This is a genomic window from Streptomyces canus (genome assembly GCF_001514145.1).
Classification (GTDB): domain Bacteria; phylum Actinomycetota; class Actinomycetes; order Streptomycetales; family Streptomycetaceae; genus Streptomyces; species Streptomyces canus.
The window spans coordinates 56,103-113,773 of record NZ_KQ948663.1; the positions used below are offsets into that span (position 1 = coordinate 56,103).

At 71.4% G+C, this 57,671-nt stretch carries 49 protein-coding genes (2 of these 49 cut by a window edge); 32 read left to right on the plus strand and 17 right to left on the minus strand.

Annotation, left to right across the window (positions count from 1 at the left end; genetic code table 11):
* Positions 1 to 37, plus strand: the end of a protein-coding gene (locus tag AQJ46_RS25075; protein WP_020117785.1) for a YiaA/YiaB family inner membrane protein. 251 nt of this gene lie to the left of the window's left edge; only the last 37 of its 288 coding nucleotides appear in the window; its start codon lies beyond the left edge, outside the window; the stop codon is at positions 35 to 37.
* A 1,315-nt stretch (positions 38 to 1,352) separates the two neighbouring features.
* Positions 1,353 to 1,979, plus strand: coding sequence for a TetR/AcrR family transcriptional regulator (locus AQJ46_RS25080; RefSeq protein ID WP_057614412.1), 627 nt, complete (start codon positions 1,353 to 1,355; stop codon positions 1,977 to 1,979).
* A gap of 4 nt (positions 1,980 to 1,983) precedes the next feature.
* Here AQJ46_RS25080 and AQJ46_RS25085 read toward each other — a convergent pair whose 3' ends face one another.
* A complete protein-coding gene (locus AQJ46_RS25085; protein ID WP_059207775.1) occupies positions 1,984 to 2,445 on the minus strand; it encodes a MaoC family dehydratase in 462 nt (153 codons plus the stop codon).
* A gap of 107 nt (positions 2,446 to 2,552) precedes the next feature.
* Between AQJ46_RS25085 and soxR the strand changes: the two genes are divergently transcribed.
* Positions 2,553 to 3,074 (plus strand): redox-sensitive transcriptional activator SoxR, encoded by a 522-nt coding sequence (gene soxR, locus AQJ46_RS25090; protein ID WP_059207776.1) that lies wholly within the window; start codon positions 2,553 to 2,555, stop codon positions 3,072 to 3,074.
* A 35-nt stretch (positions 3,075 to 3,109) separates the two neighbouring features.
* On the opposite strand, the gene AQJ46_RS25095 is transcribed toward soxR, so the two are convergent.
* The gene (locus tag AQJ46_RS25095) at positions 3,110 to 3,832 is read right to left on the minus strand and encodes a 3-keto-5-aminohexanoate cleavage protein (protein WP_059207777.1); all 723 of its coding nucleotides are present in this window, start codon (positions 3,830 to 3,832) and stop codon (positions 3,110 to 3,112) included.
* Positions 3,833 to 3,922: 90 nt separating this feature from the next.
* Positions 3,923 to 4,525 carry a hypothetical protein gene (locus AQJ46_RS25100; protein ID WP_057614408.1) on the minus strand — a complete coding sequence of 201 codons (603 nt, stop codon included), beginning with the start codon at positions 4,523 to 4,525 and terminating at the stop codon, positions 3,923 to 3,925.
* 235 nt (positions 4,526 to 4,760) lie between these two features.
* Here AQJ46_RS25100 and AQJ46_RS25105 point away from each other — a divergent pair, with 235 nt between their 5' ends.
* Positions 4,761 to 7,547, plus strand: coding sequence for a penicillin acylase family protein (locus AQJ46_RS25105; RefSeq protein WP_059207778.1), 2,787 nt, complete (start codon positions 4,761 to 4,763; stop codon positions 7,545 to 7,547).
* Positions 7,548 to 7,566: 19 nt separating this feature from the next.
* On the opposite strand, the gene AQJ46_RS25110 is transcribed toward AQJ46_RS25105, so the two are convergent.
* Together AQJ46_RS25110 and AQJ46_RS25115 are read right to left on the minus strand one after the other, a co-directional pair.
* Entirely contained in the window at positions 7,567 to 8,880 is a 1,314-nt protein-coding gene (locus AQJ46_RS25110; protein WP_059207779.1) for a hypothetical protein, read from the minus strand.
* Between the two features lie 71 nt (positions 8,881 to 8,951).
* Positions 8,952 to 10,184, minus strand: coding sequence for an exo-beta-N-acetylmuramidase NamZ family protein (locus AQJ46_RS25115; RefSeq protein ID WP_059208037.1), 1,233 nt, complete (start codon positions 10,182 to 10,184; stop codon positions 8,952 to 8,954).
* Between the two features lie 113 nt (positions 10,185 to 10,297).
* Here AQJ46_RS25115 and AQJ46_RS25120 point away from each other — a divergent pair, with 113 nt between their 5' ends.
* From AQJ46_RS25120 to AQJ46_RS25130, 3 genes are read left to right on the plus strand one after another with little or no spacing between them, the layout of a single operon-like run.
* Complete coding sequence (locus tag AQJ46_RS25120; protein ID WP_059207780.1) at positions 10,298 to 11,071, plus strand: SDR family oxidoreductase; 774 nt, start codon at positions 10,298 to 10,300, stop codon at positions 11,069 to 11,071.
* Positions 11,068 to 12,735: a class I adenylate-forming enzyme family protein gene (locus AQJ46_RS25125; RefSeq protein ID WP_059207781.1), complete on the plus strand. Its 1,668-nt coding sequence runs from the start codon at positions 11,068 to 11,070 to the stop codon at positions 12,733 to 12,735. The genes AQJ46_RS25120 and AQJ46_RS25125 overlap by 4 nt, the downstream gene beginning before the upstream one ends.
* Positions 12,736 to 12,761: 26 nt before the next feature.
* Positions 12,762 to 13,355 carry a TetR/AcrR family transcriptional regulator gene (locus AQJ46_RS25130; RefSeq protein ID WP_059207782.1) on the plus strand — a complete coding sequence of 198 codons (594 nt, stop codon included), beginning with the start codon at positions 12,762 to 12,764 and terminating at the stop codon, positions 13,353 to 13,355.
* An 8-nt stretch (positions 13,356 to 13,363) separates the two neighbouring features.
* On the opposite strand, the gene AQJ46_RS25135 is transcribed toward AQJ46_RS25130, so the two are convergent.
* From AQJ46_RS25135 to AQJ46_RS25165, 7 genes are all read right to left on the minus strand, one after another.
* Positions 13,364 to 14,578 (minus strand): acyl-CoA dehydrogenase, encoded by a 1,215-nt coding sequence (locus tag AQJ46_RS25135; RefSeq protein WP_059207783.1) that lies wholly within the window; start codon positions 14,576 to 14,578, stop codon positions 13,364 to 13,366.
* Between the two features lie 5 nt (positions 14,579 to 14,583).
* Positions 14,584 to 15,618: a phosphotransferase family protein gene (locus AQJ46_RS25140; protein WP_059207784.1), complete on the minus strand. Its 1,035-nt coding sequence runs from the start codon at positions 15,616 to 15,618 to the stop codon at positions 14,584 to 14,586.
* Between the two features lie 154 nt (positions 15,619 to 15,772).
* Positions 15,773 to 16,069: a hypothetical protein gene (locus tag AQJ46_RS25145; RefSeq protein WP_059207785.1), complete on the minus strand. Its 297-nt coding sequence runs from the start codon at positions 16,067 to 16,069 to the stop codon at positions 15,773 to 15,775.
* 151 nt (positions 16,070 to 16,220) lie between these two features.
* On the minus strand, positions 16,221 to 16,544 hold the full coding sequence (locus tag AQJ46_RS25150; protein WP_059207786.1) for a DUF202 domain-containing protein: 324 nt from the start codon (positions 16,542 to 16,544) through the stop codon (positions 16,221 to 16,223).
* Complete coding sequence (locus AQJ46_RS25155) at positions 16,541 to 16,933, minus strand: YidH family protein (RefSeq protein WP_059208038.1); 393 nt, start codon at positions 16,931 to 16,933, stop codon at positions 16,541 to 16,543. Before AQJ46_RS25155 ends, AQJ46_RS25150 begins: the two co-directional genes overlap by 4 nt.
* A 49-nt stretch (positions 16,934 to 16,982) precedes the next feature.
* The gene (locus tag AQJ46_RS25160) at positions 16,983 to 17,498 is read right to left on the minus strand and encodes an NUDIX hydrolase (protein ID WP_059207787.1); all 516 of its coding nucleotides are present in this window, start codon (positions 17,496 to 17,498) and stop codon (positions 16,983 to 16,985) included.
* A 76-nt stretch (positions 17,499 to 17,574) separates the two neighbouring features.
* Positions 17,575 to 18,468 (minus strand): DMT family transporter, encoded by an 894-nt coding sequence (locus AQJ46_RS25165; RefSeq protein WP_057614393.1) that lies wholly within the window; start codon positions 18,466 to 18,468, stop codon positions 17,575 to 17,577.
* Between the two features lie 470 nt (positions 18,469 to 18,938).
* On the opposite strand from AQJ46_RS25165, the gene AQJ46_RS25170 reads away from it, so the two are divergent.
* The 4 genes from AQJ46_RS25170 (at position 18,939) to AQJ46_RS25185 (ending at position 22,895) form a co-directional block, all read left to right on the plus strand.
* Positions 18,939 to 19,889: a hypothetical protein gene (locus AQJ46_RS25170; protein WP_059207788.1), complete on the plus strand. Its 951-nt coding sequence runs from the start codon at positions 18,939 to 18,941 to the stop codon at positions 19,887 to 19,889.
* Positions 19,890 to 19,918: 29 nt separating this feature from the next.
* A complete protein-coding gene (locus AQJ46_RS25175; protein ID WP_059207789.1) occupies positions 19,919 to 21,451 on the plus strand; it encodes an APC family permease in 1,533 nt (510 codons plus the stop codon).
* 111 nt (positions 21,452 to 21,562) lie between these two features.
* On the plus strand, positions 21,563 to 22,291 hold the full coding sequence (locus AQJ46_RS25180; protein ID WP_059207790.1) for a molybdopterin-dependent oxidoreductase: 729 nt from the start codon (positions 21,563 to 21,565) through the stop codon (positions 22,289 to 22,291).
* Positions 22,275 to 22,895, plus strand: a complete 621-nt coding sequence (locus AQJ46_RS25185; RefSeq protein ID WP_059207791.1) for a cytochrome b/b6 domain-containing protein — start codon at positions 22,275 to 22,277, stop codon at positions 22,893 to 22,895. Before AQJ46_RS25180 ends, AQJ46_RS25185 begins: the two co-directional genes overlap by 17 nt.
* 31 nt (positions 22,896 to 22,926) lie before the next feature.
* On the opposite strand, the gene AQJ46_RS25190 is transcribed toward AQJ46_RS25185, so the two are convergent.
* Positions 22,927 to 24,324 (minus strand): GntP family permease, encoded by a 1,398-nt coding sequence (locus tag AQJ46_RS25190; protein ID WP_057614388.1) that lies wholly within the window; start codon positions 24,322 to 24,324, stop codon positions 22,927 to 22,929.
* 55 nt (positions 24,325 to 24,379) lie between these two features.
* A complete protein-coding gene (locus AQJ46_RS25195) occupies positions 24,380 to 24,886 on the minus strand; it encodes a gluconokinase (RefSeq protein ID WP_059207792.1) in 507 nt (168 codons plus the stop codon).
* 158 nt (positions 24,887 to 25,044) lie between these two features.
* On the opposite strand from AQJ46_RS25195, the gene AQJ46_RS25200 reads away from it, so the two are divergent.
* Positions 25,045 to 25,746, plus strand: coding sequence for a FadR/GntR family transcriptional regulator (locus tag AQJ46_RS25200; RefSeq protein WP_059207793.1), 702 nt, complete (start codon positions 25,045 to 25,047; stop codon positions 25,744 to 25,746).
* A gap of 1 nt (position 25,747) precedes the next feature.
* On the opposite strand, the gene AQJ46_RS25205 is transcribed toward AQJ46_RS25200, so the two are convergent.
* On the minus strand, positions 25,748 to 26,170 hold the full coding sequence (locus tag AQJ46_RS25205) for a YchJ family protein (RefSeq protein WP_059208039.1): 423 nt from the start codon (positions 26,168 to 26,170) through the stop codon (positions 25,748 to 25,750).
* Positions 26,171 to 26,536: 366 nt separating this feature from the next.
* On the opposite strand from AQJ46_RS25205, the gene AQJ46_RS25210 reads away from it, so the two are divergent.
* From AQJ46_RS25210 to AQJ46_RS25305, 20 genes are all read left to right on the plus strand, one after another.
* Complete coding sequence (locus AQJ46_RS25210; protein WP_059207794.1) at positions 26,537 to 28,402, plus strand: phage tail sheath subtilisin-like domain-containing protein; 1,866 nt, start codon at positions 26,537 to 26,539, stop codon at positions 28,400 to 28,402.
* A 34-nt stretch (positions 28,403 to 28,436) separates the two neighbouring features.
* A complete protein-coding gene (locus AQJ46_RS25215) occupies positions 28,437 to 28,961 on the plus strand; it encodes a phage tail protein (protein WP_057614384.1) in 525 nt (174 codons plus the stop codon).
* 32 nt (positions 28,962 to 28,993) lie between these two features.
* A complete protein-coding gene (locus AQJ46_RS25220; protein WP_059207795.1) occupies positions 28,994 to 29,899 on the plus strand; it encodes a hypothetical protein in 906 nt (301 codons plus the stop codon).
* A complete protein-coding gene (locus AQJ46_RS25225; RefSeq protein WP_059207796.1) occupies positions 29,892 to 30,608 on the plus strand; it encodes a hypothetical protein in 717 nt (238 codons plus the stop codon). Before AQJ46_RS25220 ends, AQJ46_RS25225 begins: the two co-directional genes overlap by 8 nt.
* Positions 30,609 to 30,641: 33 nt before the next feature.
* Complete coding sequence (locus tag AQJ46_RS25230; RefSeq protein WP_059207797.1) at positions 30,642 to 31,475, plus strand: DUF4255 domain-containing protein; 834 nt, start codon at positions 30,642 to 30,644, stop codon at positions 31,473 to 31,475.
* 33 nt (positions 31,476 to 31,508) lie between these two features.
* Complete coding sequence (locus AQJ46_RS25235; RefSeq protein WP_059208040.1) at positions 31,509 to 33,446, plus strand: ATP-binding protein; 1,938 nt, start codon at positions 31,509 to 31,511, stop codon at positions 33,444 to 33,446.
* On the plus strand, positions 33,437 to 33,727 hold the full coding sequence (locus AQJ46_RS25240) for a hypothetical protein (RefSeq protein ID WP_059207798.1): 291 nt from the start codon (positions 33,437 to 33,439) through the stop codon (positions 33,725 to 33,727). Before AQJ46_RS25235 ends, AQJ46_RS25240 begins: the two co-directional genes overlap by 10 nt.
* Positions 33,724 to 40,290 carry an eCIS core domain-containing protein gene (locus AQJ46_RS25245; protein ID WP_225887395.1) on the plus strand — a complete coding sequence of 2,189 codons (6,567 nt, stop codon included), beginning with the start codon at positions 33,724 to 33,726 and terminating at the stop codon, positions 40,288 to 40,290. The genes AQJ46_RS25240 and AQJ46_RS25245 overlap by 4 nt, the downstream gene beginning before the upstream one ends.
* Positions 40,291 to 40,334: 44 nt before the next feature.
* On the plus strand, positions 40,335 to 40,934 hold the full coding sequence (locus tag AQJ46_RS25250) for a HEAT repeat domain-containing protein (protein WP_059207799.1): 600 nt from the start codon (positions 40,335 to 40,337) through the stop codon (positions 40,932 to 40,934).
* On the plus strand, positions 40,931 to 41,614 hold the full coding sequence (locus AQJ46_RS25255) for a hypothetical protein (protein WP_059207800.1): 684 nt from the start codon (positions 40,931 to 40,933) through the stop codon (positions 41,612 to 41,614). The genes AQJ46_RS25250 and AQJ46_RS25255 overlap by 4 nt, the downstream gene beginning before the upstream one ends.
* 11 nt (positions 41,615 to 41,625) lie before the next feature.
* Positions 41,626 to 41,982, plus strand: coding sequence for a hypothetical protein (locus AQJ46_RS25260; protein WP_057614377.1), 357 nt, complete (start codon positions 41,626 to 41,628; stop codon positions 41,980 to 41,982).
* Complete coding sequence (locus AQJ46_RS25265) at positions 41,975 to 43,114, plus strand: hypothetical protein (RefSeq protein WP_059207801.1); 1,140 nt, start codon at positions 41,975 to 41,977, stop codon at positions 43,112 to 43,114. Before AQJ46_RS25260 ends, AQJ46_RS25265 begins: the two co-directional genes overlap by 8 nt.
* A 66-nt stretch (positions 43,115 to 43,180) precedes the next feature.
* Positions 43,181 to 43,717 (plus strand): phage baseplate assembly protein V, encoded by a 537-nt coding sequence (locus AQJ46_RS25270; protein WP_057614375.1) that lies wholly within the window; start codon positions 43,181 to 43,183, stop codon positions 43,715 to 43,717.
* Between the two features lie 16 nt (positions 43,718 to 43,733).
* Entirely contained in the window at positions 43,734 to 44,069 is a 336-nt protein-coding gene (locus tag AQJ46_RS25275; RefSeq protein ID WP_059207802.1) for a hypothetical protein, read from the plus strand.
* Positions 44,066 to 44,449, plus strand: coding sequence for a GPW/gp25 family protein (locus AQJ46_RS25280; protein WP_057614373.1), 384 nt, complete (start codon positions 44,066 to 44,068; stop codon positions 44,447 to 44,449). Before AQJ46_RS25275 ends, AQJ46_RS25280 begins: the two co-directional genes overlap by 4 nt.
* Positions 44,446 to 47,520 (plus strand): putative baseplate assembly protein, encoded by a 3,075-nt coding sequence (locus tag AQJ46_RS25285; protein WP_059207803.1) that lies wholly within the window; start codon positions 44,446 to 44,448, stop codon positions 47,518 to 47,520. The genes AQJ46_RS25280 and AQJ46_RS25285 overlap by 4 nt, the downstream gene beginning before the upstream one ends.
* A complete protein-coding gene (locus AQJ46_RS25290) occupies positions 47,520 to 51,263 on the plus strand; it encodes a putative baseplate assembly protein (protein WP_059207804.1) in 3,744 nt (1,247 codons plus the stop codon). Before AQJ46_RS25285 ends, AQJ46_RS25290 begins: the two co-directional genes overlap by 1 nt.
* Positions 51,260 to 53,395: a hypothetical protein gene (locus AQJ46_RS25295; RefSeq protein WP_059207805.1), complete on the plus strand. Its 2,136-nt coding sequence runs from the start codon at positions 51,260 to 51,262 to the stop codon at positions 53,393 to 53,395. The genes AQJ46_RS25290 and AQJ46_RS25295 overlap by 4 nt, the downstream gene beginning before the upstream one ends.
* Positions 53,396 to 53,444: 49 nt before the next feature.
* Entirely contained in the window at positions 53,445 to 54,995 is a 1,551-nt protein-coding gene (locus AQJ46_RS25300) for a DUF6519 domain-containing protein (protein ID WP_059207806.1), read from the plus strand.
* Positions 54,995 to 55,876 (plus strand): peptidoglycan-binding protein, encoded by an 882-nt coding sequence (locus AQJ46_RS25305; RefSeq protein ID WP_059207807.1) that lies wholly within the window; start codon positions 54,995 to 54,997, stop codon positions 55,874 to 55,876. The genes AQJ46_RS25300 and AQJ46_RS25305 overlap by 1 nt, the downstream gene beginning before the upstream one ends.
* Before the next feature lie 19 nt (positions 55,877 to 55,895).
* Here AQJ46_RS25305 and AQJ46_RS25310 read toward each other — a convergent pair whose 3' ends face one another.
* Both AQJ46_RS25310 and AQJ46_RS25315 read right to left on the minus strand, forming a co-directional pair.
* On the minus strand, positions 55,896 to 57,266 hold the full coding sequence (locus AQJ46_RS25310) for a M1 family metallopeptidase (protein WP_059207808.1): 1,371 nt from the start codon (positions 57,264 to 57,266) through the stop codon (positions 55,896 to 55,898).
* 77 nt (positions 57,267 to 57,343) lie between these two features.
* On the minus strand, positions 57,344 to 57,671 hold the end of the coding sequence (locus AQJ46_RS25315) for a Pls/PosA family non-ribosomal peptide synthetase (RefSeq protein ID WP_059207809.1). The gene runs 3,536 nt beyond the window's last position; only the last 328 of its 3,864 coding nucleotides appear in the window; its start codon lies beyond the right edge, outside the window; it ends in the stop codon at positions 57,344 to 57,346.

The following is a 57,671-nucleotide window of genomic DNA, read 5'->3' on the forward strand; positions in this document are numbered from 1 at the left end:
ACTGCTCGCCGAACACGACCCCTTCGAGAAGCTGTGACGGGGGCGGGCCGGGAGGGGGTTTGACCTGGGGGTTGGCTTCGAGTGGCCGGGTGATGGTTGGGCTGTGGGGGGGCTGGTCCGGGGTTGGCTTCGCGGGGGTCAGGCCTGGGGTCGGTTTTGAGTGGTCGGACAGCGGCCTGCTCTGAGGGCGCCTGGCCCGGGGTCGGCTTCGCGAAGCTCCGACCCCGGCCGGCTTGGCCGGACGCAGCGCGTGGACCGCGGCAGCGGGGGTGCGGGGCGGGGGCTTTACGAGGTCTCGGCGCAGGCGGCGTCGAACGCCCCGACCGCACCCGCCTCGAGCGGCCTCGACTGTGCCCGCACGTCGAGCGGCTCTCCCCGCTGCCCCCGTCCGGTGGAGCTGCGGCCCACACTTCGCTGTTCCGGCTTGCGGCTTGCGTCCCGCTGTTCCGGCCCGCCCCGCACGCCCTGTCCGGGTTCCGTGCACCAACCGCTGCTGTTCCGGCTTGCGGCCTGTGGCCTGCTGTTCCGGCCCGTCGGGCACCCCCATGTCCGGGTTCCGCGCACCAGCCCTTGCTGTTCCGGCTTGCGGCCTGTGGCCTGCTGTTCCGGCCCGCCCCGCACGCCCCCGTCCGGGTTCCGTGCACCAACCGCTGCTGTTCCGGCTCGCGGCCTGCGGCCTGCTGTTCCGGCCCGCCCCGCACGCCCTGTCCCGGTTCCGTGCACCAACCGCTGCTGTTCCGGCTCGCGGCCTGCGGCCTGCTGTTCCGGCCCGTCGGGCACCCCCATGTCCGGGTTCCGCGCACCAGCCCTTGCTGTTCCGGCTTGCGGCTTGCGTCCCGCTGTTCCGGCTCGCCCCGCACGCCCTGTCCGGGTTCCGTGCACCAACCGCTGCTGTTCCGGCTTGCGGCCTGTGGCCTGCTGTTCCGGCCCGCCCCGCACGCCCCCGTCCGGGTTCCGTGCACCAACCGCTGCTGTTCCGGCTCGCGGCCTGCGGCGTGCGTCCTGCTGTTCCGGCCCGCCCGGCACCCCCATGTCCCGGTTCCGCGCACCAGCCCTTGCTGTTCCGGCTCGCGCCTTGCGTTCCGCTGTTCCGGCCCGCCGGGCACCCCCCGTCCGGGTGCCGGGCACCCCCCCGTCCGGGTTCCGCGCACCAACCCTTGCTGCTCCGGCTCATGCCCTGTGCCCCGCCGTTCGCCCGCCCCGCACCCCCGCTGCTCCGGCCCACGCCCCGCGCCCCACTGCTCAAGCACGCCCCGCACCCCCGCGCTCAAGCCCGCGCAGCGCAGGGTGGCTAAGCGCTCGCTCAGGTTCGGCGGTATGGTGGGGGTTCTGACAGTGGAGAGGGGCGTGCGATGACTACGGCGGAGGAGACGGCCGGCGGCGAGACGTCGGCGTGGGGCGAGGTCACGCCCGACGCGGCGCGGCGGCTGCTCATTGCCGCGGTGGAGGCGTTCGCCGAGCGCGGCTATCACGCCACCACGACCCGCGACATCGCGGGCCGGGCCGGTATGAGCCCCGCCGCGCTCTACATCCACTACAAGACCAAGGAAGAGCTGCTCCACCGCATCAGCAGGATCGGCCACGCGAAGGCACTGGAGATCCTCCAGGTCGCGGCCCGCCGCGAAGGCACCGCCACCGAGCGGCTCACGGACGCCGTGAGCTCCTTCGTCCGCTGGCACGCCGGCGGCCGCACCACCGCCCGGGTCGTCCAGTACGAACTGGACTCGCTGGGCCCCGACGCCCGCGCCGAGATCCTCGCGCTGCGCCGACAGTGCGACGCCGAGATCCGCGGGATCATCGAGGACGGCGTGGCCTCCGGCGAGTTCGACGTGCTCGACGTGAGGGGCACCACCCTCGCCGTCATGTCGCTCTGCATCGACGTGGCCCGCTGGTTCAACGTCGACGGCCCCTGGACGCCCGACGAGGTCGGCGCGCTCGACGCCGACCTCGTACTGCGGATGGTGGGCGCGACCAAGTAGCCGCCTACAGGTAGTACCGGGACACCGACTCCGCGACGCACACCGGCTTGTCGCCGCCCTCGCGCTCCACGCTGAAGGCGACGGTGACCTGGACACCGCCCGCCACGTCGTCGACGCCGGTGATCTGCGCGGTGGCGCGCAGGCGGGAGCCCACGGGTACCGGTGCGGGGAAACGCACCTTGTTCGTCCCGTAGTTGACGCCCATCTTCACGCCCTCGACCTTGATCAGCTGCGGTCCGAACAGCGGCAGCAGGGAGAGGGTGAGATAGCCGTGCGCGATCGTGGTGCCGAAGGGTCCCGCGGCGGCCTTCTCCGGGTCGACATGGATCCACTGGTGGTCGCCGGTGGCCTCCGCGAACAGATCGATGCGCTTCTGGTCGACCTCCAGCCAGTCGGTGTACCCCAACTGCTCGCCCACCGCCTCCTTCAGGTCGTCCGCGCCCGTGAAGATCCTCGGCTCTGCCATGTCCCGGCCTCCTCGCCACATGATATCTAAGCGACTGCTTAGCATGGTCGGCCGAGAACCCCCTGTCAACGGACCGCGAGGGTGACGGCATGGGTAGGCTTCGAGGGGTGCCCCAGATTCCCGAGAAGATCCATGAACTCACGGTCGGCCAGCTCGCCGCCCGCAGCGGTGCCGCCGTCTCCGCCCTGCACTTCTACGAGTCCAAGGGCCTGATCCGCAGCCGCCGCACCACGGGCAACCAGCGCCGCTACTCCCGTGACGCGCTGCGCCGGGTCGCGTTCGTCCGGGCCGCCCAACGCGTCGGCATCCCGCTGGCCACGATCCGCGGGGCCCTCTCCGAACTCCCCGAGGAGCGCACCCCCACCCGCGAGGACTGGGCCCGCCTGTCCGAGGCCTGGCGCTCCGAACTCGACGAACGCATCAAGCAGTTGAACCGCCTCCGCGACCACCTCACCGACTGCATCGGCTGCGGCTGCCTCTCCCTCGACACATGTGTGCTCTCCAACCCGGACGACGTGTTCGGCGACCGGCTGACGGGGTCACGACTGCTGGTGGAGCAGAGCGGGGGCCGACGGAAGAACGGGCGCCGGGAGCCGGAACGGCGGGAGACGACGGACAAGCGCTGCTGAGCCGTCGTACGGGCAGCGGGCCTCCTCGGCCTGCCCTACGACAAGCGCTGCGCCCACCCGTACTGGACCAGCCCCTCGGTCACCAACTGCGCGTTGGACACGGCTCGTTGACCGTCCGGCAAAGCCAGTGTGTCCTCCAGGCCGACCCTCGTCGCCAGGCCCAGGCGGCCGGCCAGCCGCAGCACCGGCCAGGCGCCCGCGTCCTCGCCGTGCAGCAGCACGGGGCGGGCGTGCGCCGGACCCAGCTGGGCGAGGAGTGTGCGCGCGGAGGTCTCCGCCGCCTGTGTGTCCGTCACCTCCGCGAGGACCCGCAGCACCTTCGGGCCGAGCGGTGACACCGCGAACCTCGCCGCCCCGTCCGTTCCCGACCAGATACCGGCCTCCACGCCGACACCGAGGTCGATCAGCGCGGCGGCGATCTCCTCGGCACCCGGCTCGTGCCAGTTCACCGAGGCGTGGTCGGGCAGCACGGTCCAGCCCCGGACACGGGCGAGCCGGGCCGCGAGGTCCGGTTCCGCCCAGGCGCCGGTGGTCACTCCGACCGGGACCGACACCCGCGCACGGATCGCCTCAAGCGTCGCCGCGACCACCCGCGGCGACAGACTGTCCCGCCCACAAGGTGTCTTGGGGTGGACATGGATGTCCGTGGCGCCCGCCGCGACGGCCTCGGCCGCCGCCTGCGCCATGGACTCGGGCGTGAGCGGCACCGCCGTTCCGTCGGCGGCCCCGCGCGGGCCGTTGAGACACACCTGCACCATTCCTCGATGGTGCCAGGCGGCACCGACGGTTCAAGCCCGTCAAAACAGGGGGTGCGGCATCCCCGGCGCACCCCCGGTGCGCTCACACGCTCAGGCCGACATCAGCAACCGTCCGCGCCTGGCGTCCGCCAGGGCGTCGGGTGTGAGCACGGGCCGCGGCACCAGGATCCCGCAGTCCGTGCAGACCGGTCCGGTCGAGGGCTCGTGGTCGAGTTCGTACTTCCAGACGAGCCGCTCTCCGTCGCACACCGGGCACACCGCGCCCGGTTCGCGCTCCAGCGCCGAGATCAGCCTGCGCAGCACCTCGGCCAGTGAGTCATCGGGGTGCACCCGGGGATCGTCGCACCATGCGACTCCGAAACCGCCCCAGGTCAGCCGGTGCCAGTCGTCCACACTGCCCGGCCTGCGCAACCCGTCGTGCTTCTCCTTCTTGCGCCGCTCGGCGAACTCGACCTCGTAGGCCAGCCAGACCGAACGCGCCTCCTCCAACTCCTCCAGTGCGGCCACGAGCCGCGCTGGGTCGGGGGAGCGGTCCTCGGGACCGAATCCCGCCCGGGAGCACAAGTGGTCCCAGGTCGCCCTGTGCCCGTAAGGAGCGAACCGCTCAAGGCACTTGCGCAGCGAGTAGCGCCGAAGCGCCAGATCGCACCGCGGGTCTCGCACCTGTCTCGCCAGACTCCGGAAACCGGCCATCGCCCTGCACCTCCGTCACACCTGCACCTGTACTTCGGTCACTTCGGCGTTGTCGCCGTGCGGACTTCGCACGACGTTGCCGAATAGACGTATCGACAAGCGATTTGGCTCCATCCGATTTCCGATGCCCCCCATAAGCTCGAGAACCCCTGTCAAAACTTGACGCATGTTCATCTTCAATCTCGGGGATACCGGCGGTAACGTCCGGCCACACCCCCCGTCGGTTGGAGCTGCCATGCCACGGCGCACCTCACGCACCGCACTCGACAGACTGAGAACTCCCGGCAGACTCACCGGGTTCCTGAAGACCGCATCCATATGCGTCCTGATTGCCGGTCTTTTGTCCCCGCTCGCCCAGACGGCGTCGGCCGCCGACGCCACGGCGGCGAACGACTACTGCGGCGGCCAGTGTTCCGACATCCTGCCGCCCGGCGAGAACGGCAACGCGACCCTCGCCCAAGTCCTCCTCAACCAGGCTTTCGGAACCCAGCCCGACCACGCCGAGGACCAGCTCGGCCCCTACGCCAACCTGGCCAAGGGCTACTCGGCGCTCACCAACTCCACGATCAACACGTTCTTCAACGACGCGTCGTTCGGGGTCCCGTCCGATCAAGTCGCCTCCACCCTGAGTCCCGCGGGCCGCACCGACGTGACGATCGTCCGTGACAAGAAGACGGGCGTGCCGCACATCACCGGTACCACCAGATACGGCACCGAGTTCGGCGCCGGCTATGCGGCGGCCCAGGACCGGCTGTGGCTCATGGACGTCTTCCGGCACGTCGGTCGCGGCCAGCTCACCGCCTTCGCGGGCGGCGCCGCCTCCAACCAGGGCCTGGAACAGCAGTTCTGGCGCAACGCCCCCTACAGCGAGGCCGACCTCCAGGCGCAGATCGACAACGCGGTCGCGACCAACGGCGCCCGCGGCCAGCAGGCCCTCGCCGACGCCAACGCCTACCTCGCCGGCATCAACTCCTACATCGACGCCTCCGACAGCGGCCGCTACTTCCCCGGCGAGTACGTCCTGACCGGCCACAAGGACTCCGTCACCAACGCCGGCACCATCGACCACTTCAAGATCACCGACCTGGTGGCGCTGGCCTCCGTCATCGGCTCCCTGTTCGGCTCCGGGGGCGGCGGCGAGGTCAACAACGCGATCTCCCTGCTGGCCGCCCAGCAGCGGTACGGCGTGACGAAGGGCACCGAGGTCTGGGAGTCCTTCCGCGAGCGCAACGACCCCGAGGCCGTCCTCACCGTCCACAACGGCGAGAGCTTCCCGTACGCCGCCAAGCCCGCGAGCGCGCAGGGCGTGGCGCTGCCCGACGCCGGCTCGGTGAGCACCGAACCACTGGTCTACGACCCCACGGGCACCGGCGCCGACCAGAGCGCGAGCGCGGCCTCCGCCACGGCGACCGCGAACGCCCCCAGCTCGGCCAAGCGCGGCATGTCCAACGCCCTTGTCGTCAGCGGCAAGTACACGGCCAGCGGCCACCCGGTCGCCGTCTTCGGACCGCAGACCGGCTACTTCGCACCCCAGCTCCTCATGCTCCAGGAGATCCAGGGCCCCGGCATCAGCGCCCGCGGCGCCTCCTTCGCGGGACTGAGCATGTACGTGGAACTCGGCCGCGGCCAGGACTACTCGTGGTCCGCCACGACCTCCGGCCAGGACATCATCGACACCTACGCCGTCGAACTGTGCCAGGACGACTACCACTACCTCTACCACGGCACCTGCACGGCCATGGAGAAGATCGAGCAGAAGAACGCCTGGGCCCCGACCACGGCCGACGGCACCGCCGCGGGGTCGTACACCATGAGGGTCTGGCGCACGAAATACGGTCCTGTCGAATACCGGGCGACCGTCGGCGGCAAGAAGGTCGCCTACACCACCCTGCGCTCCTCCTATCTGCACGAGGCCGACTCGATCATCGGCTTCCAGATGCTGAACGACCCGGACTACGTCAAGAGCCCGCAGACCTTCCAGAGCGCGGTGCAGCACATCAACTACACCTTCAACTGGTTCTACGCCGACTCCACGCACACCGCGTACTACAACAGCGGGAACAACCCGGTGCGCGCGTCCGGCGTCGACGCCGAGTTCCCGGTGTGGGCGCAGGCGGCGTACGAGTGGAAGAACTGGAACCCGACGACGAACACCGCCGACTACACGCCGGCCTCCGCGCACCCCAACTCGATCGACCAGGACTACTACGTCTCCTGGAACAACAAACAGGCGCTCGACTACGCGACCGCGTCCTGGGGCGACGGGTCCGTGCACCGCGGCAACCTGCTGGAAGACCGCGTGAAGAAGCTGGTCGCCGCGGGCGGGGTCACTCGGGCCTCGCTGGTGAAGGCCATGGCGGACGCGTCTCTCGCCGACCTGCGCGCGGAGGACGTCCTCCCGGACCTGCTCAAGGTGATCAACAGCTCGACGGTCACCGACTCCACGGCCGCGGCCGCGGTGAGCAAGCTCCAGGCGTGGCTCACGGCCGGCGGCAAGCGCACCGAGACCTCGGCGGGTTCGAAGAAGTACGCCGACGCCGACGCGGTCCGCATCCTGGACGCGTGGTGGCCGCTGCTGACCCAGGGCATCTTCGAACCGGGCCTCGGCACCGGCCTGTACACCGCCTTCCAGGCCAACCTGCCCGTCGACGAGTCCCCTTCGGCCGCGCACGGACCCACCGGGGCGCACGCGGGCAGCTCCTTCCAGTACGGCTGGTGGAGCTACGTCGACAAGGACGTCCGCGCGGTGCTCGGTGAGAGCGTGCGGGGTCCGCTGGCGGACAAGTACTGCGGCGGCGGCAGCCTCAGCGCCTGCCGGGACATCCTGATCAGCACCCTGAAGACCGCGGCCGGAAGGACCGCGGCCCAGGTCTACCCCGGCGACGACCTGTGCTCGGCGGGCGACCAGTGGTGCGCCGACTCGATCGTGCAGCGCACCCTGGGAGGCATCAAGCACTACAACATCAGCTGGCAGAACCGTCCGACCTTCCAGCAGGTGGTGGAGTTCACTTCGCACCGTTAGGCCGACGGCAGGCGGCGGGTCAGTGGATACGGCCCGCCGCCAGCACCAGGTGGGCCAGTTCGCGGTGGCAGATGTCGCTGTGCGCGCCCGAGGGCGGTCCACCGCGCCTGACGACGACCGCCGCGTCGACGTTCACGCAGCCCTTCGCGGGCAGCTTCCCGAGGGCGTCGGCCAGCTTGACGGACGGCGTGTCCGGCACCGCCTGCACGCCGTCATGGCCCATCGCCCCCCACTTGGCGCCCAGGGTCCGGCCGAGGTCGAAGGCCGCCACGCCCTGGGCGTCACCCGCCATGCGCGAGGCCAGCGGATACAAGGTGCCGAGCGCCGAGTCATGGCTGGAGAAACAGCACACGAGCGGCCCGTCGACGCGGTTCTGCTGTCCCTGGAGCACACCTCCCGCGCGCGTGTCGTGCGGCAGCCGGGTCGCGAACGCGTAGTGCGAGAAGGCCCCTTGGAGCAGCGTGACGGACTTGACGGTCCGTACCCCCTCCGGCAGCCCGCGCAGTGCGAACGACACCAGCCGGCCCCCGAAGCTGTGCCCCACGAGGTGCACCCGCACCCCGGGCGCCGCCTTCGCGAGCTGCCCGATCACCCGGCCGAGCCCGCGCTCGCCCACCGTGCCCGCGCGCCGCTTCATCGCGTAGTACGTCCCCTGCCGCAGCAGTTCGTGCGCACCGTCCCACGGGTTGGGAATCGTGAACCCCTGTACCCCGTCGGGTGATTCGAGATGGGCGAGGGCCCGCGCGAACTCCTCGCACACCGTCGCCGCGGACCCGGCGAACATCTCCGGCTCGTCCTGCGGGACCCCCTCCGCCAGCGTGTCCGCCGCGAACAGCGCCTGCGGCCCGGGCGGCACGACGTCCACCAGCATCCGCACCAGCCGCCCGAACTCCTCCAGCTCGGCCTCTTCAGGAGGCTGCTGATCGAGCAGCCGGGATAACTGGTCGATCACGGTGGCCCGGCCCGGGAAGGTCTCGAGCAGCGCGTGACGGGTGTCCTTGTCGAGCACTGGACGCGGTGGCATCTCGGCGGCCACGGACCGCGGGAAGTCCGGGATCGGCTCGTCGGAGAACCGCATCGACGGCCACACGACCCCCACGTACCCGAGTCTCGCCGCCGGCGCGAGCTGCGGGAACGGGGCGAAGAAGCTGCTGTAGAGCCGGGTCGCCGCCGAGCGGTCGCTGTTCCAGCCGTGCGAGAAGACGACCAGGTCCTTGACGCCCCGGTCCACCACCTCCGCGAGCAGCCGGTCCCGCCGGCCGGTGTCCGGGTCTCCGTCCGCGTCGAACGTCAGCTCCCAGTACGGCGTCACACTCATCGCCGGATCCGCCATCACCGACCACCTCGTCCCCGTAGTGGTGCGCATCGTCCTACTACCGGGCGAAGTTGGCCATACTCCACGGCTCATCCGTAGAGGAGGTAATGCTTTCGAATCCGCCGGAAAGCCGTCAGCTCCTCCCGCCAGCCCGCCACGACCTCGTCGGCACCGGCGCCGGCGTCGATCATCGTGCGGACCCGGGTGGAGCCGGTGAGCTTGTCGATCCAGTTGTCCGCGCGCCAACCGAAGCCGGACCAGGCCTTCTTGGCGGTCACCAGCAGGGCGATGCCGGTGCGGACGGGGTCGTAGGCGGGCCGGTCGTGGACGTGGATCTGTACGCCGCCGACCGTCTTGCCCTGGAACTTGGAGAAGGTGGGGGCGAAGTAGGCCTCCCTGAAGTGCACGCCGGGCAGGCCGAGTTCGCCTGCGGCGGCGGCCCAGCGGCCGTCCAGGCCCTCCGCGCCCAGCAGTTCGAAGGGACGGGTGGTGCCGCGGCCCTCCGAGAGGTTCGTGCCCTCGAAGAGACAGGTGCCGGAGTACACCAGGGCGGTGTCGGGGGTCGGCATGTTCGGGCTCGGGGGGACCCAGGGGAGGTTCCAGGCGTCGTAGAACTCCGAGCGCCTCCAGCCCGTCATCAGGACCGTGTCCAGGGTGACGGGCGAGGTGAGGAACTCACCGTTGAAGAGACGGGCCAGCTCCGCGACGGTCATTCCGTGTGCCTGGGAGACGGGCTGTCTGCCCACGAAGGTCGCGAACTCCTTGTGCAGGACCGGGCCCTGGGCCGCACGGCCGGTGACCGGGTTCGGGCGGTCCAGGACGACGAAGCGCTTCCCCGCGAGCCGGGCCGCCTCCATGCAGTCGTACAGGGTCCAGATGTACGTGTAGAAGCGTGCGCCCACGTCCTGGATGTCGAAGACGATCGTGTCCACGCCGGAGGCGGTGAAGATGTCGGCGAGGGGCCTGCCGCTCTTGAGATACGTGTCGTAGACGGGGAGACCGGTCGCGGGGTCGTCGTAGCGGCCCTCGGAGCCGCCCGCCTGCGCGGTGCCCCGGAAGCCGTGTTCGGGGCCGAAGACGGCGGTCAGGTCGACCCGGGGGTCGGCGTGCATCACGTCGACGATGTGCTGCACGTCCCGGGTGACGCCCGTGGGATTGGTGACGATGCCGATACGCTCGCCGTCGAGCTGGGCGTATCCGGAGGCGGCCAGGTTCTCGAAACCTGTTCGTCTGTGGGAGCGGGCCGCCTGGGCCGGGGGTGCGGAGGTCAGTGACGCCGTTGCCGTTGCTGCTGCCAGCAGGGTTCTTCTGGATAGGCGCATGAGGTGCACGGTAGGCGCCGACGCGGGTTGTGGGGAGGTTTCCGTCACTCTTTCCTTCAACATACCGACCGGTTAGTCTGGGCCTGCAGTCGAGCCGCAGTCGAAGGAGACCGATGGTGGAAGCCCTGCAGGGTGCCGGAGTGGTTGTGACCGGAGCGGGAGGTGGCATCGGGGCTGCGCTGGCCCGGCGGTTTGCTGCGGAAGGGGCCCGGGTCGTCGTCAACGACCTCGATGCCGGCCGTGCGAAGGCCGTGGCCGAGGAGGTCGGGGGCATCGCCGTCGCCGGGGACGCCTCCGCCGTCGTCTCCGACGCCCGCGACGCACTCGGCGGCAACGTCGACGTCTACTGCGCCAACGCCGGCGTCGCCTTCGGCGGAGGGAACGCCGACGAGCCGCTCGACGAGACCGGCTGGGCCACTTCCTGGGACGTGAACGTCATGGCGCACGTGCGAGCCGCCCACGCGCTGCTTCCGGGGTGGCTGGAGCGGGGCAGCGGGCGGTTCGTGTCGACCGTTTCCGCCGCGGGGCTGCTGACCATGATCGGGGCCGCTCCCTACGCCGTTACCAAGCACGGGGCTTACGCCTTCGCCGAGTATCTGTCGCTGACCTACCGGCACCGGGGGATCAAGGTGCACGCGATCTGTCCGCAGGGTGTGCGGACCGACATGCTCGCGGCCACCGGGACCGCCGGAGACCTGGTGCTCCAGCCGACCGCCGTCGAGCCGGAGGATGTGGCCGAGGCGCTGTTCAGGGGGATCGAGCAGGACCGGTTCCTGATCCTGCCGCACCCGGAGGTCGCCGAGTACTACCAGGCGCGGGCCGCCGAGCCCGATCGCTGGCTGGCCGGCATGAACCACCTCCAGCGCAAGTGGGAGGAGGTCCGGTGAGCGAGTCCCGTTACGCCGCCAAGCCCTGGCTGGCGCTTCTCAGCGAAGCCCAGCGCGGGCCGATAGAGCCCGCCGACTCACTCGTGCACGCCCTGCGGCGGGCCGTCGCCGAGGCGCCGGAGCGGCCCTTCCTCGCCTACTTCGACGGGCGGCTCAGCTATCGCGAGGTCGACGAGCTGAGCGACTCCGTCGCCGGACACCTCGCCGCTCGCGGTCTGGAGCGCGGCGACCGGGTGGCGGTCCTGCTCCAGAACTCCCCGCTGTTCGTGCTCGCGCTGCTCGGTGCCTGGAAGGCGGGCGCGGTCGTCGTGCCCGTCAACCCCATGTACAAGTCGGGGGAGGTCGGCCATGTCCTGCGGGACGGTGAGGTGGCCGCGCTGATCTGCTCCGACCGGGCCTGGGAGTCGTATCTGCGCGAGACGGCGGCGGACTCGCCGGTGCGGATCGTGCTGACCGGGTGCGAGTTGGATTTCCAGACCCGCGGGGACGCGCGCGTGCTCACCTTCGAGCGGCTGCCGCAGGCCGAGGACGCCGACGACCTGGTCGCCGTCGCCGGGGCCGGGCACAAGGCGCCCGAAGGACGGGACGTCAGGCCCTCCGACCTCGCGCTGATCAGCTACACCTCGGGGACGAGCGGCACGCCCAAGGGCGCCACCAACACGCACGGCAACATCATGTACAACGCCGAGCGGCAGCGGACCGGGCTCGGGCTGCCCGAGGCGCCCGTGTACTTCGCACTGGCGCCCCTGTTCCACATCACCGGGATGGTCTGCCAGCTCGGGGCCTGTCTGAACAGCGTGGGCACGCTCGTGCTGGCGTACCGCTTCGAGGCGGGTGTCGTCCTGGAGGCGTTCGCCGAGCACCGGCCGCACTACACGGTCGGCCCGTCGACCGCTTTCATGGCGCTGGCCGCCCACCCGGACGTCACCCGCGAGCACTTCTCGTCCTTCGTCAACATCTCCTCCGGCGGGGCCCCGCTGCCGCCCGCCCTGGTGGAGAAGTTCCGGGCCGGCTTCGGGCCGTACATCCGCAACGGCTACGGGCTGACCGAGTGCTCCGCGCCCTGCGCCTCCGTTCCGCCGGAGCGCGAGGCGCCCGTCGACCCGGTGTCCGGGACGCTCGCCGTGGGCGTGCCGGGGCCCGAGACGGTCGTAAGGATCGTCGACGACAGCGGCGCCGAGGTGCCCTTCGGCGAGCAGGGCGAGATCGTCGTGCGCGGACCGCAGGTGGTGCCCGGGTACTGGCGGCGGCCGGAGGCGACCGCCGAGACCTTCCCGGACGGCGAGCTGCGCACGGGTGACATCGGGTTCATGGACCCCGAGGGCTGGCTGTACGTCGTGGACCGCAAGAAGGACATGATCAACGCGTCCGGCTTCAAGGTGTGGCCGCGCGAGGTCGAGGACGTGCTGTACACGCATCCGGCGGTGCGCGAGGCGGCCGTCGTCGGAGTGCCCGACGGGTACCGCGGGGAGACCGTCAAGGCGTACATCAGCCTCCGTCCGGGTGCGGAAACCGACCCCGATGCGCTCGCCGCGTACTGCAAGGAGAGACTGGCGGCCTACAAATACCCGCGGCAGGTGGAGATCCTGCCCGACTTGCCGAAGACGGCCAGTGGGAAGATCCTCCGGCGGGAACTCCGTTCCCCACCGCACAACAGCGAATGACCTCTCGGAAGGCAGGTGGCGGCACAGTGCCCAGGACGACGGACGGAGACGGTACGCCCGTCCCGCAGCGGCTGCTGGCCGCCGCCACCCGGCTCTTCGCCGAGCGGGGCTACGACCGCACCTCCGTGCAGGAGATCGTCGAGGCGGCCGGCGTCACCAAGGGGGCGCTGTACCACTACTTCGGCTCCAAGGACGACCTCCTGCACGAGGTGTACGCGCGCGTGCTGCGCGTCCAGCAGGAGCGCCTCGACGCGCTCGCGAACGCCGACGAGCCGATCGAGAAGCGGCTGCGGGCGGCGGCCGCCGACGTCGTCGTCACCACGATCGAGAACCTCGACGACGCGATGATCTTCTTCCGCTCGATGCACCACCTGAGCCCCGAGAAGAACAAGCAGGTACGCGCCGAGCGGCGGAAGTACCACGAGCGTTTCCGCGCGCTCATCGAGGAGGGCCAGGAAGCGGGCGTCTTCTCGAAGGCGACCCCGGCCGATCTCGTCGTGGACTACCACTTCGGGTCCGTCCACCACCTGTCGACCTGGTACCGCCCGGACGGCCCGATGGGCCCGCAGGAGGTCGCCGACCACCTGGCCGACCTCCTCCTGCGGTCCCTGCGGCCGTAGAGCGCCTCCTAGAGGTACTTCTTCAGCTCCCGTCGCGCGAGCGAGCGCTGGTGGACCTCGTCCGGGCCGTCCGCGATCATCAGGGTGCGGGCGCCGGCGTACAGCTCGGCCAGCGGGAAGTCCTGGCTGACGCCGCCCGCGCCGTGCAGCTGGATCGCCCGGTCGATGATGTCGACGACCGCGCGGGGCGTGGCGATCTTGATGGACTGGATCTCGGTGTGGGCGCCCCTGTTGCCGACCGTGTCCATCAGCCAGGCCGTCTTCAGGACCAGCAGGCGGAGCTGTTCGACGGTCACGCGCGCGTCGGCGATCCAGTTGTGGACCACGCCCTGCTGGGCCAGCGCCTTGCCGAAGGCGTCGCGGGAGACCGCGCGGCGGCACATCAGCTCGATCGCCCGCTCGGCCATGCCGATCAGCCGCATGCAGTGGTGGATCCGGCCGGGGCCGAGGCGGGCCTGGGCGATGGCGAAGCCGCCGCCCTCCTCGCCGACGAGGTTCGAGGCCGGTACGCGCGCGTGGTCGAAGATCACCTCGGCGTGGCCGCCGTGGGAGTGGTCCTCGTAGCCGAAGACCCGCATCGCGCGCTCGACCGTGACGCCCGGAGTGTCCCGGGGGACCAGGATCATGGACTGCTGGCGGCGGATGTCCGCGCCGTCCGGGTCGGTCTTGCCCATCACGATGAAGATCTTGCAGTCCGGGTTCATCGCCCCGGAGATGTACCACTTGCGGCCCGTGACGACGTACTCGTCGCCGTCCCGTTCGATGTGGGTGGTGATGTTCGTGGCGTCGGAGGACGCGACCTCCGGCTCGGTCATCGCGAACGCCGAGCGGATCTCACCGGCCAGCAGCGGCTCCAGCCACTGCTTCTTCTGCTGCTCGTCACCGAACTGCGAGAGCACCTCCATGTTGCCGGTGTCGGGCGCCGCGCAGTTCAGCGCGGTGGGCGCGAGCTGCGGGGAGCGGCCGGTGATCTCGGCGAGCGGGGCGTACTGGAGGTTGGTGAGGCCGGCGCCGTACTCGGCGTCGGGCAGGAAGAGGTTCCACAGGCCCTGCCTGCGCGCCTCGGCCTTGAGCTCCTCGACCACGGCCGGGGTGTCCCACGGCGAGTCCAGCCGGGCGCGCTGCTCCTCCGCGACGGCCTCGGCGGGGTAGACGTACTCGTCCATGAAGGCGAGCAGCTTGGCGCGCAGCTCCTCGGTGCGCGCGTCGAACGCGAAGTCCATGCGGATCAGCCTTCCTGGATGCCGTCGTGAAGCGTGGTCAGACCGTGCTGGATGAAGACCGGGACCAGGTCGCCGATGCGGTCGAAACCGCGGCCGACCGTCTGGCCCAGGGTGTAGCGGTAGTGGATGCCCTCGAGGATCACGGCGAGCTTGAACCACGCGAACGCCGTGTACCAGGACACCGCCGTCACGTCCCGCCCGGAGCGCTCGGCGTACCGCGCGACCAGTTCGGCCGGATCCGGGTGGCCCGCGGCCTCGGCGGTCGTGGAGACCGGGGAGGCGGCCGTGCCCAGCGGCACGCTGTACATCACCAGCAGGCCGAGGTCGGTGAGCGGGTCACCGAGGGTCGACATCTCCCAGTCGAGAATCGCCCTGATCCGGTCGTCGTCGCCCAGCAGGACGTTGTCGAGCCGGTAGTCGCCGTGCACGACCGTGGCCGCGGGGGACTCGGGCAGCCGGCGGCCGAGCGCCGCGTGCAGCTCGTCGATGCCGGCCAGGTCGCGGTTGCGGGAGGCGTCCAGCTGCTTGCCCCAGCGGCGCAGCTGGCGGTCCAGGAAGCCCTCGGGGCGCCCGAAGTCCGCGAGCCCGACCTCCGCCGGATCCACCGCGTGCAGCTCGACGAGGGTGTCGACCAGGGACAGCACGGCGTCGCGGGTGCGCTGCGGGCCGAGGGGGGCGAGCTGGTCGGCGGTGCGGTACGGGGTGCCCTCGACGAACTCCATGACGTAGAAGGGCGACCCGATCACCTCGTCGTCCTCGCACAGCAGGACCGGGTTCGGCACCGGCACGTTCGTGGGGTGCAGCGCGCTGATGACCCGGTGCTCGCGCTTCATGTCGTGCGCGGTGGCGAGGACATGGCCGAGCGGGGGCCGTCGTACGACCCACTTCGACGTGCCGTCCGACACCGCGTACGTGAGGTTCGACCGTCCGCCCTCGATCAGCCGGCCGGTCAGCGGACCGCGCACCAGGCCGGGCCGCTCGCGGTCGAGCAGGCCGCGCAGCCGGTCGAGATCGAGTCCTGGCGGATGATCGGGGCTCATCTGGGCTCCTTACGCGCGGGAACGGGTACCGACCATCATGCCGACTGGTCGGTATGCCGTCCAGAGGGGACGGTGAACGTGATCCGGCCCACGATAGGCCGACAGCTCCCGGCCTGGTGTGGCGGGGAGCTGTCGGCGGTGCTTCTCGGTCAGGTCAGTGGTCGTCCCAGTGGCCGTCGTGGGCGGCGTGCCGGTGGCCGTCGTGGAGGTAGTCGACGTGGTCGCCGTGCAGGACGCTCTCGTGTCCGCAGTCCTGGCCGTGCCGGTGCTCGTGCTCCGTGTGCGAGACGTGCCCGCCGGGCTCGCACTCGTCCCAGTGGGCCTCGTGCTCGCGGTGCAGATGCCCGTCGTGCGCGTAGTCGACGTGGTCGTCGTGCGGCACCTCGGTGTGTCCGCAGTCCGGGCCGTGGGTGTGCGCGTGCGCGGCGTGTTCGTGGTGGAGGGTGGTCATGGTGCTCACCTTCGAAGCGACGGGCGATGACGTCGGACAGGCTGTCACGCGAAAGGTGCGTATGCGGATATTCAGGTCTGCGTGGCGTACGGGTACCCCACAGGGGCGAGGGTGAGCACGGGCGGGCCCGGGTGGGGGGGCGCCGAGCCGCTCAGAACACCAGCGCCGCCCCGCACACCGCCGTCGCCACCGTGCACAGGACCGCCGCGGTGGCGTGTCGCGAAGTGAGGGCCGCCGGTGTGTCCGACGAGGTCAGGGCGCGGATGCGGTGGTGGGCGAGGGAGAGGAGGCCCAGCCAGAGGGCGCAGCACAGGGCGCAGGCGACGAGTGTGGCGGGGGTCGGGCCGCCGTGCAGGGCCGTCTTCACGGCGAGTACCGCGCAGACGGTGCCCGAGAGGGTCGTACGGCGCCAGGCGAGCCGGGTGCGTTCGGGCTGGAGCCCCGGGTCCCGCTCCGCGGCGGCGGCCTCGCTCATCCCTCCCACCCGATGAACACCACGACGACCATGGCCACGGCCACCACCGCGACCACCAGGCTCAGCAGCGCCGGGAACCGGGACACCGGCAGATCCTCGCCCCGCCGCATCGCCCGCTCGCACCGCACCCAGTGGTTGACCGCCCGCAACGAGCACAGCACGCCTGCCGCGAGCAGCGCGAGTGCCAGGCCCACCCGCCAGCCCCAGCGCAGATCCGGCAGGAACTGGTCCACGGCGAAGCCGCCGCCGATCAGGGCGAGCGCGGTGCGCAGCCAGGCCAGGAAGGTGCGCTCATTGGCCAGCGAGAACCGGTAGTCGGGGGTACGACCCTCCTGCCGGACCTCGTCGGGGGCGAACCAGACGCGGACGTTCCGTGCGAAATCGATCACGCGCACGAGCCTATCGGCCGGGTTCCGGAACGACGCGGTGCGGGCCTGCTCAACCCATCGACCGGTACGCCTTGAGCCGCTCGTAGGCGGCCAGCCCGTCCGGCACCCACTCCCAGTCCCGCAGACGCAGCTCCACCTCGTCCTCCGGCAGGAAGTCGTGCCAGGCGACCTCCTCGACCTGGGGGCTGACCGGGAGCTCGCAGCGGACCTCGTAGACCGCGGACCACCAGGTCCGGCCGGCCCCGTCGTCGTAGAGGAACTTGAAGAGGAACTCCGGGCGGGGCAGCCCGCTCACGCCGAGTTCCTCCTCGGCCTCGCGCAGGGCCGCGTCGTCGTAGGACTCGCCCGCGCCGACCACTCCGCCGACGAACATGTCGTAGAGCGAGGGGAAGACCAGTTTGGTGGCTGTGCGGCGGTGGACGAAGAGGCGGCCCTCGGCGTCGGTGGCCCGGACGAAGACGCAGCGGTGGCGCAGCCCCTCGGCGTAGGCCTCGCCGCGGGGGGACTGGGCGACGACGTCGTCGTTCTCGTCGACGATGTCGAGGATCTCGTCAGCAGCGCTCATGGCCCCATCCAAGCAGCAGCGCTCAGACCTCCGTCCAAGCAGCAGCGCCCGTGCCGTCCGTCCCGGCGGGCGCGCGTCAGCTCGGCTGGAGGTCGCGCGCGGGTTCCGAGCGGGCGGCCCCGCGCGGCATCGCGGGGTGCAGCCCCAGCAGCACGATGCCCGCGACGACGGCCGCGAGTCCCAGCGCCTCCCAGGTCAGCGCGGCGGTGTCGGTGCGCAGCCGGTCGCCCAGGAAGCCCACTCCGCACAGGATCCCGGCGAGCGGCTGGGCCGCGGTCAGCGCGGGCAGCGACATCCGCAGGGGCGCGGTCTCGAACGCGCTCTGCACCAGGACGAGCCCGGTGATCCCGAGGGCCAGCACGGCGTACGGCTGCCAGCCGGTCAGCAGCTCGGCGAGGCCGCCCGCGGAGAAGCGCTGGCCGCTGACCCGGGTGAGGGCGTCCTGGACGCCGTACAGCAGACCGGCCGCCAGGGACAGCAGGACCGGGCCCGAGCTGAGGCGGGAGCGTTTGGCGTAGGTGGTGAGCAGCAGGGCGAGGCCGATCATGGCGCCGATGATCAGCCAGTGGCGGAAGGGGTCGGTGACCGCCGTACCGCCGCGTGGCTCACCCGCCACGATGAACGCGGTCACCCCGCCCGCGAGCAGCGCGAGCCCCGCCCAGCCCTGGCGGCCCAGCGGCTGCTTCGTCTGCTTGCGGGAGAGGGCCAGGGCGAAGAGGAGGTTCGTGGCGAGGAGGGGTTCGACCAGGGAGACCTCGCCGTGGCCCAGCGCGATCGCGCCGAGGACCATGCCGGCCACCATCAGGCCGATGCCGCCGAGCCAGCGCGGCACCTTCACCAGGTCGAGGAGCAGCCGGGGCGAGAGGAAGTCGCTCAGCGGGGCCTGACGGGCCGCGTTCTGCTGCAGCACAAAGCCGAAGCCCAGGCAGCAGGCAGCACTCACGGCGAGAATCAGAACCAGAACCGACACGCTTCGTACCTCGATCGTCCGGCCGGGCGGCGGGGTGGTTGTCGCCGACTGTAGCGTCCCAGCGTCCGGCTTGCCCCTGGGAGTACCCGTATCCGGGCCGTCGACTCGACCGCGTGCCGTTCTCGGCAGCGGGATTCCCGCCATGGTGCGGTGCCGGGAGGCGCGGCGCCATGGCGTACGCCACAGATGCGGGCCCTTGACCCGGTCCCACCAGCACCGCTTCGCCACAACTTCCTCTCAGGTATGGAGAGTTGACGCGTGTAATGCGCCTTCGGCTCTTGACGCAAACCATTGGCGGGCGGTTGGCTGTCCGTGATCAGTCGATGGCGGTGCGAATCGGCCCGCCGACCTGCCCACATCGACGGTCGGCCTGCCCGCATCCGCCCAGGCGCCCCTTCCGTCCCACCCCCTCCGCCTGACCCTTCCGCCCCACCCGTCACGCGTCATGTTCCGTGAGGAAAACCCACACGGTGTCCCCGCCACCGCCACCCTTCGGCCGCAGTCGAAAACGCGCCGCCCAGGCCTTCGACGCGGCCCTCGACGACGCCGAACTCATCGACGCGCGTGCCGCGTTGGCGCAGGGCAGATGGCAGGCGGCCCGGGCGCTGCTCGCCCGGACGGGTGACGAGTGGGACCGGCGCGGCCACCGGATCACGGTGCTCGCGGCCGAGCCGTACAGCGACGCCTGGGCCAGGGACTGGCTGGTGGCCGAGCCGGACTCCGGCGACGCCGCCGTACTGCTCGCCCTCGCCCTGGTCCAGCGCGTGCGGCGGGGCAAGGGAAAGCCCGCCGCCGCCCGCGAGGCCTGCCGGACCGCGGCCCGCCGCCTGCCCGCCGACCCCACCCCCTGGCTCGGCCTGCTCCTGCTGGAGCGCGACCTCGGGGCGGCGGACGAGGTGGCCGACGTCTTCGGCGAGATCCGCCAGCGGCACGCCGACCACCACCACGCCCACCATCTGATGGTCGCCCGGCTCGCCGAGCGCCGGGCCGAGGCGGGCCCCGATCCGCTGCACGAGGTCTACGACTTCGCGAACTGGGCCGCCGAGCAGGCCCCCGCCGACTCACCGCTCGCGATCCTGCCGGTCATCGCGCACGCCGAGCGCTACCGGGCCCTGGCCGCCGCCGGGCACGAGCCGCGCGACCCCGCCGTCTCCGGCCACTGGACCGGACGCCGGGCCCGGCAGGTGATGAAGTCGGCCTTCGACTGGTGGCTGGAATGGGAGCACGAGGGCCACCCCCGCCGCCTGGTCGACCTCAACTTCCTCGCCCACGCGAAGGTCTGCGAGGGCCGCGGCGCCGAGGCCGCCGCCCTCTTCCACCGCATCGGCGAACACCCCACCCCGGCCCCCTGGTCCTATCCGGACCACGAGCCGTACTCCGCCTTCCTTGCCGCCCGCGACAGCGCGCTCGGCACGGTGTAGCACCCCCGAACCCCAGAAGGACGGTCCCCATGGCCACCGAGAGTTCCAGCAAGAGCAGACCAGAGATCAGTACGTTCAAGGGGCAGGACCGCGCGCTGCGCGCCGGCCGCCTCGGCACCGGAGGCCTGCTGCTCTCCGTCCTCGCCGCGACCGCCCCCCTCATGGTCGTCGCGGGTGTCATGCCCACCACATTCGCGGTGATGGGGATCGTCGGCCAGCCCCTGCTCTTCGTCGTCCTCGGTGTCGTCCTCGTGCTGTTCAGCGTCGGCTACGCAGAGATGAGCCGGCACGTTCACAACGCCGGCGCCTTCTACGCCTACATCTCCCGCGGCCTCGGCGGCACCGCCGGGGCGAGCGCGGCCCTTGTCGCCCTGGTCGCCTACAACGCCCTCCAGGTGGGCATCTACGGCATCTTCGGCTTCGAGGTCTCCGGGCTGTTCGCCACCTACGCCGACCTGTCGGTGGCCTGGTGGATACCGGCGCTGGCGGCCGCCCTGGTCGTCGGCGCGCTGGGCTGGCTGAAGATCGACGTCAACGCGCGCGTGCTCGGCGTCCTGCTCATCGTCGAGGTCGTCCTGGTCGTCATCTTCGACATCGCAGCCGTCTCCGACCCGGCCGCCCAGGGCCTGTCCCTGCACGCCTTCAACCCGGACACCCTCAGCGGCGCCGGCGTCGGCACCGCCCTGTGCTTCTGCATCGCCGCCTTCACCGGCTTCGAGCAGGCTCCCGTCTACGCCGAGGAGACCAGCCGCCCGCATGTGCTCGTCCCGCGCGTGATGTTCCTCGCCGTCGGCGGTGTCGCCGTGTTCTTCGCGCTCAGCAGCTGGGCCCTCACCGTTGCCACCGGACCCTCGGCCATCGTCGGCGAGGCCCAGAAGCAGAGCGCGGGACTGCTCTTCGGCCTCACCGAGGACCGCCTCGGCACCACCTTCACCGACGTGCTGCACTTCCTCTTCGTGACCGGCATGTTCGCGGCCCTGCTCAGCTTCCACAACGTCGTCGCCCGCTACGCCTTCGCCATGGGCCGCGAGGGCCTGCTGCCCGCCGCCTTCGGCCGCACGAACAGCGCCAGCGGCGCGCCCGGCACCGGCTCGCTCCTCCAGACGGCCGTGTCCGTCGTGGTCATCGCCGTCTTCGCGTTCGCCGACGACAAGCCCACGGGCGATCCGACCGTGCCGGTCCTGCACCTGTTCACCTGGTTCGGCAACGTCGGCTCCCTCGGCGTGATCCTGCTGATGGCGGCCGCCTCCGCCTCCGTGGTCGTGTTCTTCGTGCGCCGCGGCGCGGCGGGCGCCCAGGCGTGGCGGCTGATCACCTCGGCCCTCGCGGGGATCGCCTTGCTGGTGATCGCCGTCTACACGGTGAAGGACTTCGACGTCCTGGTCGGCGCGGGCCCGGGATCCTCGCTGAGCTGGGTGCTGCCGGGCATCATCGGGCTCGCCGTGGTGGTGGGCCTGGCGCAGGGGCTGCTCCTGCGGGCCCGCAAGCCCGAGGAGCACGCCCGGATCGGGCTCGGCAACGAGGCGTTCCAACTGGAGAAGGCGGCGGGCGAGGCGTCCTAGACCTCCGCGAACCGGACGCTCGCCGAGATCCGGGTGAGAAGTGGTTACGGAAGTCTGACGAGCACCCGCGATTCCTGGTCCCACAGGCCTCGCGGGTGTTCGAATGAGGAGGTGAACTCCGAACAGCCCGAGGAGCAGCGCGGAACGCCGATCGGCCGCCGTGTCCTCCTCGGCACCCTCGGCCTGGGCGCGCTCGGCGTGGTCGCCGCGCCCACCCTGCAACGCGGCCTGGAGGCCTTCCTGGGCAGCGCCGCCGACAAGGACCCCACCGGTCTGACAGGACTGCTCCCCAACGGCGGCGGCTTCCGCTACTACTCGGTGACCTCGTCCGTGCCGCACAAGGACGCCGAGAACTACGAGCTCAAGATCGACGGTCTGGTCTCGCGCCCGCGGACGTACACCCTGGCCGACCTGCGGGCGCTGCCCCAGACCCGGATGGTCAAGGACGTGCAGTGCGTGACGGGCTGGCGGGTCCCGGACACGCCGTTCGAAGGCGTACGGCTGTCCCGGCTGCTGGACGCCGCCGGGGTGACCGCCAAGGCGGGCGCCGTCCGCTTCACCTGCTTCGACGGGGCGTACTCCGAGAGCCTCACCCTCGACCAGGCCCGCCGTTCGGACGTCCTGGTGGCCCTGCGTATGCAGGACAAGGACATCGGCCACTCCCACGGCGGCCCGGTCCGCCTCTACGTGGCCCCCATGTACTTCTACAAGTCGGCCAAGTGGCTGTCCGGCATCACCGTCACGGAGGACGTGGAACCGGGCTACTGGGAGGACCGGGGCTACGACGTGGACGCCTGGGTGGGCCGATCGAACGGGCGGGACGATGACCCTACGAGCTGACGCCCCACCGCAGGCACATGTCCGGCGCTTCGGGCGCAGCCAGAAGTGGGTCCACCGCGCGACCGCCGCGCTGATGGGTATCTGCGTGGTGACGGCGGCCTGCCTCTACCTCCCCCAGCTCGCCGAACTCGTCGGCCGCCGTGAGCTGGTGGTCCGCGTCCACGAGTGGGCGGGCCTGGCCCTGCCGGTACCCGTCCTGGTGGGCCTGGTCTCCCGCGCCTTCCGCGCCGACCTGGGCTTCCTGAACCGCTTCGGCCCGCACGACCGGGTCTGGCTGCGTTCTGCGCTGCGCCGCGACAAGCGCCGGGCGGCCCGTCCCGCGGGCAAGTTCAACGCGGGTCAGAAGGTCTACGCCGCCTGGATCGCGGGCGCGAGCCTGGTCATGCTCGGCACGGGCCTGCTGATGTGGTTCACCCACCTCACGCCGATCCAGTGGCGCACCAGCGCGACCTTCGTCCACGACTGGCTGGCCCTGTCGATCGGCATCGTCCTGGCGGGCCACATCGGCATGGCGCTGGGCGATCCGGAGGCGAGGCGGGGGCTCAGGACCGGGGAAGTGAGCCGGGAGTGGGCGGAACGCGAACACCCCCTGTGGCGGCCGTAGGCCGACAGGGGGCGCCGCAGCCGCCGTACGCCTAGATGACCAGCGAGAGCAGCAGGACCAGACCGCCCGCGAACACCGAGATGATCGTCTCCATGATCGACCAGGTCTTGATGGTCTGGCCGACGTCCAGGCCGAAGTACTCCTTGACCAGCCAGAACCCGGCGTCGTTGACGTGGCTGAAGAAGAGGGAGCCGGCGCCGATGGCGAGGACGAGCAGGGCCGTGTGGGTCGTCGACATGTTCTCGGCGAGCGGGGCGACCAGCCCTGCCGCGGAGACCGTGGCCACTGTCGCGGAGCCGGTCGCGAGACGGATCGCGACCGCGATCAGCCAGGCGAGGAGCAGGGCCGGTATGGACCAGTCCTCGGATATCTCCAGGATCATCTGACCCACCCCGGAGTCGATCAGGGTCTGTTTGAAGCCGCCGCCCGCTCCGACGATCAGCAGGATGCCGGCGATGGGCGCGAGGCCCTTCTCGATGAGCGGGGTGAGGCGCTCCTTGCCGAAGCCGGCGGGGCGCAGCAGCGTGAAGATGCCCACGAGCACCGAGGCCAGCAGGGCGATCAGCGGGGAGCCGACGACGTCGAAGACGCGCTGCCCGGTGTTGTCGGGATCGTCGATCACGATGTCGACCAGCGCCTTGGAGAGCATCAGGACGACCGGAAGGAGGATCGTGGCGAGGGTGGCCCCGAAGCCCGGGCGCTTCTCCAGGTCCTCCGAGGCACGCTGGGGGATCATCCGGTCCGGCGCCGGGACGTCCACCCAGCGGGCCGCGACCTTCGAGAACAGCGGGCCGGCGACGATCACCGTCGGTATGGCCACCAGCACGCCGAGCGCGAGCGTCACACCGAGGTTGGCCTGCACCGCGTCGATCGCGACCAGGGGGCCGGGGTGCGGCGGGACCAGGCCGTGCATCACGGAGAGACCGGCGAGGGCCGGGATGCCGATGCGCATCAGGGAGTAGTTGCCGCGCTTGGCGACCATCAGCACGACCGGGATCAGCAGCACGACGCCGACCTCGAAGAACAGCGGCAGACCGATGACGGAGGCGATCAGAACCATCGCCCACGGCATCGAACGGCCGCCCGCCTTCGCGAGGATCGTGTCGACGATCTGGTCGGCGCCGCCCGAGTCGGCGAGCATCTTGCCGAGGATCGCACCGAGGGCGATCAGCACGCCGACACCGGCGACGGTGGTGCCGAGGCCGGTGGTGAAGCTGGTGATGGCCTTGTCGAGCGGCGCTCCTGCGACCGCCCCGAGCACGAGCGTGCCCAGGGTCAGCGCCAGGAAGGCGTGGAGCCTGAACTTGGTGATGAGCAGGACGATGACGGCGATGCCCGCCAGTACGGCGATGCCCAGCTGAGCGTGACCGGCCGAGGTGATCGGCTCCGGTGCGTCCGCTGCCAGCATCTCGACGCTGAGTCTGGTCACGGGGGTCCCTTGCAGGTACGGGGATGTTCTTCGGAAAGGGGGATGAAAAGGGGTGTTACGGGAGCTCGGCGAGCGCCTTCACGGCCCGCCCGGTGATCTCCTCCGGGCTGCCGGAGACGTCCACCACGACCCCGGCCTCGTCCTCCTGGAGGGGCTGGAGCGTGGCGAACTGCGAGTCCAGCAGTGCGGTGGGCATGAAGTGCCCCTGCCGGTGCGACATCCGGTCCTCGATGAGGGAGCGGTCGCCCGCCAGGTGCACGAAGACGACCCCGGGCGCCTCGGCCCGCAGCCGGTCGCGGTACGACCGCTTCAGCGCCGAGCAGCTGACCACCCCGCCGAGCTCCGCCCGCCCGTGCGCCCAGGAGCCGATGGCGTCCAGCCACGGCCGGCGGTCCTCGTCGGTGAGCGGAGTCCCGGCCGACATCTTGGCGATGTTGGCCGGCGGGTGGAAGTCGTCGCCCTCGGCGTACGGAACGCCGAGCCGGGCCGCGAGCAGGGGACCGATGGTGGTCTTCCCGGTGCCCGCGACGCCCATGACCACGACGACCTTCGGGGTACTCATCGCTGCCTCACTGTCTGCGTGTCGTCCTCGGCATCTGATGCCGACTCATGCCGACTGATGCACACGCAACTGAAACCGATTAGGTACGACGAATTCAAGAGGCTGTGATGAATAAGTCTGACTTTTTCTTGGTGTGACACGCCCCGTACTCTGAGTGCATGAGCACATCGGGCCGGGGGCTGCACGGCCGCGTACTGGAAACCCTCGGCCCCGCCATCACAGCGGGCGACTACCCGCCCGGCAGCGTCCTGCGCACGGACGAACTGGCCCAACGCTTCGACGTCTCACGCTCGGTGATGCGCGAGGCGGTCCGGGTCCTGGAGTCGATGCACCTGGTCGAGTCCCGTCGTCGCGTGGGCGTGACGGTCCGCCCCAAGGCCGAGTGGAACGTCTACGACCCCCAGGTCATCCGCTGGCGGCTGGCCGGCTCCGACCGGCCGCACCAGCTGCGCTCACTGACCGTGCTGCGCTCGGCGATCGAGCCGGTGGCGGCGGGCCTCGCCGCGAAGCACGCGACCCCCGAGCAGTGCGCCGAACTCACCGCGTGCGCGCTCGGCATGGTCGCCAACTCCAAGGGCCACCGCCTCGAGGGCTACCTCTTCCACGACATCGCCTTCCATCGCGTGATCCTCAACGCCTCCGGCAACGAGATGTTCGCCCGCCTCGGTGACGTGGTCGCCGAGGTCCTCACCGGCCGTACCCGCCACGAGGTCATGTTCGAGGACCCCGCCCCGGCGGCCGTCACCCTCCATGTCCGGCTCGCCGAGGCGATCCGCGAGGGCGACGCGACGCACGCGGAGGAACTGACCCGCGAGATCGCGGAGGGCGCCCTCCAGGAGCTGGACATACTCGCGCCGTAGGTCAGTCGAGGAACTCCCCGTCGACGTACACCCAGGCTCCGTCGACGCGCTCGAAACGGCTGCGCTCGTGCAGGGAGCCGCCCTTGAAGGACGCGCGGAACGTCACCGTGCCCATGCCGTGGAACGCCGAGCCGTCGGTCGTGCCGAGGATCTCCAGGCCGGTCCAGCGCATACCGGGGTCGAGATCGACGCCCGGCGGCCGGGTCCGCGGGTGCCATGTGCGCAAGAGATACGCCTCGTCGCGCTTCACGAAGGCGCTGTAGCGCGAACGCATCAGCGCCTCCGGGGTTGGCGCGGCGGCCGCACCCCGGTGGAATCGGCCACAGCAGGCCTCGTACGTCTCCTCAAGACCGCAAGGGCAGGAGGGCTGGTGGGCGGGGCCGGAGGTGGTAGGAGGCCGGAGATGCGAGGTACGTCGGGGCATGACCACCATTCTGCTAGAACATCGCCTGTGCAAGATCTGTGAAGCGCCTGTTGTGACACGCGCACATCGTGTGCGAGTCGCGCGCGGCGCCCTCCACCGAACCTCCCTCAGGGCTGGCGTGAACCCGCCTTGCAGGGTCAACTCCCGACCCTCCACGGTGGGTTGAGCACTTGAGCATCAGGAGTCACAAGCGTGCGTGCTTGACCCGGACGGCCGTCCGTCCGGGTGCTGACGGGGGAAAACTGATGCGGTTCCGTGGACCGACGCGCCTTCGCGCGCCGGAGACCGCCGCGTGCCGCGCCGAACCCTCCCTCTTCCGTCTCTTGGTGCCCGTCGATCGGTGCCCGAAAAGGGATTGGAGGGGGAATGCCGACGAATGCAATGAGCGCCGCCAGGCCGACGTATCCCGGCGTCCAAGTCGAAGAGCTTCCCAGCAGCACCCGCACCATCTCCGCCGTGACCACGTCGGTGACCGCCTTCGTGGGACACACCCGGCGCGGTCCGCTCAACGAGCCTGTACGAGTCACCGGGTTCTCCGAGTTCGAGCGCCGCTTCGGGGGCTTGAGCTCGCAGAGCGCCCTCGCCTACGCGGTCCACCAGTTCTTCGGCAACGGCGGCTCCGTCGCCGTCATCGTCCGGGTCGCCAAGTCCGGCAGCGGCAAGGCCGCCCGCGTGGCCCTCGAGTCCACCGAGGGCCACAGCGAGAGCCGCGTCCTCGAAGTCCACGCCAAGGAACCCGGCGGGTGGGGCAACGGCCTGCGCGTCGCCGTGGACTACGACACCCCCCGCCCCGACGAGACCTTCAACCTGCGGGTCTACGACGCCAAGGGCGACGCCCGCGAGAGCTTCACCGGTCTGTCCATGGACGAGACGGGTGGCCGGTACGCGCCGACCGTGATCAACGCCGGCTCGCGGCTGATCCGCGTCGAGGCCGTCGGCGAGGGCCGCCCCGACCCTTCGGGCACCGTCTCCAAGCCCTTCGGGCACGAACTGCCGGACCTGGCCGTCGACCTGACGGTGAAAATTGGTGACGTCGAGCGGGAGTTCACACTCCACGACCCGGACTGCGACGGCGAAGCCCCTTCGTCCGTGGCCGAGTTGGCGCTCCTGCTGGAGCGCAAGCTGCGGGCACTGCCAGACGCGCCCGGCAAGCACGCCTTCGCGGGTGTCGAAGTCATCGCCTTCGGGCGGCGGTTGCAGGTCGTCGCCGGGTCCACCGACCCCGACGACGTGGTCCGCTTCCTCGGCGAGTGCGCCAACGACCTGGGCCTGGAGGCCTCCGTCAACTCGCCGGTCTTCCCGCTGGAAGGCGGCGAGGACGGCGAGGCGCCGGGCCCGCGCGATCTCATCGGCTCCGAGACAGACAAGACCGGCATCCAGGCCCTGCGCGGGGTGGCCGACGTCAACCTGCTGGCCCTGCCGGAGCTCGCGGCCTACGAGAACACCGAGGACGTCCTCACCGTCGTCTCGGCGGCCCAGCGGCTCGCCGAGGAGCGGCGGTTCTTCCTGCTGGTCGACGCGCCCAGCACCTGGGTGAGCGTCGACACCGCGCGGGCCGGGCTCGCCGCCTTCGACGCCGTCCGCGGCAACCACGCCGGCCTGTACTTCCCGCACCTCCAGCTCACCGACCCGCTCACCGGGCGGCTGCGGTCCTTCCCGCCCTCCGGCGCGGTCGCGGGCGTCATCGCGCGCACCGACTCCGAGCGCGGCGTGTGGAAGGCGCCGGCCGGCACGGAGGCGCAGCTCGTCGGAGTGCGCTCGCTCGCCGTCGACCTGACGGACCGTGAGACCGGGCTACTCAACCCGCTCGGCGTCAACTGCCTGCGCACCTTCCCCGTCACCGGCCCGCTGGTGTGGGGCGCGCGCACCCTGGAGGGATCCGACGCCCTCGACAGCGCGTGGAAGTACGTACCGGTCAGGCGGCTCGCGCTGCATGTCGAGGAGAGCCTCCAACGCGGCCTCCAGTGGGTCGTGTTCGAGCCCAACGACGAGAGCCTGTGGCAGCAGATCCGGCTGTCCGCCTCCTCGTACCTGCACACCCTCTTCCGCCAGGGCGCCTTCAAGGGCAGCACCCCGCGCGAGGCGTACTTCGTCAAGTGCGACAGCGAGACCACCACCGCCGAGGACGTCGAGAACGGCGTCGTCAACGTCCTGGTGGGCATCGCGCCGGTCAGGCCGGCCGAGTTCGTCGTCGTCAAGATCCAGCAGACGTCGGGGCAGTTCGCGCTCTAGCGGCCCTTGAATCATGGAGAGCTGAAGGAATCCGATGGCTGAGTTCACGGTCAACGCGCATCGATTCGACCCCTACAAGAACTTCAAGTTCCTTGTGCTGTGGGACGGTCGGACGGTCGCCGGCATCAGCAAGATCAGTCCGCTGAAGCGGACCACCGAGGTCGTCAAGCACCGGCACGGCGGCGACCCCTCCTCCCCGCGCAAGTCGCCGGGCCGCTCCGAGTTCGAGGGCATCACCCTGGAGCGCGGGGTCACCCACGACCCCGAGTTCGACCGCTGGGCCAACAAGGTCTGGCAGGTCGGCGCAGGTCTCGGCTCGGAGGTCTCCCTCGCCGACTTCCGCAAGGACATCGTCGTCCAGGTCCTCAACGAGGCCGGACAGGTCGCCGTCTCGCACAAGCTCTACCGGACCTGGCCCAGCGAGTACCAGGTCCTCGGCGAGCTGGACGCCAACGCCAACGCGGTGGCCATCCAGTCGCTGAAGCTCGAGTGCGAGGGCTGGGAGCGGGACTACGAGGTACCTGAGCCGGAGGAGCCCTCGTTCCTCAACCCGGCGTGAACTGACGGAAGGTGCTGGAATCGGGGGCGGAGATGGCGATCACCGGGGCGGCCGAGCTGCTGGCCGCCTGGGAGGCGGGGCTCGGCGAGCCGGCGACCGGGCGGGCACTGCTGCTGCACCGCACGGCACGGCCGGACGTGGCGGCGGGGCGGCTGCCGGTCCTGCCGGTGGGCGAGCGCGAGGCGGACCTGTTCGCGCTGCGCCGGGCACTGTTCGGCGAGCGGATGCAGGTACGGCTGGAGTGCGCCGCGTGCGGGGCGGACATGGAGTTCGACCTGGACGCGGGGGAGCTGGCGCGGTCACTGGGCGGGCGGACGGGCGGGGCATTCGGGTCCTCGGCCGGCGGCGACGGCATGGCCGCCGGGTCCGGTGATGTCGCGGACGGGATCGCCGCCTCCGTGGCCGCGGTCGACAGCGCCGCGGAGAGCGACGGGTTCGCGGGCGGACCTGATGGTTCCGCCCCCGGCGCCGGTGACTCCTCGGCGGCCGGCCCCGGTTCCGTCGTCCGGGTCCGGCAGGACGGCTGGGACGTCGAGTTCAGGCTGCCCGGAGTCGGTGACCTCGCGGCGGCGGCCCGCTCCGGTGACCCGCGTGCGGCGCTGCTCGCCCGGTGTCTGGTCTCGGCGGTGCGCGACGGGGCCGCCGTGTCCGGAGCCGACCTGCCCGCCGCCGTCCAGCACAGGATCGCCGAGGCGGTCGAGGCGGCCGACCCGGGCGCCGATCTGACGCTCAACGTGGCCTGCCCGGAGTGCGGGCAGGCCACCCGGGCCGAACTCGACATCGCCTCCTACCTGTGGACCGAACTGGACTCCTGGGCCCGGGACGTACTGCTCGACGTCCATCTGCTCGCCACCGCCTACGGCTGGAGCGAGCCGGAGATCCTGGCGCTCAGCCCCACGCGGCGCCGCTACTACCTGGAGCTGTGCGCGGATGTCTGACTCCCCGGCCCACGAGGGGCCCGACTTTCTCGACCGGCTGATCGCCCGGCACACGGCACCCGGACCGGCGGCGATGCGCGTACGGCCACGGCTGCCCGGACCCTTCGAGCGGATCGAGGCGGTCCGGGCCGCCACGGCGGCCCCCGACGAGGACACACTGCTGTGGCCCTCGGCCACGCCTTCGGCCTCACCGCCGGCACAGGCGCCCCGTCCGGCCATCGCGCCGACGCGCACGCACACCGAACGGGAGCGGACCGTCGTACGGGAGACACGGGCGCCGGAGCAGCCGACCCCGCGTCCGTCGGAGGCGGCGGCCCGCACCGAGCCGCCGCTGCTGCGGCCCGCCGTCCCCGTGGCGCCGCAGCCGCTGCCGGACGCCGTGCGGCGCGCGCCGGGCCGTGGACGGGCGGAGCCGTTGCGGACCACGGCGACCGGGACCGTTCGCCCGGGCATGGACACCGCCCCGGCCGTCGTGGCCGTGGCGCCGCGGCCCGGTACCGCCGACACGACGGCGGCCCGGGACTCCGTACGGCAGGCCGCGGCACGGCGTCCGGGCCGGGCCGCCGAGCAGGTCGTCCAGGTGCAGATCGGACGCCTGGAGGTGACCGCGGCCCCCGGAGTACCGGAGAAGGGCCCACGCCGGGGCGCCGCGCAGCGCCCCGGAGCGACCGTGAGCCTGGCCGACTACCTGGCACGGGGGCGCGAGTGAGCGGTACGACGAGAGAACCGAGGAACTGACGTCATGAGCAACGCACTGGCCATCGCCCATGTCACCCAGGCCCTCGCCCTGTTGATCGAGAACAACGTCGGGCCGGAGTTCGGCGAGGCCGTCAAGGTCGAGCCGCGCAAGCCGCCGGCCGATCCGCAGCTGGAGCAGCCGACGGTCTCGGTGTTCCTCTACCAGGTCACGCCCAACACCTCGCAGCGCAACAACGATCTGCCGACCCGCGCGGCCGACGGCACGCTGGTCAAACGGCCCGCTGCGGCGCTCGATCTGCACTACCTGATCAGCGCGTACGGCGACGAGAGGGAACTGGTCGGGCAGCGGCTGATCGGCTCCGTGGTGCGCACGCTCCACGAGATCCCGATCCTGCCGAAGGACGTCGTCGAACAGGCCGGTGAGCGGCCGTACCTGGCGGGCAGCGACCTCGTCGAGGCGGCGCAGCGGGTGCGGTTCACGCCGACGGTGATGGACGTCGACGAGACGTCGAAGCTGTGGGGGATGCTCTACCAGACGCCCTACGCGCTGTCCGTGGTCTACCAGGCGGCGCTCGTCCTCATCGACGGCCGGGAGAGCCCGGTGCCGGGCAGGCCGGTGGAGCGGCGCGAAGTACGGGTGCTGCCATTCGGCGCGCCTGGTGCGCCGGTCCCGCCGGGAGCTGAGCCCAAGGATGACGCAGCGTCAAGTGAAGCCGCTTCCGCGGAAGTTGTGCACGAGAAGGCGGACCCGCCCGCCGCGACGCCGGCCAAGAAGGCGGCGAAGGCCCCGGCGAAGACGGTCGCGAAAACCCCGGCCAAGACCCCGGCGCGTCCGCGCAAGGCAGCGCCCCGGGCCGCCAAGCCCGCGCAGGAGTGACACGGCATGGAGACGACGGGGGCAGGTGAGGACATGGGGACGTACGAACAGAGTGCGGCGCAGGCGGATCCGGGCAGTTCGACGCTGACCGCGGAGATCCGGCGTGTCCTGGCCCGTGTCGACGCGCATGCGGCGCGCGTCACGGAGGGGAGCGGCCGTGCCCCCGGAACCGAACTCGCACCAGGCCCCGGGGCCGCCCCTCTCGACGCCCTCACTGCCTGCTTCAGCCTCACCCCCTTCGAGCGGGACCTCGTACTCCTCACCGCCGCAATAGAGTTGGAGCCCACGACGGCCGCTCGCTGTGCCGCCGCCTGCGGTGACCCGGAGCGGGCCTTCCCGACCTTCTCCCTCGCCCTCGCCGCCCTCGCGGAACCGCACTGGAGCGCGCTCACGCCCATCGCCCCGCTCAGGCGCTGGCGGATCGTCGAACTGGACGACGCGGCGGGGCTGACGACCACCCGGCTGCGGCTGGACGAGCGGATCCTGCACTTCCTGCTGGGCTCGCCCTACCTGGACGCCCGGCTGCACGGGCAGCTCCGCCGCACCCCGGTGCCGGAGGCGCTGACGCCCTCGTACGACCTGGCCGCGAACCGGCTCGCCGAGGGCTGGACGAACGGGGCACTGGTCGAGGTGACCGGCGGCGACCTGCGCAGCCGGGCCGACCTCGGCGCCGCCGCGGCCGCCCGCTCGGGGCTCGGGCTCTACTCGATGAGCGCCGAGGACGTGCCGACCGACCCCGCGGAGCGCGACCGGCTCTCCCGCCTGTGGCAGCGCGAGGCGATCCTGCTGCCCGCCGCGCTGCTCGTCGAGGCCGGCGAACTGGACCGCGACCAGCGGGCGGCGACCGAGGCCTTCCTGGCCGGAGCCGCCGTACCGGTGGTGGTGTCGAGCGAGGACCCGCTGCGCTCGGAGCGGACCTATGGGGCCCGGGTCACCGTGCCGCGCCTGGACGACGAGGAGCAACTCGGCCTGTGGGCGGGCGCGTTCGAGGAGATCGATCTGGATGTGGGCGAACTGCGGTCGCTCGTCGCCCAGTTCCAGCTGCCGCCGCACGTCGTGCGCTCCGCCGCGGCCACCGTACGACGCCGGCTCCCGCACGAGGACGAGCTGGATGCCGCCGAACTCGCCTGGCGGGCCGGGCTCGACGAGGCCCGGATCGGCATGGACGAGCTCGGCCGCCGCATCGGGCCGCAGGCCGGCTGGGACGACCTGGTGCTGCACGAACGGCAGACCGGCGTGCTGCGGGAGATCGTCGCGCACGTACGGCAGCGGGCGACCGTCCACCAGGAGTGGGGCTTCGGCGCCACCCTGCGCCGCGGTCTCGGCGTCACCGCCATGTTCGCGGGCGGCTCCGGCACCGGAAAGACCCTCGCCGCCGAGGTCATGGCGAAGGAACTCGGCCTCGACCTGTTCGTCATCGACCTCTCCCAGGTCGTCAGCAAGTACATCGGCGAGACGGAGAAGAACCTCCGCCGCGTCTTCGACGCCGCCGAACGCGGCGGCGCTCTGCTCCTGTTCGACGAGGCCGACGCCCTCTTCGGCAAGCGCAGCGAGGTCAAGGACAGCCACGACCGGTACGCCAACCTCGAAGTCAGCTACCTGCTCATGCGCATGGAGGCCTACCGGGGCCTCGCTGTCCTCACCACCAACATGAAGAACGCCCTCGACACGGCGTTCCTGCGGCGCATCCGCTTCGTCGTCGACTTCCCCTTCCCGGCCGAGGACGAACGCGCCGAGATCTGGCGCCGCGTGCTGCCGCCACAGGCACCGGTGAAGGACGTCGACCCTTCGCTGCTCGCCCAGCTCACCGTCGCCGGCGGCTCGATCCGCAACATCGCCCTGTCCGGCGCCTTCCTCGCCGCCGAGGAGGGCGACCGGCTCCAGATGCGGCACATGCTCGCTGCGGCCCGCACCGAGTACCTGAAGCTGGAGCGCTCGCTGACGCCCACGGAGGTGCGCGGATGGGTGTGAGTCCTATCGGTGAGCCTTCGAAGTTCCGCGTCGAGATAGGGGAGTTGGTGCTGGACGGCTTCCGGGCCGACCCGGAGCGCGTCTCGGCCGCCTTCGAGCACGAACTGACCCGTCTCGTACGGCTGCACGGGGTGCCGTTGGCGGCGCACGGGCCGCTGGCCGTCGACGCCCTGTCCGGGCTGCCGCCCCTGCCCGCGGGCCTCTCCGCGCGACGCCTCGGCCAGGAGCTGGCGCGGGCCGTCCACGAGGGACTGAGCGGACACGGGGAGGTGAGCCGATGAGCTCCCGGACCCAGGACGCCGGCGCGGAACAGACCGCCGAGCAGCGCCGCCGTAAGCGCAAGGAGCGTGGCGCCAAGTCCCGTACGCCCGACCCGAAGAACATCGTCAGCGGCGCCGGACAGCCTCTCGACCCCGGCGTACGGCGGGAGTTGGAGGAGCAGCTCGGGCACGACCTGAGCCGGGTCCGGCTGCACACCGGCCGGGACGCCGGGCAGCTGACCGAGCTGCTCGGCGCGGACGCGGTCGCCGTCGGCCAGGACGTCTTCTTCCGCGAGGGTGCCTTCAAGCCGGGCACGGACGAGGGCCGCCGCCTGCTCACCCACGAGCTCCAGCACACCGTGCAGAACGCGCACGGCCTCGGCGCGCTGCGGGCCGGCCGTGAGCTGGGCGCCGTCAGCCTGCCGCAGCAGGCCATCGAACGGGAGGCCGAGGCCGCCGTACAGGCGACCTCGCGGGAGGAGCCCGCCCCGCAGGTCGAGGAGGGCCAGGCCACCCCCGGCTGGCTGCGGTACACCACCGTCGACGCCGACCGGATGCGCGCCGAGGCCGTCGACCCCGCGACCCTCGTGGACAGGCTCGCGGGCAACGTGCTGCGCAGCCTGCGCGGCGACCCCACCGACGCCTCCGGCCGCGTCCGCCTCCAACTCACCCGCATGTCCGAGCAGTTGGAGGACGCGGTCGTGGAGCGGCTGGAGAACCGGCTGCTGACACCCGAGTACGACCGCCTCCTGGACCTCGCCGATCAGGCCCGCCCCGGGCCGGTCGAACTCCAGCCCGCTGACGTGCCGTTGCCCGAGATCGACCTCTTCGAAGAGCTCGGTGTCGAACGCACCCGGTGGCAGAAGAAGCAGGAGTCCGACCGCGGGTCCGCCGACCGACGCGCCGCCGACGAGCGCGAGGAGCGGCAGGAGAGCAGGGCCCGCGACGAGAAAACCGGTGGCGACCGCAGCCGGGCGCGGGCGGACGCCGCCACCGAGGACCAGGAGTCCGCACAGCGCACCGAGCAGGAGGACGAGCGCAACGCCTCCCGCCGACAGGCCCGCGAGGAACAGCAGCAGCAGGACGAACAGGCCTCCGCCGACCGCGAACGCACCGACCAGGCCAAGGAGGAGCGCAAGGAGCAGCGCGAGCGCGAGGAGGCGGACCCGAAGCAGGCTTCCGAGCCGGGCGCCGACAAGCGCAAGCGCCGGGACGACCAGACCCAGCCCGGCGCAGGCTCCAAGCGCGAGGAGCCGGACCCGAAGCAGAAGGCCCAGCCCGGCCCCGTACGCCCGGAGAAGGTCGACGAGCGGGCCGAACTGCCCGACTCGGCGCTGTCCGAGCACGGGCTGAACGAGAAGGACGAGGACGGCGGCGCCGAGACCGAACCCCGTGAGGAGGAGCGGCCGCTCGGTCTCGAAGCGGGCGCCGACAACGAGGTCTCGGGCGGCGACGACGACGCCAAGGCTCCGGGTGCCGAGCGCGAACCCGAGATCAAGCCCGAGGACCACCTCCCCGAGAGCGACCTCGACCTGTCCGCCGTACCGACCGCGGACGGCCTCGAACCCGGCGCCCCCGAGCCGTCTCCGCCCTCCTTCCCCACCCCGCCACCGACCAAGGCCGAGAAGATCGAGCAGGAGCGGGAGAACCGGGAACGCGATCAGGACGAGGAGGCCGCCGCACCCGAGCCCAAGGCCCCGGGCCAGGACGAGGGTCCCGTCGAGGGCGAGGCCCCGCAGCCCGAGAACGGGCCCGCCGTCCAGAACCAGGACCGCGGCACCAAGGACCTCCAGGAGACCGAGAAGCCGCTCGACCAGGAGGTCGGCCCGGACCTCGCGGCCCAGGACAAGGAGCGCCCCGAGCCCGAGGCCGAGAAGCCCGACCCCGCGCAGCAGCAGGAGAAGGAGCAGGCCAGGGACGACTCCGAGTCCGGTGAAGCCGACAAGGACGACGCGGAGCCGGACGCCAAGGACGCGCAGGACGACGCGCGTGAGCAGCGGGATCGTACGGCCGTACCACCGCAGTCGGCCGTCCGGGCACCGGGGCCCGCCGCCCCCGCCCCGGTCGTGGCCGCCGTAGCGAAGCCGGCCGGGGCGCAGACGCCGAAGACGCCGGTCGAGGACCGCGATCCCTCGCCCGCCGCCCGGCGCGGCGCCGAACCGCCCAGGTCCGAGCGCGAGGCCCCGCAGGCCAAGAGCCGGGTGCCCAAGGAGAGCGGGCCCGGTGCCGCACCGCGTGGACCCGTCGGGACCGCCCAGAAGACCGGGCCGACGACCGCTGCCGGACCCGGTGCGGCGCCCTCCGTCGCGCAGGCGGCGGTGAGCCCGGCCGCCGAGCAGACCGACACGCCCGGGCAGACTGCGGAAGCCGCCGCGCCCCGGCCCGAGGCGTCCCTGGAGAAGGACGGCGGCGGCTGCGCACCGCCCGCGCCCGCACCCGAGAAGGACGAGGGCGGGCAGGGGAGTTGTGGCGGCGGTGGCGGCGAGGGTGCCGCCGAGGAGAAGCAGCCGGAGCCGCCGGACGTCTCGGGACAGGACCCCAAGGCGGCCGTACAGACCGTCGGCAAGCTGGCGCCCGACCAGGCGGCCGCCGCCATGCCCGGGGTGGACAAGGCCGCGGACAAGAAGATCGGCGAGGAGCAGCAGCGGCTCGACGCCGCGCCGCCCACGAAGGAACGTCCCTCCGGCGCGCCCGAGACGCGTTCGGGGCCGCCCGAGGCGGCCCCGGCGGCGGCGCAGGTCACCGGGAAGGTGGAGAAGCTCGGTCCGGAGGACCAGGCCGAGAAGCAGAAGGCCAAGGGCGGGGAGAAGGCCGAGGGCCGGCAGCCCGCCGAGAATGTGCCTCCGCCGCCGCCCCCCGCCGTGCCCGACAAGGGGCTCAGCGAGGCCGAGGCCGCCAACGTCGAGGCCGCGGCCGACGCCATTCCCACCACGGACCCGGTCCTGGAGAACAAGACGGTCGGCCCCGCACCGAAGATCCGGCTGGAGGGCGCGAGCGACCCCACCCGCACCGACGACCAGGCCGGGGCGCTCAAGGACAAGCAGTCCGACCTCCAGGCGACCGGGCGCGAGGACGCGGCCAAGCCGCTGGGCGAGGACCAGATCTTCCCCAACGCTCCCCGGGAGCAGTTGACCGGCAAGGCCTCGGGCGGTGACCGCGGCAAGGGCGGCGGACTGGAGCCGACCCCGGCCGCGAAGGCCGGAGTCGGCGCGGTCGCCAAGCAGGAGAAGGGCAGCGAGATCGTCGGCGCCTCCGGCACGGCGCAGAGCGACCTCGGTTCCAAGGAGAAGGAACACCAGCAGGGCGAACAGCAGGCCAAGCAGGAGAAGCAGACCGAGATCGACCGCGAGGTCGAGCGCAACACCGCGCAGCAGACCGCCGAACGCGGCCGGGTCGCCCAGGAGACACAGCGGCAGCGCACGGACTGGCGGGCCGAGCAGGACAAGAAGATCGAGGACGCGGACCGCAAGTCCGAGGACGAGCACGGCAAGAGCAACAAGGAGATCGTCAAGGCGCGCGACGACAAGGACAAAGAGGTCGCCGAGCGCAAGGACAAGGACAACGCGCAGATCGACACCGAGCGCGAGAACGCCGAGAAGGAGGCCGAGAAGAAGAAGCAGGAGGAGAAGCCCTCCGGGGGTCTGCTCGGCTGGATCGCCGACAAGGTCGCCGACTTCTTCAAGGGACTCCTTGAGGCGGTCACCAAGGTCTTCGAGGCCGCCCGGGCCGCGGTCAACGGGATCATCGACAAGTTCAAGGAGTGGGCCAACGCGGCGATCGACTTCGTCCGCGACCTGGCCGTAAAGGCGATCAACGCGCTCGCCGACGTCCTGATCGCGATCGGGGACGTGCTCCTGGCCGCGTTCCCGGAGCTGCGGGACCGCTTCCGCAAGGCGATCGAGGGGCTGCGGGACGCGGCCATCGCCAAGGTCAACGAGCTGGCGGAGGGCCTGAAGAAGGCCGTCAACACGTTGCTGGACGCGCTGGCGGCCGGTCTGAACGCGCTGCTCACCGTCCTTGAGGCGGGCCTGAAGGCGGTCATCAAGGCCTACCAGGCCGTGATCGTCGGAGCGATCAAGTTCGCGCAGGCGGCGATCGAGGCGCTGGGCAAGTTCGCTGCCCTGGTCGCCGACATCGCGCCCGACCCGGGCGGCTGGATCTCCAAGGCGGGCAGCTCGGCCAAGACCGGCATCACCGACCACCTCTGGGGTGCCATCAAGGTGGCGGTCAAGCAGTGGTTCGACACCAAGGTCGAGGGGATCCTCGGGCTCGGCAGGGCCGTCATCGACGTGCTGGTCAAGGGCTGCGTGTCGATCAAGCAGATCGGCAAGATGGCGTGGGACGCGATCATCGCGTCGCTGCCCATGATGATCGCGTCCCTGGTCATCGAGAAGGTCGTCTCGATGATCGTCCCCGCCGCGGGGGCGATCCTGACGATCGTCCAGGGCCTGATGGCGGCCTGGCAGAGCGTCAGCTCGATCCTCTCGGCGTTCGGGAAGTTCTGGGCCTACCTCAAGGCGGTGAAGGCGGGCCCCGCGGCATGCTTGTTCGCGGAGGCGGTCGCGGCCGGTGTCGTCGCCCTCCTGGACTTCATCACCAACTTCCTCCTCCAGCGCCTGTCTTCGGCGACCAAGGGCGTCGGCAAGCGGCTGAAGGCCATGTCCCAGAAGATCCTGGAAGGCCTGAAGAAGACCGCCGGCGGCGCGAAGAAGGCGGCGGGAGCAGCGGTCAACTCGGCACGGGGCGCCCTGCGCAACGCCCGCCAGAAGATCGCGGCACCGGCTGCCGCGCGCAGGCCGAAGGGTGAGGCCTCGCCGGATCCGAAGTCTCCGGTGAAGCCGAAGGACACGGCCACGCCGAAGGGACCGGCGAAGCCGGAGCCGACGGCGACGAAGCCGAAGGACACCGCGAAGCCCGCCAGGGACAAGGCTCCGGACAGCAAGTCCCAGGCCCCGTCCAAGAAGAAGGAGATCGAGGGCCCCAAGCCGACCAAGCCCAGGAAGCCCAAGTCCCCTGCGGCGAAAGCCCTGTCGAAGGCCAAGGGCGCGGTCAAGTCCGCCCTGAAGAAGGCAGGCAACGCGGCGAAGACCCTCGGCCGAAAACTGAAGAAGACCAAGGTCGGCAAGGCCCTGAAGAACGGCGCCTCGAAGCTGCGCAACCTCTTCCGGAGGAAGAAGGACCGGCTCCGCGAGGACAAGCGGCGCCAGCACGAGCAGAAGCGGCGGAACCAGGACCGGCGGCGCAAGGACGAGAAGTCTAAGGAGTCGAAGGAGGCGCGGCTTCAGAAGATCGTGGCGCGGATTCGGCCGCAACTGCGGCGGCTGCTCTCCAAGGGGGTACGACGTCCCGTCCTCAGCGCGGTACTCACCGGTCTGCGTCTGTGGAACCGTCTGACCCAGCTTGCCGTTCAGGGCGGACATCGCTTCAATATTCTGGCCGCCCTCAACCCCAGCCAGGTAGCCGTCGGCGGTGTCACCCTGGACCGCGACGAACTCCTGAACTTCATCAGGCGCGTCGCGGACGAAGTCCAGACATCGTCCAGCACTGCGGACAAGGCGAAGGGGCTCGGGTTCGACTCGGAGGGGAAGAAGCTCGACCTCGGCGAAACGGCGCAGTCCCACAGCATCGCCGCCAAGCTCCGCGACAAGGTGATCGCCGATGGCAGCGCCATAAAGCTGAGTACGTCCGACGGCGCCACGGCCGGTCTCAAGCAGGGATTCAACAGCCCCCGGAATCAGAGGGTCTCTCAGCCGGGAGTGCCCGAGGAAGAGCGGCTTCCCCCCGACTACGAGAGCATGTTCAAGGACATGCCGGAGGGCCAGCAGCAGGGCGTGGCCCAAGCCATGCTGGGCGACCTGCGGGGGCAGAATTCGGGTGGACCCGCAGTGCCACAGAGCCAGCGGGTGTTCCTGCACACCCTCGGTGCGGTCGAAGAGAATCGTTCGCAGAGCGACCTCGTGTACCGCGCTCTCGCGTATGATCTCGCGGCCACCGATCCCAGTAAATTCACCGAGGACCAGAAGAAGTTCGGGATGACCACCCTGCACGGAGTGGTGAACAAGCTCCCTCTGGCGCCGAAGGGTGCACAGGGACAGGCCCGGCAGCTGAATCTTCACTACGCTTTCAAGGAACTCCAGGCCAAGGCGGCAAAGGGAAATCCCACGGCGACGGCAAACCTTCTGACGGCACTGAGCAAGAAGGAGGGGTTGAAACCGGAGGAGCTTCAGCAGATGACCCGCATCAGCAAGGCCAAATACCTCACCGCCCGCGGTGTCTCACCCAAGGAGAGAAAGGACACGCGAAGGATCAAGAACGACAAGAACGCCTCTGACGAGGCAAGGGAGGAGGCACGCGGGAAACTTGCCCGATGGGACGACGAATACATGAGGCATGCCTGGGAGGAGGCCGCCGGGCGTGGCACTCTCGAACACTCCCGCAAGGGGGACGCCATGGCGGACCGCGAGGTCAAGTTCCTTCAGGGGTGGGCGGCCACGCTGGACCTCGACTTCTCGACCGAGGGTGACCCCAAGCAGGCGCTCTTCGAGATGATTCGAAGGAAAATCCACGCCATCTACAATATTTGACATATTTGTTCAGCCATGCATGAGTAAGAAGAGGGAGCTTCGCCTTGCCGGACCTCAATCGGACAAGTCGTCGGCTGATCCTGCGAGATCAAGTCGATGCCTCAGACATTCGCTCGTTCACCCAGAGTGCGGGATGGGATTTCCTGGGCGACATCGACAGGGACCCTGAGCGAGGCGTCTTCTACGAGGCGAAGTGGGACACCGGCGACGGCAGATCGGTTCACTACATCGTGGACGAATTCGCCGATGTCTGTTACATGGTCGTCGCCAACGCGGATTCGGACGAGGCCGAAGAGACGCTGTCACACATCGCGGGATCGCTGGCGGCGTGGACTTCGGAAGACCTGCTCAACGACTGCTACGTCCACGTGTATCCGGCAGGCTGGGCGAAATCCTTGCTGCGGCTGGGCGCCGGCGCTCCGCTACGCGCCGAGGACTCCGTCGTGTCGCACGTGGTCTTCTCCTCGGAGCACGAGGACGCGTCCGTGCGCAGTGCAGCCGTCTGGGCGATGGTCTACACGGCCTGGCCCGAGTTCAAGGAGGCCATGGTCCGCCTCGCCCGCACGGACCCGGATCCCCAGGTGGCGCGGGAGGCACAGCTGGCACTGGAGCAGCTGACGGAGAGCGGGGTGATCGAGCCATGACCCGCTACGCCGACATCCCCAAACCCATCCGCTCCGGCATAGTCGTGGTAAACCCCGACACCGGCACCCCCCAACGCGTCATCGTCCTCCAGTTCAACCCGGACACCCTGGAGCGCACCGTCGCCCCCCAGTCCGCCGGTGACAGTGGTGACGGTGGGAGTGGGGGGACGGGGAGCGGGGACCGGAACGAGGCGCTGCGGCTCAAGGGCCCCGCGCAGGAGTCCTGGAAGTTCACGGCGGAGATCGACGCCACCGACCAGTTCGAGATCGCCGCGCCCGACGGCATCCACCCGCAACTCGCCACGCTCGAAATGCTGGTGCAGCCGACGACCGAGCAACTGCGCGCCGCGAGCCGGCTGTCGCAGAAGGGGACCATCGAGATCAGCCCGATCGAGATGCCGCTGACGCTGTTCACGTGGGGGAGCAAGCGGGTCATGCCGGTGCGGCTGACCGAGCTGTCCGTCAACGAATCCGCCTTCGACGTGAACCTCAACCCCATCCGGGCCTCCCTCGGCATCGGGATGAAGATCCTCACGGTCAGCGACCTGCCCGCGGGGCACCGCGGAGCCGATCTCTACATGGCACACCTCGCGCAGAAGGAGCGGCTCGCCGCGGCCGCCCGCGGCGGAAGTCTCGGCGCGCTGGGACTGGGCGGCGGCGCACTGAGCGGAAGGGGCTGACGAAGCAGACCATGGCCGGAACAGAGCCGTACGAGAACGCCCTGGGCGCGATACCCGGCGCCCATCCCTACCCCCGCACCAGCCGGTACCACGACGCCGAGATCGGCGTGCACCGACAGGCCGACGGGACCGAAGTCCGGTACACCAAGCGGCGGTTGCTGCCGCCCCTCGACCAGCAGGAGACGCAGGACCACACGGTCGGCGCAGGCGAGCGGCCCGACCTCCTCGCGCAGCACTACTTCGGCGACCCCGCCCAGTGGTGGCGTATCGCCGACGCCAACCCCGTCCTCGATCCACGCGAGTTGACCGACGAGGCGGGGCGGACCATCGAACTGCCCGAGGCCGGGGGAGGCCACCGCGGTGTCTGAACTCCCCGTCGGGCAGGGGCCCGTCCACATCACGCTCCTCATGGGGCCCAAGCTCGCCCGGCCCGTCCCGGCCGAGGTCACCGAGGCGCTGCTGTCCGCGCAGATCACCGCCACGGCGGGCGAGCGCAGCGGCTTCCAGCTGGCCTTCGACCTCACCAAGAACGGGCTCATCAACCGGCGGCTCCTGCCCGAGGGGTTCTTCGACCCGAAGACCCGGATCATCGTCACCGTCAGCGTCCGGGGCACCCCCGACGTGCTCTTCGACGGCCTGATCGTCCGGCAGGAGGTCGGCACCAGCAACCAGCCCGGCCACTCCACCCTCACCGTCACCGGCGAGGACCTGACCCTCCTCCTCGACCTGGAGGAGCGCACCGCCCGCTACCCGAACCTCCCGCCCTCCGAGCGGGTCCTGAACATCCTGCGCCGCTACTCCGACTACGGCATCCGGCCCGACGTCTACACCGAGAAGATCGCGCAACCCCCGCACCAGGACCTGCGCGTGCACTACCAGACGGGCACCGACCTCCAGTACGTCACCGAGCTCGCGAACGCCAACGGCTACACCTTCTATCTGGAGCCGGGCCCCCACCCCGGTCAGTCCTCCGCCCGTTGGGGCCCCGAGGTCCGCCTCGGCATCCGCCAGCACGCCCTCAACGTCAACATGGACGCCAACTCCACGGTCGACCAGCTCACGTTCGCCTACGACGGCACGGCCCGCGAGGAGCCGCAGGCCCGCTGGCAGGACCCCGGGACCCGGGTGTCCACCCTGCTGCCCCAGCCGGCGATCAGCCCCCTGCGTCCGCCGCTCGGCAGACGGCCCACCCCGGCCCTCAAGCGCAAGACGCTCTCCGGCACGGCCAAGCAGCAACGCGAGCAGGCCGAGGCCGAGTTGCTGGCCCGTGCCGCCGTCTCCGCCGACGTCGTCTCCGGCTCGGGATCGCTGGACGTCAACCGGCACGGCTACATCCTCCAGCCCCGCCAACTGGTCGGCGTACGCGGTTCGGGGCGGGCGTACGACGGCGACTACTACGTCAAGTCCGTGACGCACACCCTGCGTCCGGGCTCGTTCCAGCAGAACTTCACGATCTCGCGCGAGGGCCTCGAAGCCCGCAGCGACTACGTCCGGCCCTGAGACTTCGGCCCAGTCCGGCCCTGTCCGGTCCGGTCCGGCCCCAAGACCCACCAGGAGTTCCCCACCATGGCGGCACCCAGCAACCGCTACCTCGGCAAGTTCCGCGGCCGGGTCGTGAACAACGACGACCCCCTGCGGATCGGCCGCGTCACCGTCGAGGTCCCGGACGTCCTCGGCGACGAGCCGTCCACCTGGGCGCTGCCCTGCCTGCCGTTCACCGGCCCGGAGTCGGGGCAGTTCGTGGTGCCGCCGCCCGGCGCGGGCGTGTGGGTGGAGTTCGAGCAGGGGGATCCCAGCTTCCCGGTGTGGACCGGCTGCTGGTACGGCGCCGCCGAGGAACTGCCGCCCGACGCCCGCCGCGAGCTCCAGGCCAACTCGCCGAACAAGCCCGTCGTCGTACAGACCCCGGCGGCCCACAAGCTCGTGCTCAACGACACCGCCGGTGCCGAGCAGGGAATCCTGCTCCAGGCCCAGGGCGGCGCGTACATCCGCATCACGAAGGAAGCCGTGGTGATCGCGACCGGCGCGGGTGCCGAGGTCATCCTGCGCGGCCGTGAAGTGACCATCAACGAGGGCCAGTTGACCGTCCTCTCCAAGCGATAGACAACGGGGGAAGAACTTGTCCGGGAGTCTGCTCGACGCGGGCGCCGTGATCGGCTGTCCGCACGGCGGCCGGGTGACCGCCGCCACCACACAGTCCGGAGGCGTACGGGCCCAGGGCGCCGCCGTCGCCACGGCAGCCCACACCTACGTCGTCACGGGCTGCCCCCACACCGTCGACCGCGTGCCCTCGCCGTGCGTCGCGGTCCGCTGGACCGCCCACGCCGGCGGCGTCACCGTCGACGGCGTACCGGTGCTGCTCGACACCTCCGCGGCCCAGTGCCTGACCGCGGCCTTCGTGCCGCAGGGGCCGCCCGTCGTCCAGGCCGCACAGCGAAAGGTCACGGTCCGATGAGTCCACGCGCCCGCACGCGCTCCGACCTCGCGTTCCCCTTCCACGCCGACCGCCGGGGCCGCACCGCGCACGCGACCCACCCCGAGCACGTCCGCGACCTGATCGAACAACTGCTGTTCACCAGCCCCGGCGAGCGCGTGATGCGCCCCGACTTCGGCTGCGGACTGCTCGACCTGGTCTTCGCCCCGAACAGCCCCGAGCTGGTCAGCACCCTGGAACTGTCCGTGCAGGCCTCCCTCCAGCGCTGGCTCGGCGACCTGGTCGAGGTGGTCGCGCTGGACATCGAGGGCGACGAGAACGTCGTACGGGTCCATCTGTCGTACGTCGTCCGCGCCACCGGAACTGTGCGCGACGACCTCTTCGAAGGGAGGGCGGCATGACCACCCGGCGTGCCAAGGTACGAGCCGCCCAGCTGGGCGGAGTCGACGCCGTCGAGGTCGGCGACGACGGCCTCCTGCTCACCGTCACCTTCCTCGGCAAGGCCCCGCACGGCCTCGGCCCCGAGAACGTCCGCATCGACGGCGGCCGCCGCGTCACCGGCATCACCGCCGTCGACGTCAGCGTCGAACGCGAGGAGGACCCCGAGCTCGACGACCGGCTCTACGTCACCCTCGACCGGGCCGGCGACACCTCCCGCTACCGGCTCTCGCTCGTCGAGACCGACCCGTACGGCCGCCCCGGCACCGATCCCTTCCGCGGCTTCGACCAGCGCTACCACAGCGCGGCCTTCTCCTTCCGGCCGGAGTGCCCCACTCCCTTCGACTGCGAGGAATCCCAGGAGCCGGCACGGGAGTTCCCGCAGGCGCCCGTCGTCGACTACACGGCCCGCGACTACGACACCCTCCGCAAGCTGCTCCTGGACCGCCTCGCGCTCACCACCCCCGACTGGATCGAGCGCAACCCCGCCGACCTGGGCACCACCCTCGTCGAACTGCTCGCGTACACCGGCGACCAGATCAGCTACCAGCAGGACGCCGTCGCCACCGAGGCCTACCTCGACACCGCGCGCCGCCGGGTCTCCGTACGGCGGCACGTGCGCCTCATCGACTACGCGATGCACGACGGCTGCACCGCCCGGGCCCATGTCACCGTGGAGACGGCGGGCGACACCACCCTCGCCCCGGGCACCTTCCGCTTCGCCTCCGTCGACATCCGCGCCCTCGACCCGCACGACCGCCCAGAACCCGGCACGGTCATCGACGAGAACGACCTGGGCGACCTGGACGAGCGCGGTTCGGTGGAGGTCTTCGAACCGGTCGTCGCCACCGACCCGTTGGAGCTGCGCACCGCCCACAACGCCATCCGCCTGTGGACCTGGGGCGGCGAGGTCCACACCCTCCCCAAGGGCACCACCTCGGCGACCCTGCGCGACGAGTGGCGCGACCGGGAGACCTGCCAGGAACGCCGACTGGAGCTGAAGCCCGGCGACTTGCTGGTCCTGGAGGAGGTGAAGGGCCCGCGCACCGGCACCCCCGGCGACGCCGACCCCGCCCACCGCCAGACCGTACGGCTGACCTCCGTCCGCCCGGCCGTCGACCGGATCGAGGACCAGCCCGTCCTGGAGGTCACCTGGGCCGCCGAGGACGCCCTCCGCTTCCCCCTCTGCCTCACCACCCGGGGCGGCCGTGACTGCCTCCCCGTCGAGGACGTGACCCTCGCCCGCGGCAACGTCGTCCTCGTCGACCACGGCCGTACGCTCCACGGGCTCCCCGAGACGGTCACCGTCCCGCCCGACCCGGCCGTCGTCGCCCCGTGCGCCCCGCCCGTGTTCGGCTGCGGCGACCGGGACGAGGGCAACGCGCCCGCCCGGCTGATCAACTCCCTCACGGACAAGGCCGAGTCGGGCGAAGCCCTCGTACCGGACGACATCCGCGAGCTGTTCACCACCGTCGGCGAGGCGGCCACCGTACGCGCCGGACTCGGCCTGGAGCGGGCCGGGCAGCGGCACGAGCGCGTGGTGCCCGGCACGTCGTACGCCCAGGCCGCCGCCCTGCGCACCCTGCTCGCCCAGTCCGTTTACCCCGGCATCGCGCCCCGCTTCCGACCCGTCCTCGGCCGCTCCCCGGTCGTGCAGGCGTTGCCGTACCCGGAGCCGGCCACGGTCGCCGCCGGGCAGGCCGAGCGGATCGCCGCGATCCCCGGGCGCATCCGGCAGCGGCTCGTCGACCTCTGGCGCAGCGCCCGCGACCGCGACGGCCTCGGCGAGGAGGAGATCGCCGAACTCACCCTCGTCTACGGCCTCCACGTCCTCGAACGCCTGGAACTGCACCGCCACCCGGTGCGCGCCCTGCGCGAACTCCTGCACCGCAGCGACCGGTTGCTCGACGGCAAGCTGCGCCGCGTCGAGATCCTCGCGGCCCGCGCCCGCGCCGGAACCGTTCTCGACCCGCACATCGCCTGGGAGATCGCGCACAGTTGGGGTCCGCAGTACGCGGCCGGGCTGCACCCCGACGAGCCGGTGCTGCGCGGCCCGGCCACCGCCGCGCTCGCTCAGGACCCGCGTCAGGCGCTGCCCGCCGTACGTGTCCAGGACGGTGACGAGAGCTGGGCGCCGCGCCGTGACCTGCTGAACAGCGGTCCGCGCGACCGGCACTTCGTCGGCGAACTGGAGGACGACGGCCGCCTCGCCCTGCGCTTCGGCGACGGCCGGCACGGGGCCCGGCCCACCCCGGGCAGCCGACTCGCCGCGCACTACCGGCTCGGCGGCGGTCGCGCGGGCAACGTCGGTGCGGAGGCCATCAACCACCTCGTCGTCCAAGGGGAGAACCCCCCGGCCGCCGTGATCCGCAATCCCCTTCCGGCAGTCGGCGGCACCGAACCCGAACCCGTCGAGCAGGCACGTCAGTTGGCCCCCCTCGACCTGCGCCGCACCCGCCTGCGCGCGGTCACCGCCGACGACTACGCGGCCCTCGCGAGCGCACTGCCCGGCGTACAGCGGGCCGCCGCCACACTCCGCTGGACCGGCAGCGTCCAGCAGGCGCACATCGCGATCGACGCGTACGGCGACGCACAGCCGCCGGCCGAGCTGCTGGCCCGCGTGGAGCAGTCCCTGGAGGCGTACCGGCGCATCGGCCACGACCTCGTCGTCGGACCCGCCCGGCTCGTACCGCTGGACATCGCGCTGACCGTGTGCGCGGCCCCCGGCCACCAGCACGGGCAGATCCTGGCCGAGCTGTACCGCGTGCTCGGAAGCGGCCGGCCGGGCTTCTTCCACCCCGACGCGCTGACCTTCGGCGAACCCGTCCGGCTCAGCCGGCTGGTCGCCGTCGCCGCAGCCGTCCCCGGCGTCGAGAGCGTCCAAGTGACCCGTCTGCGACGCCTGTTCGAGCAGGACCGAGGAGAGAGGGAGGACGGCGTGCTGCGGCTCGGCCCCCTGGAGATCGCCACGTGCGACAACGACCCGGACCGGCCGGAGAACGGCCGGCTGGCGATATCCCTGGGAGGTGCGTGATGTGCGCCTCCGAAACATGCCTCTGCGGCGGCCATGACGAGCGTCTCGCGCCCGCCCCGATCCACAACCCGCCCGGCCGCACCGCCCTCGACTACCGCGTCGGCGAGTACGGCTCCTTCCTGGCCGCCCTCCTCGACCGGCTCGCCTCACCGGCGTACCCGGCCCTGAACGGCCTCACCGTCCGCACCCCGGACGACCCGGCGATCGGCCTGCTCGACGCCACCGCCGTCCTCGGTGACCTGCTCACCTTCCACTCCGAGCGGATCGCCGACGAGGCGTATATCCGGACGGCGAACGAGCACCGGTCGCTGGTGCTGCTGGGCCGGCTGGTGGGCCACCGCCCGCGTCCCGGAGTCGCCGCGGCCACGTATCTGGCGTACACCCTGGAGCGTGATCCGCGCGCCGAGACCCTGCCTGTGCGGATCCCGCGCGGTGCCCGCAGCCACAGCGTGCCGGCCTCGGTCGACGAGCAGTCCCTGACGTTCGAGACGAGCGCGGATCTGACGGCTCGCTGGGACTGGAACGAGTTGAAGGTCCGGCGCAGGAGGCCTTCCTTCGTCACCCCCGAGGACCTGGAGCGCCGCTCGGAGCTGTTCGTGGAGGGGACCGCGAACTCACTGCATACCGGGGACCAGTTGCTCTTCGTCTTCGGTGAACAGGCCGGTGGGCAGCGTGTGTTGCTGCCGGTCGCCAAGACGCGGATCGATCGGGACGACGAGATCACCGCGATCTCGCTGCCGAAGTCCGCGCCGGCGACGCTGAAGGAGCTCGTCGACGGGGTGCGGCGGTGGGTCGCCGAGCCCGCGGTGCCGGGGGAGCCTGGGGATGAGGCGCCCACGCCCGAGGTGCCGAATCCTCGGCCGGTCAGTCGGTTGATCGACGACATCGACGATCAGGTGCTGGCGCCGCTGCGGGACGACTTGGACAGCATCAAGACGCCTGAGCGTCTCGCGGCTCGGCTCGCGGAGCCGGTCGCGCGCCTGGGCGAGGCGCAGGTGTTGGCCGAGCCGTATGAGGATGTCGCCGCGTGGTTCGAGCAACTGAAGGCGGTGCTGGCGGAACTGGCTGAGCGGGCCTTGGAGTTGGCGCCTGCACAGGAAGGTGGCTCGTCGTCTGCTGCGCCGTCGGGGCTGGTCGCGCAGTTCCCCGCGCCCCCAAAAGATCCACGCGCCGCTGCTCTTGAAGCGCTGACCCGCATACTTCCCGCACTGCGGCCCGCCACCCCGGCCCCGGAAAGCGGTGCGCCGAGCCTCACCGCCGACCCGGCCCAGCTCCTCGCCGCCCTCAACCCCTCCCTTCGGACCCTCTACCCGGCCTGGCGGAAAGCCGCCGCCCCCGGCACCCCCCAACTCCTCCGCGACCTGCTCGCCATGCGGGTCACCGCCGCGCCCTTCGGGGCCACCGCGCCCCTCAAGCCCGTCCAGGACGACCGCGGTCGGGTCATCCGTACCGCGGACTGGCCGCTCACCGGGGCCGTGCTGACCGGGGTGCGGGTCGCCTACGACACCGCGGCCAAGGTGCCGGTGCGGGCGGACTTCCAGTACATCGAGGGGAGCAGCTCGGACCAGCGGGCGGTGACCCTGCCCATCACCCAGCAGGTCAGCTTCGCGCTCGGCGCGGGGCAGGTCGACCTGTCGAGCCGGTCCGGCCAGGACCGCGACCTGAGCTGGCTCACCCGGCGGCCGACGGACTCCCAGGACCCCGGCGTCACCGTCCGGCTCCGCGACGGACTGCCCGACCGCACCCTGTTCGTGTCCCGTCCCGACGAGGACGGCCTGGTCCACGTGGGCATCCACAACGGCACCGCGCAGGAGATCGCGCTGCGTCCGGGCGCGAACGAGCAGTTCACCCACGGCGAGTACGAGGTGAGCCTGCACTACACGATCGGCAGCACCGAGCCGAACGTCGAGATCGTCATCGCCAGCAAGCCCGAGCCCGTCAACCGCAGCGTGCTCCAGCTGGACTCGGTGCACGACGGGATCAACGTCGGCAGCTGGGTGGCCGTCCAGCGGCCCGCCAAGGGCGACGGGATTCCCGGCGACGCCGCGCTGGCCTTCGTCACCACCCAGGTCAATGCGGTGCGTACGGCGGCGTACACCAACTACGGGATCACCGGCCGGGGCACCGAACTCACCCTCGCCAACGACTGGTTGGACGAGTTCGACGTCCTCCTCTCCCACATCCGCGACACCACCGTGCACGCGGGGGGCGAGCCCCTGCGCCTGGCCGACGAGCCGCTCGGCGAGGACGTCCACGGCAACGAGATCGAACTCGCCGAGCTCCACGACGGGTTGGCTACGGGCCGTACCCTTATCGTCAGCGGTGAGCGCGCCGACCTGCCGGGAGCCCTTCCCGCCACCGAGGTCGTCACCCTCGCCGCCGCCGACCCCGCCGTGGACCCCCAGCTTCCCGGTGACCGTGTCCACACCCGGCTCACCCTCACGACCGACCTCGCGCACCGCTACCGCCGTGAGACCGTCCGGATCCTGGGGAACGTCGTCCGGGCCACCCACGGCGAGAGCCGGGACGAGGCCATCGGCAGCGGCGACTCGGACCGCGTCGGCCAGACCTTCGTGCTCTGGCAGTCCCCGCTCACCTGGCTCGCCGACGACAACCCCCTCGGCGCCACACCGGTATTGGAGATCCGGGTCGACGGTGTCCTGTGGCACGAGGTCGACAGCCTCGCCGGACTCGGCCCCCGCGAGCGCGTCTACATCTCCGGCTCCACCGCCGACGGCCGCACCACGGTCACCTTCGGCGACGGTGTCCACGGCGCCCGGCTGCCCACCGGCCACGACAACGTCCACGCCCGCTACCGCTTCGGCACCGGCAGGGCCGCCAACGTTGCCGCAGACCGCGTCACCCAGCCGCTCACCCGCCCGCTCGGCGTCACCGCGGTCGCCAACCCGCGCCCGGCCACCGGCGGTGCGGACGCGGACGGGCCGGGCCTGACCCGCCGTACGATCCCGCTCGCCGTCTCCGCCCTGGACCGGCTCGTCTCCGGGGCCGACTACGAGGACTTCGCCCGCTCCCGCGCCGGCATCGGCCGGGCCGCCGCGCGTGAACTCTTCGACGGGCGGCGGCGCGTGCTGCACGTGACGGTCGCGGGCACGGACGACGTGCCCATCGCGGAGGAGACCCTACGGCCCCTGCGGAGCGCCCTCTCCGAGTACGGCGACCCGGGCCTGCCCGTCCGCGTCGACGTCCGTGAACTGGTCCTGCTGCTCGTCGCTGCCAAGGTGAAGGTAGCCCCCGACCACGCCTGGGAGACGGTCGAGCCCCGACTGCGACAGATCCTGATGAGCCGACTCGGCTACGAGGGACGGGAGTTGGGTCGACCGGCCCGCCTCTCCGAACTCCTGGCCGCGGCCCACACCGTGCCCGGCGTCGACTACGTGGACGTGGACGTCTTCACCGGCGTCCCCGCCTCCGCCACCCCGGAGGAGCTGACCGATCTGCTCACCCACCCCGGTGAGCCTCGGTCCCAGGTCCCCGCGCACCCGGCGACCTACGACGAGAAGACCCACACGGTCCGGGCAGAGAACGGCGAGACCCTCACCGAGATCTGCGCCCGCCACGGCGTCCCGCTCGCCGAACTCCTGCGCCTCAACCCCGACATCACCGACACCCGGCGCCTCGCCAAGGGCCGGTCGGTGTTCGTCTTCCGCGGCATCCGCCCGGCGCAGCTCGCGCTGCTGTCACCGAAGGCCGCCGACACCCTGATCCTTACGGAGGTCAAGTGACAGCCCCGGACGTCCAGTTCGACACCGCGGCCCCGGCCACGACCCGGGAACCCGACGGCCTCGCCGCCCTCCTGCCCCGCTGGCACCTGCTCCGCGACGCCGAAGAGGGCGAACCGCTGCGCGCGCTCCTCGCGGTGATCGCCGAGCAACTCGACCGCGTCCGTGACGGCGTCCAGCAGGGCTACGAGGACCTGTTCGTGGAGACGGCGGCCCCCTGGGTGCTGCCGTACCTCGGAGACCTCGTCGGATACCGCACCCTCCCCGGCTACGAACGCGTCCTCACCGGCGGCCTGCACGAGGGCGGACGCGAAGCGCTCGCCGAGGCCGTCGCCCCGCGCGCCGACGTGGCCGCCACTGTCGCGAGCCGCCGCCGCAAGGGCACCCTGCACCTCCTGGAGGAGATCTCCGAGCAGGTCGCCGACTGGCCGGCCCGGGCCGTCGAACTGTCCCGCCTGGTCGCCCAGAACCAGTCGGTGAAGTTGCAGAGGGAGCGGGGCCGCCTCCTCGACCTCCGCGACGGCTCCGCGCTCGCCCTGGCGGGCGGCCCGTTCGACACGACGGCCCGCACGGTGGACGTACGCCGCGCGGAGTCCCGTAGGAGGCAAGGCGGTTGGACCCCCGCCGGAGTCGCCCTCTTCGTCTGGCGCCTCAAGTCGTACTCCCTGACGTCCTCCCCGGCCTACTGCATCGACCGCGCCCGCAACCTCTACACCTTCTCGATCCTCGGCAACGACACCCCCCTGGTCACCAAGCCGGTCCCGGAGCCCTCACCCACCCACATCGCCGCCGTCGACAACGTGCCGGCATTCATCACGCGGCGCCTGCTCCACGACCGGCTCCTGGACTACTACGGCCCCGGCAAGAGCCTCGTCATCCGGCGCGACGGCGAGGACCAGCCCGTACCGCCGTCCGACATCGTGGTCGCCGACCTCTCCGACTGGCGCTACCGACCCAAGCGCGGCCAGGTGGCCGTGGACCCGGAACTCGGGCGGATCGCGTTCGGGTCCCGGTCGGCGCCCCGGCAGGGCGTCTGGGTGGACCACCACTACGCGTACGGCGCCGACATGGGCGGTGGGGAGTACGAGCGGGCCAGGGAGCCGCGCCCCGATGCGGAGACGTACCGGGTCGGCCCCGGCCGGCCGTACCGCCAGATCATGGACGCGTACCGGGCCTGGCAGCAGGACCGGCGCGCGGACCGCACCGGACCCGAAGGCATCATCGAGATCACCCACAGCGGCGCCTACCAGGAGCAACTGGACTTCGACCTCGACCCCGGCGACCGCCTCGAACTGCGTGCGGCCGAGGGCACCCGGCCGGTCATCCGCCTCCTCGACTGGTACAGCAACCGGCCCGACGCGCTCAACATCCGTGCCGTGGACACCGACTGCGCTCCGCACGAGCGGCCGCGGGTCGTCCTCGACGGGCTGCTCGTCGCCGGCCGCGGCATCAACGTCACCGGCCCGATGGGCGCCGTGGTCGTCCGCCACAGCACCCTCGTGCCCGGCTGGTCCCTGGAGCCCGAGTGCGAGCCGCACTCGCCCGACGAGCCCAGCATCGTGCTGGAACGCACCACCGCCTGCCTCCAGATCGAGCACAGCGTCCTCGGCACGATCGAGGTCATCGGCGACGAGGTCAGCGAGGACCCCCTCCACATCCACCTCCGCGACAGCGTCCTCGACGCCACAGGACATGACCGCGAGGCCCTGTCCGCCCCGGACTGCCGCCACGCCCACGCCGTGCTCCACGTGCACCGCACGACGGTCATCGGCGCAGTCCACACCCACGCCGTCGAGATCGCCGAAAACTCCCTCTTCACCGGCACGTTGCACGTGGCCCGACGCGGCATCGGCTGCCTGCGCTACACCTACGTCCCCGCCGGATCCCGTACGCCCCGCAGGCACCGAAGCCCCTCGCACCCCGCCCCGTTGTTCACCTCCGTGCGCTACGGGACGCCCTGGTACGCCCAGTTGGCGGACCGCTGCCCCGAGGAACTCCGGCGCGGCGCCGACGACGGGGCCGAACAGGGGGCCTTCCACGACCTGTACCGGCCGCAGCGCGAGGACGGTCTGAGGGCGCGGCTCGCGGAGTGCACACCCGCGGGCACGGACGCCGGGATCTTCTTCGTCACCTGAGCGCACCCACAGACCTCCGCACACTTCCTGAACCAGGGGGACCCCCTTCATGCACGCTGACCTCTCCCGCCTCACGTTCCGCCCGGAGCGGCACTATTCGGCGGTGATCGCCCAGCAGGGCCGTGTCCAGCTCGACGCCGACGCCAACGAGCAGACCGCGATCCAGCTCCACCAGGCCCGCACCCTCGCCGCCGACCTGATCGGCCGGCACGGCGGGCCGCGCGACGCCGCGGGCTTCCGGATCGAGTACGTGGGCGGCAGGCACGAGATCGACACCCTGTACATCCACGGCGGCCGTTACTACGTCGACGGCATCCTCCTCGACGCGAACCGCCCCGCGCCCGGCGTCCCGGTGCCCGACGAGGACGACGCCGAGGAGACGGCGGAGCCGCCCGCCTTCTGGACCTACTGGGACCAGCCCGATGCCTTCCGGGACCCGGAGAAGCCCGGCGACCGGCTGCCCTCGCCCGCCCAGTCGCCGTTCGTCGCCTACCTGAAGGTGTGGGAGCGGGCGGTGAGCGCGGCGGAGGACCCCGCGCTGCGCGAGGTCGCCCTCGGTGCCGCGATGCCCGACACGGCCGCCCGCCTGAAGGTCGTATGGCAGGTGCTGTCGCTGTCCCTGGCCGACCTGGCGATCGACGAGACCGACCCGTCCAGGGAGGTCGTCCGCGCCGCCTTCGACAAGTGGGCCAAGGAACAGACTCCGACCGCCCGCCTCGCCGCCCGCAGCGAACGGCCCGACCACGCCGACGAGGACCCCTGCCTGGTCAAGCCCGACGCCCGCTACCGCGGTCCGGAGAACCAGCTCTACCGGGTCGAGATCCACGTCGGCGGCGAGTCCGGGGACGCCACCTTCAAGTGGTCCCGCGAGAACGGCTCTGTGGTCTTCCCGGTCGACGAACTCGACGGCACCTGGGTGGAGTTGGCGTCCCTCGGCCACGACGACAAGCTGGATCTGGACGTCGGCGACTTCGTGGAGTTCACGGACACGGCCTACGCCTCCCGCCTGGAAGCCCTGCCTCTGCTGCGAGTCGAGGAGCTGGACCTGCCCGGCCGCCGCGTCCGCCTCTCCGCCGAGCCGGACCCCGGGGTCGGCCGGCTGCCCCACCTGAACCCCTTCCTGCGGCGCTGGGACCATCACGAGGGACCCAGGCGCAAGGGCCGTACGTCCGCCCTCAAGGAGGGGGCCGTGAAGCTGGAAGAAGGCCAGTGGCTCCCCCTGGAGGACGGCGTCGAGGTCTACTTCGCCAAGGGCGCCGGCTACCGCACCGGCGATCACTGGATCATCCCCGCCCGCACCGCCACCGGCCGTGTCGAGTGGCCCACGGACCCGGCCCGCCGCCCCCTCCTCCAGGCCCCCTCCGGCCTCGTCCGCGGCTTCGCCCCGCTCGCCCTGGTCAAGGGCGAGGGCAGCACCGTCGACCTGCGCTATGCCTTCGGGCCGCTCGCCAGCAGTGTTCCTGCGGCGAGCGAGGCGACGCTCGCCGCGGAGGAACAGGCCCGCCGGCAGGAGGAGGCCGCCGAGGCCGACCCCTCGCACGGACGGTCGCAGACCACGGCGCAGGCGGAAGCGGAGGCTTCGGAGGAAGGAGACCGGTAATGGCGAAGCCGATCAGCGCGTCCAAGATGGTCGAACTCCTGCGCGCGGAGGGCCTGAAGGTCCATGAGGTCCGCAACTGGCGCACCCACAACCGCAACACCAAGGGCCCGTGGGGTCCGGCGAACGGCGTGATGATCCACCACACCGTCACCTCGGGCACCGCCGCCTCCGTCGACATCTGCTACGACGGCTACTCCGGCCTTCCCGGCCCGCTCTGCCACGGTGTGATCGACAAGAAGGGCGAGGTCCACCTGGTCGGCAACGGCCGTGCGAACCATGCCGGGTTGGGCGACAGCGACGTCCTGCGCGCGGTCGTGGACGAGTCCGTGCTGCCCGGCGACAACGAGGCCGACACCGACGGCAACCGGCACTTCTACGGCTTCGAGTGCATCAACCTCGGCAACGGCAAGGACCCCTGGCCCGAGGCACAGAAGGAGGCCATCGAGAAGGTCGCCGCCGCGATCTGCCGTCACCACGGCTGGAGCGAACGCTCGGTGATCGGCCACAAGGAGTGGCAGCCGGGCAAGCAGGATCCGCGCGGCTTCACCATGGACGGCATGCGCAAGCGGATCGCCGACCGCCTCGGGGGCAAGGATCCGGCGCCCGATCCGAGGCCCACGCCGTCGAAGCCGTCGTACGTCCCCTTCCCGGGCGCGGACTTCTTCCACCTCGGGCAGAAGTCCCCGATCATCACCGCGATGGGCCGGCGCCTGGTCGCCGAAGGCTGCGGCCACTACGAGGAGGGGCCCGGCCCCGAGTGGACCGAGGCCGATCGCAAGTCCTACCGGGCCTGGCAGCACAAGCTGCACTTCCGGGGCAGGGACGCCGACGGCATCCCGGGCAAGGCCAGCTGGGACAAGCTGAAGGTGCCCGTGAGCTGAAGCCCGAAGGCCCGCCCGCCTACGCCGGTCCGGCGTTGGTGGGCGGGTGCGCGGGCCGCGCCGGAATCACCGTCGGCAACGACGGCAGCGCCGCCCCGTACACCCACGCGTCGAACAGCCCGTTCAGCGGTTCGTCCGCGAACCGGTTGACGTGGGCCGTGAACGTCGTCGTGGTCACGGCCCCGCCCCGGTGCAGCCCGGCCCAGCCGCGCAGCATCCGGAAGAACGCCTCGTCACCCATCGCGCAGCGCACCGCGTGCACGGTGAGCCCGCCGCGCTCGTAGAGCCGGTCGTCGAACATCGACTTGCGGCCCGGGTCGGCCAGGCGCAGGTCCTGGGGGAGCGAGGACAGCAACCGGTGTGCCGCGGCGGCCAGTTGCTGCGCGGTACGGCCACCCGAGCGCTCCGACCACAGCCACTCGGCGTACTTGGCGAACCCCTCGTTCAGCCAGATGTGCCGCCAGTCCGCGATGGACACGCTGTTGCCGAACCACTGGTGCGCCAGCTCGTGCGCCACCAGCCGCTCCGAACCCCGGGCCCCGTCCACGTGGTTGGCGCCGAACAGCGACAACCCCTGGGCCTCCACGGGCACATCGAGCTCCTCCTCCGTGACGACGACCGCGTACTCGTCGAACGGATACGGCCCGAACAGCTCCTGGAACAGCTCCATCATCTGCGGCTGCCGCGCGAAGTCACGGGAGAACTCCGGCAGCAGATGCGCCGGGATGTGCCCGTGCTGCGGCACCCCGCCCGGCCCCGGGTCGCCGAGCAGCACCGTCTGGTACTTGCCGATCGACAGTCCGACGAGATAGCTGGACGTGGGCGCCGCCTGCTCGTACACCCAGGTCGTCGTGGAGGCCTTGGTCGTACGGGTCAGCAGCCTGCCGCCCGCCACCACCGCGTACGCCGACGGCGTGGTGATGGAGATCTGGTACGACGCCTTGTCCGCGGGCCGGTCGTTGCACGGGTACCAGGACGGCGCCCCGATCGGCTGGCTCGCGACCAGCGCCCCGTCCTCCAGCTCCTCCCAGCCGAGCCCGCCCCAGGGGCTGCTCACCGGCTTGGGGTTGCCCGACCAGTGCACCTCGACCGTGAACGCGGCCCCGGGCCGCACCGGCTTCGCCGGCCGGACCCGCAGCTTCCCGCCGCGGTGCGTGTAGCGCGCCTGCCGGCCGTCCACCCGCACCCGGCCGATCTTGAAGTCGGACAGGTTCAGCATGAACTCGGCGAGCGGAGAGCGCCCCGCTATGGCGTTGATCCGGGCGCTCCCGGCCAGGCGGTTCGGGCCCGGCCGGTAGTCCAGTGCGAGCTCGTAGCGGTGCACCCGGTACCGGGCGTCACCGTGGTCCGGGAAGTACGGGTCCGGACCCGCCGCCTGCTGAACTGCCACTGCCGCTTCTGCTCCCTGCGCTGCGTTCCCACTCGGATCCACCGGTACACCGCTCACCGACTCCGAGTGGCCCGCGTTCAGGGCCGCCATGCCTCGATCGGGTTGCCGAGCCAGCGGGTGTCGTCCGGGACGGACTCCGCGGCCATGACGAGCGACGCGGGACCCAGCGTGGTGCGGGCCCCGATCGTGCTGCCGGGCAGCACGATCCCGCCAGGGCCCAGCGTGGCACCCTCACGGAGAACAACAGTATCCGTCCGCAAGATCCGGTCGTGGAAGAGGTGGGTCTGGAGCACACAGCCGCGGTTCACGGTCGCCGCGTCCTCCAGGGTCACCAGATCGGTCTCCGGCAGCCAGTAGCTCTCCACCCAGACGCCCTTGCCGATCCGCGCGCCCAGCCCCCTGAGC

Excerpts from the sequence above, each read along its gene's own strand:
- AQJ46_RS25080 (WP_057614412.1), top strand. The coding sequence starts at position 1,353 with ATGACTACGGCGGAGGAGACGGCCGGCGGCGAGACGTCGGCGTGGGGC.
- AQJ46_RS25085 (WP_059207775.1), bottom strand. The coding sequence starts at position 2,445 with ATGGCAGAGCCGAGGATCTTCACGGGCGCGGACGACCTGAAGGAGGCG.
- AQJ46_RS25095 (WP_059207777.1), bottom strand. The coding sequence starts at position 3,832 with ATGGTGCAGGTGTGTCTCAACGGCCCGCGCGGGGCCGCCGACGGAACG.
- AQJ46_RS25100 (WP_057614408.1), bottom strand. The coding sequence starts at position 4,525 with ATGGCCGGTTTCCGGAGTCTGGCGAGACAGGTGCGAGACCCGCGGTGC.
- AQJ46_RS25105 (WP_059207778.1), top strand. The coding sequence starts at position 4,761 with ATGCCACGGCGCACCTCACGCACCGCACTCGACAGACTGAGAACTCCC.
- AQJ46_RS25110 (WP_059207779.1), bottom strand. The coding sequence starts at position 8,880 with ATGGCGGATCCGGCGATGAGTGTGACGCCGTACTGGGAGCTGACGTTC.
- AQJ46_RS25115 (WP_059208037.1), bottom strand. The coding sequence starts at position 10,184 with ATGCGCCTATCCAGAAGAACCCTGCTGGCAGCAGCAACGGCAACGGCG.
- AQJ46_RS25120 (WP_059207780.1), top strand. The coding sequence starts at position 10,298 with ATGGTGGAAGCCCTGCAGGGTGCCGGAGTGGTTGTGACCGGAGCGGGA.
- AQJ46_RS25135 (WP_059207783.1), bottom strand. The coding sequence starts at position 14,578 with ATGGACTTCGCGTTCGACGCGCGCACCGAGGAGCTGCGCGCCAAGCTG.
- AQJ46_RS25140 (WP_059207784.1), bottom strand. The coding sequence starts at position 15,618 with ATGAGCCCCGATCATCCGCCAGGACTCGATCTCGACCGGCTGCGCGGC.
- AQJ46_RS25145 (WP_059207785.1), bottom strand. The coding sequence starts at position 16,069 with ATGACCACCCTCCACCACGAACACGCCGCGCACGCGCACACCCACGGC.
- AQJ46_RS25150 (WP_059207786.1), bottom strand. The coding sequence starts at position 16,544 with ATGAGCGAGGCCGCCGCCGCGGAGCGGGACCCGGGGCTCCAGCCCGAA.
- AQJ46_RS25160 (WP_059207787.1), bottom strand. The coding sequence starts at position 17,498 with ATGAGCGCTGCTGACGAGATCCTCGACATCGTCGACGAGAACGACGAC.
- AQJ46_RS25175 (WP_059207789.1), top strand. The coding sequence starts at position 19,919 with ATGGCCACCGAGAGTTCCAGCAAGAGCAGACCAGAGATCAGTACGTTC.
- AQJ46_RS25185 (WP_059207791.1), top strand. The coding sequence starts at position 22,275 with ATGACCCTACGAGCTGACGCCCCACCGCAGGCACATGTCCGGCGCTTC.
- AQJ46_RS25195 (WP_059207792.1), bottom strand. The coding sequence starts at position 24,886 with ATGAGTACCCCGAAGGTCGTCGTGGTCATGGGCGTCGCGGGCACCGGG.
- AQJ46_RS25200 (WP_059207793.1), top strand. The coding sequence starts at position 25,045 with ATGAGCACATCGGGCCGGGGGCTGCACGGCCGCGTACTGGAAACCCTC.
- AQJ46_RS25205 (WP_059208039.1), bottom strand. The coding sequence starts at position 26,170 with ATGCCCCGACGTACCTCGCATCTCCGGCCTCCTACCACCTCCGGCCCC.
- AQJ46_RS25210 (WP_059207794.1), top strand. The coding sequence starts at position 26,537 with ATGCCGACGAATGCAATGAGCGCCGCCAGGCCGACGTATCCCGGCGTC.
- AQJ46_RS25215 (WP_057614384.1), top strand. The coding sequence starts at position 28,437 with ATGGCTGAGTTCACGGTCAACGCGCATCGATTCGACCCCTACAAGAAC.
- AQJ46_RS25220 (WP_059207795.1), top strand. The coding sequence starts at position 28,994 with ATGGCGATCACCGGGGCGGCCGAGCTGCTGGCCGCCTGGGAGGCGGGG.
- AQJ46_RS25225 (WP_059207796.1), top strand. The coding sequence starts at position 29,892 with ATGTCTGACTCCCCGGCCCACGAGGGGCCCGACTTTCTCGACCGGCTG.
- AQJ46_RS25230 (WP_059207797.1), top strand. The coding sequence starts at position 30,642 with ATGAGCAACGCACTGGCCATCGCCCATGTCACCCAGGCCCTCGCCCTG.
- AQJ46_RS25235 (WP_059208040.1), top strand. The coding sequence starts at position 31,509 with ATGGGGACGTACGAACAGAGTGCGGCGCAGGCGGATCCGGGCAGTTCG.
- AQJ46_RS25240 (WP_059207798.1), top strand. The coding sequence starts at position 33,437 with ATGGGTGTGAGTCCTATCGGTGAGCCTTCGAAGTTCCGCGTCGAGATA.
- AQJ46_RS25245 (WP_225887395.1), top strand. The coding sequence starts at position 33,724 with ATGAGCTCCCGGACCCAGGACGCCGGCGCGGAACAGACCGCCGAGCAG.
- AQJ46_RS25255 (WP_059207800.1), top strand. The coding sequence starts at position 40,931 with ATGACCCGCTACGCCGACATCCCCAAACCCATCCGCTCCGGCATAGTC.
- AQJ46_RS25260 (WP_057614377.1), top strand. The coding sequence starts at position 41,626 with ATGGCCGGAACAGAGCCGTACGAGAACGCCCTGGGCGCGATACCCGGC.
- AQJ46_RS25270 (WP_057614375.1), top strand. The coding sequence starts at position 43,181 with ATGGCGGCACCCAGCAACCGCTACCTCGGCAAGTTCCGCGGCCGGGTC.
- AQJ46_RS25280 (WP_057614373.1), top strand. The coding sequence starts at position 44,066 with ATGAGTCCACGCGCCCGCACGCGCTCCGACCTCGCGTTCCCCTTCCAC.
- AQJ46_RS25285 (WP_059207803.1), top strand. The coding sequence starts at position 44,446 with ATGACCACCCGGCGTGCCAAGGTACGAGCCGCCCAGCTGGGCGGAGTC.
- AQJ46_RS25290 (WP_059207804.1), top strand. The coding sequence starts at position 47,520 with ATGTGCGCCTCCGAAACATGCCTCTGCGGCGGCCATGACGAGCGTCTC.
- AQJ46_RS25300 (WP_059207806.1), top strand. The coding sequence starts at position 53,445 with ATGCACGCTGACCTCTCCCGCCTCACGTTCCGCCCGGAGCGGCACTAT.
- AQJ46_RS25305 (WP_059207807.1), top strand. The coding sequence starts at position 54,995 with ATGGCGAAGCCGATCAGCGCGTCCAAGATGGTCGAACTCCTGCGCGCG.